Below are 50,073 nucleotides of genomic sequence, written 5' to 3' on the forward strand. Positions count from 1 at the left end.
CGAGGCCTTGCGGCCTTATCGCGGCGGTGTACTGCGCATCGACCCTGCGGTTGCCGAGTTGCGCGTCAGCGGCATGTTTCGGCTGGATAAAACCGAACAGGTGCTCGACACATTGGCGCGAACCTTGCCGATCCAGGTGCTGCGTCGCAGCGATTATTGGGTCACCGTCACCTCCGCTTAAACGCAGTTCTAAGGACATAACCAAACGATCTGCAAGTTTTCTCTGCGCCAATCCACACCTCTCCCGTAAGCGCTGCGGGGAGCAGCGCTGTTCAGAGATTTAGGGAGAGTCACCTTGAGCGCGTCCAACACCTTTTCACGTCGCCAGCTACGGGCTTTTGCCATAGGGCCTCTGGCGAGCCTGTTCCTGACCTGCGCCTATGCGGCCGAAGAAGCCCGCCAGGTCTACCACATTGCCTCCGGCCCGCTGGATGAAGTGCTGCTGAACATCAGCCGCCAGAGCGGACAAGTCATTTCGTTTACCCCGCAACTGAGCCGTTATTCGTCGGCGGCGATCAATGGTTCGTTGTCGGCGGAGCAGGCCGTTGGCGAGGCCCTGCGCGGCACCGGTTTGCAGCTGCAAGTCAGCCCGGACGGGGCGTTTATCATCAAAGAGGGCGCGGCCAGCGCTAACAAAGCCGGGACCCAGGCCCAGGACGCTGCGCCCACCACAGCCCTGGACCGGGTGGTCGCCATCGGCACTCGGCGCGCCAACGCCACGGCCTTGAGCAGCAGCGCCCCCGTGGACGTGATCAACAGCGAAGAGTTGGTGCAGACCGGCGCCGTGACCCTCAACCAGGCACTGTTCCAGTTGCTGCCCTCGTTCAACTTTCCGCAAAACCAGAGCGCAACCCGTGGCCAGGACCCTAAAGGCGCTTCTTTGCGCGGGCTGTCCCCGGACGAAACGCTGGTGTTGATCAACGGCAAGCGTCGGCATGCCTCGGCAGTGGTGAACTTGTCGGGCGGTGTGCCATTTATTGGTGCGCAGTCTGTCGACCTGGACATGATCCCGATCAGCGCCATCGACCACGTCGAGGTGCTGCGTGACGGTGCCTCTGCACAATACGGTTCGGATGCGATTGCCGGGGTGATCAACATCGTGCTCAAAGAGCGCGACAGCGGCGGGCAAATCAACACTCAATTGGGCAAGTTTTCTCAGGGTGACGGCTTCAGCAAAACCGCTGATGGCTGGTACGGCCTGGGACTGCCGGGGGACGGCTTTCTGACCGTCAGCTTTAACGCGCTGAACAATAAACCGGACGATATCGGCGACAAGTATTTCGCCGATGGTCAAGTGCAAGACCCGCGCTGGGGCGGTGCAGGGCGTGATAAATACAACCTGGCGGCGAATGCCGAAATCGGCCTCAACGATCAATGGCGCCTCTACAGCTTCGCCACGTTCGGTCAGGACAAATCGGTCAACAACACCCCCAAGCTGCTGGCCAACAACCCGAACAACGTCACTGAGATCTACCCGAACGGGACCATTCCGAAATATCGCTACCGCTATGAAGATGGTGCACTGACGGTCGGCACCCGGTATGAAGACGACACCCTGGGCCGCTTTGATTTAAGCGCCACCTATGGTCGCGACGAACATGACGAACTGGCCTACAACACCCTCAACCCCAGTTTTGGCATCGCCAGCCCGACCAAATTCCAGATTGCGACGCTGATCAACGAACAAACCAACGTCGGTCTGGACTACGTCAAAGACTTGCCCGTGAACTGGCTGACCAACCCGCTGAACATCTCGGCCGGGATCGCCTACCGCAACGAGCGCTATCGCCTGGAGTCGGGTGATTCCGACTCTTATTCGTTTGGCGGAATCGACGGCGTGCAAGTGGGTGGCGTACAGGCCTCAGGCCTGACCCCGGACGATGCCGGGACTTACTCGCGGGATGTTGCCGGGGTGTATTTCGGTCTGGAAAACCAGCTCACAGAGAAGCTGCAACTGGGCTTGGCGGCGCGGACCGAGCATTACTCGGATTTTGGTTCGGCCACCACGGGCAAATTGTCGGCGCGGTATGACTTCACGCCCAAGGTCGGGTTACGTGCCACCGTCAACAACGCTTATCGCGCACCGACACTGGGCCAGATCGGCACCTCGTGGACCACCACCACCAACGTCGATGCCAATGGCAACCCGGTGCTGACACGCATCTTGCCGTCCGATAACCCGGCTGCCCGTGCTCTCGGCGCAGAACAGCTCAAGCCTGAGAAGTCGACCAACTACTCGCTGGGGCTGGTGCTGCGTCCTGTTGACCAAGCCTCTGTGACCATCGATGCGTACCAGATCTCCATCCGTGATCGACTGTTGTTCAGCGGCGGTATTTCCGGGCCTGACGCCGAGCGCATTCTCACAGAGGCAGGCTACGGCCAGTACACCTGGGCGCAGTTCATGACCAACGCGGTCGATACCCGTACCCGCGGCGTCGACATCGTCGGCAAGTACAACTTTGATCTGCAACAGTACGGTTCGCTGGCACTGAGCGCGGGTTACACCCGTGCTAAAACCACCATTGAGAAGGTCCACGAAAACGCCAACGGCTTTGAAACCGTGACCCGTGAAAGCCGTGGTTACCTGGAGTATGGCTACCCCAAAGACAAGTTCGTGTTGGGCGCGATTCACCGCTACGGCCCGTGGACCGTGGCCTTGAACGAAACCCGTTATGGCGAATACCGCAAGTTCGCCGCACAGGCCAGCGACTCGCAATACGATCAAACCTTCGGCGCTCAATGGACCACAGACCTGGACGTCAACTACGCCTTCACCAAGCAACTGCGCGTGTCGGTTGGCGCCAACAACCTGTTCAACAGCAAACCGGATGACTTTGACAGCCACCTGCGTCAAACCCCAAGCCAGAAGTACAGCTACCTGTCACCGGCGGCACCCGAAGGCACGTTTTACTACACCCGCTTGAGCTACGAGTTCTGATACGCGGTGGCGGGGCAACCCGCCACCTTTTTAACAGTTGGTGTTTTCCTGCCATTCCTCCCTCTGCGTAACGCCCCGCTCATCGGCGGGGGTACGTGTCTGTAAATTCGAAAATAAACATATCTTTCAGATAGATAGCGATTTTTAGCGCTACGCTTCGCTGTCTTCACGATTATTTAATGGTTTTAAAATCAATTAATGCAATTGACAGTTGTATTTATTTGATCGAGCATTGCAATTAAATGATTTATAGATATCGCACAGCGATACGGAGATTAAATTGTACGATCCACTGGTCAATGCTCACCCAGGTGTCGGAGTGCCTCATTCGTCCTCTTACTGGGTAGATACGGCAGGTACAGCGCCGCCAGATGACGGCCCGCTCAAGGGAGACATTGAGGTCGACGTTGCAATTATTGGCGCCGGTTACACAGGCCTGAGTTGTGCGTTGCACCTGGCCCGCGAGCACGGCATTCGCGCCGTGGTCCTGGAAGCCAATCAGGTGGCCTGGGGGTGCAGTGGGCGTAATGGCAGCTTTGCCCGTATCTCCGGCGGGCGAGTGCCGCTGGCGCAGTTGATCAGTCGCTACGGCGAGCACACCGCGAAACAGTATTTTGCCGAGATGACTGCCGGGCTGAACACCGTGCGTGGGCTGATCCGTGAAGGCCAGATTGATTGCGACGCGCAGCCGGACGGCGTGTACAAGGTCGCCAGCAACGCCAAGCATGTTGAATCGCTCAAGCGCGAAGTGGGGCTGTATCACGATGTACTGGGTTATGGCGCGCAACTGGTCAACGGCGACCAGGTGCAAGCGGTGCATCGCGGTGCTGAGTCATTTGGCGCGCTGTACATGCCCGACGGTTTTTCCATGCACCCGTTGAAACTGGCCTGGGGCGTTCATCGCCTGGCCCGTGAGGCGGGGGCCACCGTGCACGTGGGTTCGCCGGTGGTCGACTGGACCAGCGCCAATGGCAGCCACCGACTGGTGACGCCGGGCGGCGTGGTCACGGCGCGCAAGGTGGTGGTCGCCACCAATGGCTACACCTCCACGGCGCTTAATCGTGCAACCGCGGGGCGTGTGTTACCGGTTCACTCGCAAATTATCGTGACGCGCCCCCTCAGCGCGGAAGAAAAGCGCCAGACGCTGCCCGGCAGCGAGTGCATGTTCGATACCCGCCATCTGTTGTCTTACTACCGTCGTTTGCCCGACGACCGCATTTTGTTTGGCGGGCGCAGCGCCATTACCGGGCGCGAAGCCGAAAGCCCGAAGCACCGGCAAAACCTGCAGGACGCTTTGTCCCGCAAGTTCCCGATGCTCGAAGGTATCCAGGTCGATTACAACTGGGGCGGCTGGGTCGCCGTCAGTGAAAGCTCGCTGCCATTTGTCTGCAAAGTGCCTGATTTGGACAACGTGTTCGCCGGGGGCGGCTATGCCGGCAGCGGTGTTTCATTTTCACTGCAGGTGGGCAAGCGTCTTGCACAGATGGTCACCGGCGATCCGCATCCCACCGAGGTGGACTTTCTTCATCAATGCCCCAAGCGCTTCCCGTTCCAACCGTTTTTGCGCATGGGCCAGCGTATGGCCTATGCCTGGTATCGATTCAAAGACGCTTCATAACGACCACGGTTCCAGCGAAAAAGAAGCAACCCGTGCAGGTGTGACATTGCCTGCGCTCATTATAAAAAGAGTGATTCGGGCCAACACGGCCGGCGTTTTATTCAACTGTCTAATTACAACAAACTCAGGAGTTGAAAATGCGATTAATCAACACACCCATGGCCAGTCTTGCGCTGGCCATTACCTTCGGTGCAAGCGTGCACGCACAGGCGGCCGATACCGTCACCTTTGCGGGTTGGGGAGGAGCGCTACAGGATGCCGAGCGTACGGCGTATCTGAAGCCCGCGGAAAAAGCACTGGGCATCACCATCAAAGAAGACAACATGGACGGCCTTGCGGCGGTGCGCGCCCAAGTGATGTCGGGCAAGCCCAAGTGGGATGTTGTCGAACTGGCGTCCAATGATTGCGTGCTGGCCCAAGAGCAGGGGCTGACCGAGCCACTGGACTATTCAGTGATCAGTACCGATGGCGTGGCCTCGAACTTCTACGGCAAAAACTGGATCGCGAGCAACGCCTATTCCACCGTACTGGCCTGGGCAAAAGATGCGACCGGCCCGACCCCGAAGAACTGGCAAGAGTTCTTTGACCCGTCAATCAAGGCCTCACGCTCCCTCTACCGCCAGCCTTACACCACGCTGGAACTGGCGTTGATCGCCGATGGTGTTTCACCCAAGCAACTCTACCCGCTGGATATAGACCGGGCGTTCAAAGTGCTGGAGCGCATCAAGCCACAAGTGGTCAATTGGTGGCGCAGCGGCACTGACTCTGCACAACTGTTGCGCAGCCGCGAAGTGGACGCGCTGTCCATCTGGGCGTCGCGGGTTGATGAGTTGAAAAAGTCCGGTGAGAACGTGGACTACACCTATGACCATGCCTTGCTGGATTACGACTGCGTCGTGGTGCCAAAAGGTGCACCGAACAAAGCTCTGGCGATGAAACTGATCGCCGAAATCATGAAACCCGAAAGCCAGGCAACCCTGGTGACCGTGATCCCCAACCCGCCGATCAACGTCAAGGCCTACGACACCGGCATCATTCCTGCGGACATGGCGGCCACGTTGCCGACGGCTCCGGCCAATATCGACAAGGTGGTGTTCTTCGATCCGGTCTGGTGGCAAGCCCACCAAGCTGAGGTTCAACGTCGCTACGACCTGTTCATCCAGAATTGAGAAGGCCGTGACCATGATCAGTTTCAAGAAAAGCCTGTTGTGCGGGGCCGTCATCGCTTCTTTGGGTTGGGGCGCCAGCTTTGCCGCCCTGGCTGACACCCTGACCTTTGCCGGTTGGGGCGGGGCCTTGCAGGACGCCGAGCGCAAAGCCTACCTCGAACCCGCCGCCAAGGCCCTGGGCGTGACTATCCGCGAAGACAACATGGACGGCCTCGCGGCGGTGCGTGCCCAAGTGATGTCAGGCAAGCCCAAATGGGACGTGGTGGAACTGGGCAGCACCGAGTGCGCCCAGGCGCAGTTGGAGGGGCTGGCCGAGCCGCTGGATTACAGCGTGATTGATGCCACCCATGTCGACAAATCCGTGGTCAGCAGCCACTGGATTGCCAGCCATGCCTACGCCACCGTGGTGGCCTGGGCCGAAGACACCGGCGCGCCGGTGGCGAAAAACTGGCAACAGTTCTTCGACCCGCAGTTCAAGGGGGCCCGCGCCCTGTACCGCCAGCCATGGCTGACCATGGAAGCGGCGTTGTTGGGTGATGGGGTTGCGCCGAAAGACTTGTACCCGCTGGACGTGGAACGGGCGATCAAGGTGCTCAACCGGATCAAGCCCCAGGTGGTCAACTGGTGGAGCGCGGGCGCGGATTCGGCGCAGTTGTTGCGCAGCCGTGAAGTCGATTTTCTGGCGATCTGGAATGGCCGGGTCAACGAGGTCAAGGCCAGCGGTGACAAGGTCAACTACAGCTTTGATGGCGCGCTGTTGAGCCATGACTGCCTGATCATCCCCAAAGGCGCGGCGAACAAGGCGCAGGCCATGAAACTCATCGCCCACATCATGCAGCCCGAAAGCCAGGCCACGCTGGCCACGTTGATTCCGTACTCGCCGGTCAACAGCAAGGCCTACGACTTGCCGATCATTACTGACGAACTGGCCGCGCGGTTACCGACCTCGCCTCAGAACATCGACAAAGTGGTCACGGTGTCACCCGAATGGTGGGTCAAGAATCAGGAGGCGGTTCGCCAAAGGTTCGCCCTGTTCCTTGCCAATTAAGCAGTGGGGTGGGGCGCCGCTGGCGTCCCGTCTACGAAACAAGGGCGCCTGACGTCCGTATGTGCCGAGTGTGAATATGTCCGAAGAACACAAACTTTCGATGTCGATCGATATCGAAAAGCTGACCAAGACCTATGACAGTTTTGCCGCGCTGGATGATGTTTCGCTATCGATCAAAAGCGGTGAGTTTCTGTCGTTGCTGGGCTCCTCCGGCTCTGGCAAGACCACGCTGCTGATGGCCTTGGCCGGGTTCGTTCGCCCGGATGCAGGCAGTATCCGTTTTGGCGGGCGCGAAATGATCTTCGAGCCACCGCACAAGCGTGATGTGGGCATGATGTTCCAGAGTTACGCGTTGTTCCCGCACATGAACGTGTTTCAAAACGTCGCCTACCCGCTGAAGTTGCGCGGTTACAAACGTGCCGACATCCGTCAGCGGGTCGAGCAGGCGTTGGCCACCGTCGAGCTGGATCATCTGATCGAGCGCGGGATTACCGAAATGTCGGGCGGTCAGCGCCAACGCATCGCGCTGGCCCGGGCGATTGTTTTCGAGCCAAAAATCCTGCTGATGGACGAGCCGCTGTCAGCCCTCGACAAACGCCTGCGCGAAACCATGCAACTGGAGCTTCGCCGTCTGCACGAGCGCCTGGGCATGACCGTGGTGTACGTCACCCATGACCAGCGTGAAGCGCTGACCATGTCTGACCGGATCGCGGTCATGAGCAAAGGGCGGATTCGCCAGATCGACACCCCGATCAATCTCTATGAGCGCCCGGCCAACCGCTTTATTGCGGAGTTTGTCGGGGAGTCGTCGTGTTTGCCGATTACCTTGCAGGGCGGCCAGGCACTGTTTCAGGGCCGGGCCTTGCGCGGCGCCAACGTTGCCGGCGGTTTAAAGAACCCGAGCCTGGTGGTGCGCCCGGAAAAACTGCAGTTCGTCCCGGCCGAGGCCAGCGATTACAACCTGTTGCGCGGACATGTAGCCGACGTGATTTTCCAGGGTGAAAGCCAGTTGGTGCAGATTGATCTGGGGGAGGGCATGTCGGTGGCAATTCGTCGGCCCACCAACAGTTCCGAAGGCAATCGCCTGCCTGCCCGCGGCGATGCCGTGGTGCTGGGCCTGCACGTACAGGACACGCTGCTGGTTGGAGATGATCAATGAGCAGCGACCTTCTCGATGCGCTCAACGCGCGTGATCTGCGCAAGGCGCAAAGACGTGAGCGCTGGTATTTGTTCGGCTCGGGGCTGCCGGCTTTGCTTCTGGTGCTGCTGACGTTCGTGCTGCCGATTGGCTGGCTGTTCTGGCTGTCACTGTTCAATGCCGACGGGCAATTATCCATAGAGAACTACACCCGGCTGCTGGAACCGATCTATGTGCTGACGTTTGTGCAGACCTTCAAGACCGGGATCATTGTGACCATCGCCTGCGTGCTGATCGGTTACCCCTACGCGTACTTCATGATCAAGGGGCCGCGCTGGCTGGCCAATGTGGCCATGGCGCTGTTGCTGGTGTCGCTGTGGACGTCGTTGCTGGTGCGCACTTACGCCTGGCTGATCATTTTGCAGCGGCGCGGCATCGCCAATGACTTATTGATGAGCCTGGGCATTACCGATGCGCCGCTGCCGCTGGTGTACAACCTGACCGGCACGGTGATTGGCATGGTCCACATCATGTTGCCGTTCATGATTTTGCCGCTGTATGCCGCCATGAAGAGCATCGACCCGATCTACAGCCAGGCCGCCGCCGCGTTTGGCGCGTCACCGTCGCGGGCCTTCCGTGATGTGTTTCTGCCGCTGTCGGGGCCGGGGCTGGCCGCCGGTGCCACCTTGGTGTTTGTGATCACCTTGGGGTTCTACGTCACACCGGCGTTGTTGGGCGGCGGCAAGGTGCAGATGATCTCGATGCGGATCGAAAGTGACGTCTCCATGTACGCCAATTGGGGTGCAGCGTCGTCCCTGGGTGTGGTGCTGCTGTTGGCCACATTGCTGATCTTGTTCATTGTCAAAAAGAGCGCGGGCCTCGGCCGGCGCAGCGAGTGAAATCATGGTCCGACTAAAACAAAACCTGATGGCGGCGGTGCGCGGCTCCTGGCTCTATGTACTGGTGTTGGCGACCATGATTTTCCTGGTGCTGCCCACCTTGATCGTGATCCCGATGTCGTTCTCGGATGCGCGCTACCTGAGCTTTCCGCCCAAGTCGTTCAGCATTGAGCCGTTCTTCAAGTATTTCGCTTCGCTGGAATGGCGCAGCGCAACCCAGGTCTCGCTGATCACGGCATCACTGGTGATGGTGCTGGCGACCACCTTGGGCACCGCGGCGGCGTATTCGCTGCACGTGACCCAGTCGAAAGTCTCGGGGGTGCTGCGCGGCTTGTTGATGGCGCCGATGATTGTGCCGACCATTTTCATCGCCATTGGCCTGTTCTTTGTCTACGCCCGGCTTGACTTGAACAACACCATTCCCGGCCTGGTACTGGGGCATACGCTGCTGGCACTGCCTTACGTGGTGATCAACGTCAGCGCCGGGTTGCGCAGCTATGACATGACCCAGGAGCAGGCCGCCTGCATTCTCGGCGCTACCCGGCTACGGGCGTTTTTTGACGTGACGTTGCCGCAAATCCGTTTTTCGGTGATTGCCGCCGCGATGTTTGCCTTTGCCATTTCCCTGGATGAAGCGGTGATCTCGCTGTTCATCAGTGGCGGCGACACGTCGACCCTGACCAAGCGGATGTTCAGTTCGCTGCGTTCAGAGATCGATCCCTTGATCGCGGTGGTGGCGACCTTGATGACATTCCTGTCGATCATCATGCTGTGCATCAGCATCATGGCCAAGCGCAAGGCCGGGAGGGCCGTTGAATGAGTGAGGTCAACCTGCGCCTGCGGCATGCCAGCAGCGAGTGTGTTGAATTCTTCTGGAATGGCCGTTCCCTGCAAGGGCGCAAGGGCGAGAGCCTGGCGGCTGCGCTGCTGGCCAACGGTGTTCAGACACTTGCCTGGACGCGTAAATCCCATCGGCCGCTGGGCTACTCGGGCAGCTACGTGGCCGGGGTGCTGGCCAGGGTCGACGGTGTGCCAAATGTGCGACTGGATTTGCTGGCGGTGACTGCCGGGGTGCGGGTTGAGATGCAAAATTGCTGGCCGGGCCCGGCGTTCGATGTGCTGCGCCTGTCAAGGCTGATTCCGGACCGTTGGCTGCAGGGCGGATTTGAGCACACCAATCTGGTGCCAAGCGGTTCGCCGCTGTTCCAGCGCTGGGAAGTGCTTCTGGCGTTCCTCGCCGGCGTCGCCAAACCGGCCGAGCGAACGGCTGAAGTGGCTGTGCCGCAAGGCCAGTATGTGAGCAGCGACGTCTTGGTCATTGGTGGCGGGCCTGCGGGTTGTGCCGCCGCCAATGAAGCGGCACGGGCCGGGCGCAGCGTGGTGTTGGTGACCCGTGGCCATCGACTAGGCCGTTATGCGCAAAGCGCTGGCCAGCCCAAGCCGCAGTTGGATGAGCGCGTGCAACAGGTGACCGGGGTTGAGGTGTTTGGGGCTTACCGGGAAGGGCAATTGTTACTCGGTGCGCCCCACGACCCGGCGCAAGGCGCCTTGGCCTTCGACGCTGATGATGTGGTACTGGCCACCGGGCGGCGTGCTTGCCCGCCGGTTATCCCGAATATGTGGCTGCCCGGCGTCATGGACGCGCGCACCGCGTTGATCATGGCCCACGAACAGGCAGTGGCGCCCGGTGCGCGGGTAGTGGTGGTCGGTAATGGCGATCAAACCGCCCATGCCAATCGTTTACGTGAGCTGGGGGTCAACGTGGTGGCGGTTAGAGCCGTAAGCGAATTGCGCCGTGTTCTGGGGCGCAACGCGGTGTCGGCGGCACTGTTCGATAAACCGGTCGCCTGCGACGCGCTGGTTCACGCCGGGCCGTGGCTGGTTGATGCCAGCCTGACGTTTCAGAGCCGCGCCGAAGGGTTGCTGCAATTGCGTGAGCAGCGCCAAAGCCGCCTGCGCACGGTTGGCTCGGCGGCGGAGCCTGATCAACCGCTGCCGGTGGCTGCACGTACACGCTACAAGGCGTTGCTGTGCCCGTGTTTTGATGTGTCCTGCCATGAGGTCGAGGCCTTGATTGAACAGGGCATCACCGATCTTGAAGTGATCAAACGCCTGACCTCATGCGGCATGGGCCCGTGTCAGGGCCAACCTTGCTGGGACTTGCTGCGCGCGCTGGTCAGCGCACGCAGCGGGATCCCGTTGCACACCTTGCCAAGGCCGACCCTGCGCCCGCCACGGCGGGCCCTGAGTGTCGCGCAAGCGGCCGGTCTGGCCGATGTTGTGGAGCCTCTGCAATGACCCCTACACAACCTTTGCCTGCACAGGCGTCGATCATCATCGTTGGTGCGGGGATCCAGGGCCTGTCGCTGGCTTTTAATCTGGCTGAATTGGGCGTGCGCGACATTCTCGTGTTTGACGCCGGTTATTGGCAGGGCGGCGCCTCGGGTCGCAACGGGACGTTGATTCGCGGGGCGTTCAGCTCACCGGAATGGACGCGCTTCTTCGCCCATTCGTGTCACTTGTGGCAAGGCTTGTCCAAGCGGCTGGGCGAGAACGTCATGTACTCGCGCCGCGGTTACAGCATGATCGGCGAGCGCAGCAGCACCGCAGCCATGCTTGACCGCACCCTTGAGGTGCACAAAGCCTGTGGCATCAATTCCAGCCTGTTGAACGCTGCGCAATTGCGTGAGGTGCTGCCGGCGCTGGCACACCAGCGGGTCAGCGCGGCATTGCACCTGCCCGACAGCGGGGTCGCGCCGCACCATGCCGCCATGTATGCCTATCGCCAGGCGTGCGAGGTGCGTGGGGTGAGCATTCGTTACCGCACCGAGGTCAGCGCCATCGACCGCAGCGCCGGTCGGGTGACCGGCATTCGTGTGGGTGAACAGCGGATTGCCACCGACACCTTGGTGCTGGCTGGCGGTGCCGAAAGCAACCGGTTGGCGCAATTGGCCGGCGTACCGCTGGACGGCTACCCGATGCGTCTGGAAGCCATGGCGCTGGAGCCGATGCGGCCCTTGATAGGCCCCGCCGTGGCGTTGTTGGACCGACTTTGTTACATGCACCAGACCGCACGCGGCGAAGTGGTGGGTGGCGCAGAAGTTGCCGAACGCCCGCAAAACACCTTGAATGCCGACGTGCCGGTGATGGCCGCGACTGCCAAAGCGTATCTGGAGATGTTTCCTCAACTGGGGCATGCCCGTATCTTGCGGCAATGGGCCGGGCTGGTGCATATATCCAAAGATTTTGGCCCGCTGCTGGGCGCACACAATGCCTTGCCGGGTTTGTTTATCAGCGCTGGCTGGTGCTACGGTCACGCCGGCGCACCGGCCGCCGGTGAATTTCTGGCCAAGGCCATCGTCAAGGGCGTGGTGGATGAGCGTATGCGCCCGTTTGCCGTCGACCGTTTTGAGCGTAACCAAGCCGTGGTAGAGCCCGGTATTGTATTGAGTCATTTTGAATAACCAACCGTGCTTGAGCCCCAAGCCGGCTCTCGAATTTACGCACCGTGATTGACATGCCTCGCGGCACACAAGGAAACAACCATGAGTTCTCTGGAAGACTCGCCACTCTTCATTACCGCCTTGTCCAAAGGCCTGTCTTTGCTGACGGCCTTTCGCGCCGGGCGCCCAAGCATGAGCCTGATCGAACTGGCAGAAGCGACAGGGCTGAACAAAAGCGCCGTGCAGCGTTCGGCGTTCACCCTTGAGGCGCTGGGCTACCTGTACAAGGACCCGGTCACCAAGCGCTTTCGCCTGGCCCCCAAATCCCTTGATCTGGGCACCGGTTACCTGCAAACCAGTGAGCTGATCGAACGCGCCAACCCGTACCTGCATGAGCTGAACCGGGATGTCGAAGAGAGCTGCAACCTGCTGGAACCCTGCGGCCTGGACATGCTCTACGTGGCGCGTTTTCCCAGCCATAAACAAATTGCCATTCACATCCCGCTGGGTCGCCACCTGCCCATGTACTGCACCTCGGCAGGCCGGGCTTATCTGGCGGCGCTGCCGGAGCACGAGGCTGACGCGATCCTGGTCGCCTCCGAACGCAAGGGCTACACCCCCAACACTGTCACCGACCTTGATCAACTGCGCGCCATCGTCGCCGAGGCCCGTCACGACGGCTACGCCTACGCCCTCGAAGAGTATTACGCCGGAGATATCAGCGTGGCCGCGGCGGTGGTCAATGCCGATGGTTACCCGCTGGGGGCCGTGAACATCTCGGTGCCGTTCAGCCGCTGGAACCTGGACGACGCCCGAAAACAACTGGCACCCAAAGTGATCAACACCGCCCGGTCCATCGCCAGCGCGACACGCAGTTTGCGCCCGGCGGGCTAAGCCCCAGGGCAATCCTTTTACCTGACACGCACTGCTGCGGGCTTGGCCCGCGGTATAGGTGCCGCTTTGCCCGGCTTTAGGGCCCAACTACAAGGAGACAGCGATGAGTCAAACCATGAGGGCTGCCGTACTGCACGCCGTGGGTGAACCACTGCGGATCGAACAGGTGACAATCCCGACCCCCGGGCCCGGTGAAATCCTGATTCGCATCGTTGCCTGTGGCGTCTGCCACAGCGACCTGCATGCCATGGACGGTGACTGGTCGGACTTACCCACCTTGCCGCTGATACCGGGCCATGAAATCACCGGTCATGTCGCCGCCCACGGCGCAGGCGTAACCGAGCCCGCCATCGGCACAGCAGTCGGCATGCCCTGGATGTACAGCGCCTGCGGCACCTGCGAGTTTTGCCTGGGCGGCATGGAAACCATCTGTGAGCAGCGTGAATCCACGGGCTACAGCAAGCAGGGCGGTTATGCCGAATACATGATTGCCCCGGCGGCATTCGTCGCCAGCATCCCCTCCGGTGCCGACCTGTACGCCCTGGCGCCGATTCTGTGCGCGGGTGTCACCACTTATCGCGGCCTGATGCGCTCGCGGGCCCGGCCGGGGCAATGGGTGGCCGTCATGGGCATCGGTGGTCTGGGCCACGTCGCCGTGCAGTACGCCATCGCCATGGGCTTGCGCGTCGCGGCCATTGATGTGTCGCCCGACAAGCTCGAACTGGCCCGCAGTTATGGCGCCGAGTGCCTGATCAATGCCCTCGACAACCCGGTGGCAACACTCAAGCAACAAATCCCTGGTGGCGTGCACGCGGTGTTGGTGACCGCCACGGCCAATGCCGCTTTTGAGCAGTCGATCAAGATGCTGCGCCCCGGTGGTACAGCGGTGTTTATCGGCTTGCCAGGCGGCGATGCCGACACGGTTCGCGCTTCCATTTCCAGCATCAGCGGCTGGGAACTGTCGATCACCGGCTCCAATATCGGCACCCGCCAGGACCTTAACGAGGCCGTGGCGTTTGCCGCCCGTGGCCAGGTCAAGGCACAGATCAGCCTTGAGCGCCTGGAAGACATCAACGACATCTTTGAACGCATGCGCCGGGGCCAACTGGTCGGGCGCACGGTCCTGAAAATCGCCTGACCTGAACCTTTAACCCTCAACTGGAGTTAGCACCATGACCATTACTCGCCTGCAACCCAATCCGGGCCTGCTCAGCCATGCGCTGGTACACAACGGTATTGTCTACATCACCGGTCAGGTCCCGGCCGACCGCACGCAAGACGTCGCCGGGCAGACCGCGCAGGTTCTGGCGCGGATCGACGCCTTGCTCGCCGAAGCCGGGTCGGACAAGTCACACATTCTGTTCGCACAGATCTGGCTCAAGCATGCCGTGCAGGATTTTGCCGCCATGAACGCGGTCTGGCGTGAGTGGATTCCGCAGGATGCATTGCCGGCACGCGCCACCGTCGAGGCCAATATGGCTGCCGACAACATTTTGGTTGAAATCGCCTTGCAGGCAGCCGTCAAGGCCTGAGCCATTTAATACGGCCGGGCAAGGGCTGCTTGCCCGGCATGGGAGAGTCGTAATGGGCAGTATCGTTCCTCATTTGATCAACGGTGTGCGGGTTCAGGGCACTGGCCGCACCGCCGACGTTTACAACCCGTCCACGGGCGCGGTGAGCAAGCAAGTGGCTCTGGCTGACGCAGCGACTTTGCAGCAGGCCATTGAGGCCGCCAAGGCGGCGTTTCCGGCCTGGCGCAACACGCCACCGGCCAAGCGCGCGCAGGTGATGTACCGCTTCAAACAGTTGCTTGAGGAACACGAAGCGGCGATTGCCCTGATGATCAGCGAAGAGCACGGCAAAACGCTTGAAGATGCAGCGGGTGAACTCAAACGCGGGATTGAAAACGTCGAATTCGCCTGTGGCGCGCCGCAACTGCTGAAGGGTGATTACAGCCGCAATGTTGGCCCCGGCATCGATGCCTGGAGCGACCTGCAACCGCTAGGGGTGGTGGCAGGCATTACGCCGTTCAACTTCCCGGCCATGGTGCCGTTGTGGATGTACCCGTTGGCGATCGTCTGCGGTAACTGCTTTATCCTCAAACCCTCGGAACGCGACCCGAGTTCGACCTTGTATATCGCTGAATTGCTGATTCAGGCGGGTTTGCCCAACGGCGTGCTGAGCGTGGTGCATGGCGACAAGGAAGCAGTAGATGGCCTGATTGAGTCTGTGCATGTCAAAGCCCTGAGTTTTGTCGGTTCCACGCCGATTGCGCAATACATCTACAGCGAGGGCACCCAGCGCGGCAAACGCGTACAGGCATTGGGCGGGGCAAAAAACCATTGCGTGGTGATGCCCGACGCGGATCTGGACAATACCGTCGGCGCCTTGATGGGCGCTGCCTATGGCTCTTGCGGTGAGCGCTGCATGGCCCTGTCGGTGGCGGTGTGTGTGGGCGATGCGGTTGCCGATGCCCTGGTAGCAAAACTGCTGCCGCAAATCCGTGGACTGAAAATTGGTGCGGGCACTTCCAGCGGCCTCGACATGGGGCCGTTGGTCACCGCTGCGGCGCGGGACAAGGTCAAGGGCTACATTGATGCGGGCGTTGCCCAAGGTGCTGAACTGGTGGTGGATGGCCGTGACTTGCAGGTGCAAGGGCACGAAAACGGCTTCTTTGTCGGCGGTACGCTGTTCGACCGGGTGACCGCGCAGATGAGCATCTATACCGATGAAATCTTCGGCCCGGTATTGTGTATCGTCCGCGTGGGCAGCCTCGAAGCGGCCATGCAACTGATCAATGAACACGAATACGGTAACGGCACGTGCATCTTCACCCGCGGCGGTGAAGCGGCCCGGTTGTTCTGCGATGAAATCGAAGTGGGCATGGTCGGGGTTAACGTCCCGCTGCCCGTGCCAGTGAGCTACCACAGCTTTGGCGGCTGGAAGCGCTCACTGTTTGGCGATCTGCACGCCTATGGCCCTGACGGGGTGCGTTTCTATACCCGGAAAAAAGCCATTACCCAACGTTGGCCGCGCCGTGCCAGCCACGAAGCGGCGCAGTTTGCCTTCCCCAGTAACCATTGAGCTGAGTGAACACAATGAACAATGCACTGAAGTTTTATATCGAGGGTCAATGGCTTGAGGCCGAGTCTGGAGAGACGCTTGAGGTGGTTGATCCCTCAACCGAACAGGCCTTTATCAAGATCGCCGTGGGCAATGCCGAGGATGTGAACAAAGCTGTGGCAGCGGCCCGCAGGGCTTTCCCGGCGTTTTCGCTGACCAGCGTCGGTGAGCGTCTGGCACTGCTGGAAGAGATTTTGCGGGTCTATAACCTGCGCTATGACGACCTGGTTCAGGCCGTCAGCCAGGAAATGGGCGCGCCGCTGCATTTTGCCCGCGACGCGCAGGTCTGGAGCGGTCGTGCGCACCTTGAATCGACTATCAGCGCGCTGAAGTCGTTCACGTTCAGTGAACAGCACGGCACCACCCGTGTGGTGCGTGAAGCCATCGGCGTGTGTGCACTGATCACGCCGTGGAACTGGCCGCTCAACCAAATCGTCTGCAAAGTCGCGCCGGCCATTGCCGCGGGTTGCACCGTGGTGCTCAAACCGAGTGAAATTGCACCGTTGACCGGCATCATCTTTGCCGAAATTTTGCATGAGGCGGGCGTGCCGGCCGGGGTCTTCAACCTGGTCAATGGCACCGGGCCGGACGTCGGCCAACCCATGAGCAGCCATCCGCAGGTCGACATGGTTTCGTTCACCGGCTCTACGCGTGCAGGCATCATGGTCGCCAAGTCGGCAGCCGATACGGTCAAGCGTGTGGCTCAGGAACTGGGCGGCAAGTCGGCGAATATCCTGCTGGAAGACGCTGACTTTGAGGTCGCTGTTGCCAAGGGCGTGCAGGGCTGTTTCTCCAACTCGGGGCAATCATGCGACGCGCCGACGCGCATGCTGGTCCCGGCGGCGCAGCATGCCCGGGCGTTGGAAATTGCCAAACGTACAGCGCAGCAACTGGTCACCGGCAGCCCGCGTGATGCCAACACCAACCTGGGCCCGGTGATCAGCGCGGCGCAGTTCGACAAGATTCAGGGTTTGATCCAGGCCGGGATCGAGGAGGGCGCCACTCTGGTGGCCGGTGGCCTGGGCCGCCCGGAAGGGTTGGACAAGGGCTATTACGTGCGTCCCACAATTTTCGGTAACGTACAGCCGAGCATGACCATCGCCCGCGAAGAGATATTCGGGCCGGTGCTGTCGATTCTGCCTTACGACAGCGAAGAGCAAGCCATCGAAATCGCCAACGATACCGTTTACGGCCTGGCCGCCTATGTGCAATCCACCCATCTAGAACACGCGCGCACCGTGGCCGGGCGCATGCGTGCAGGTTCTGTGTACCTGAACTACCCGGACTGGGACACTTTTGCGCCGTTTGGTGGCTACAAACAGTCGGGTAATGGCCGCGAATATGCGGGCTGGGGCATCCACGACTTCCTGGAAATCAAGGGCGTGGTGGGCTGGGGCAACTAAGCACTTGGCTTAAACCCCATGGGAGCGGGCTTGTCCGCATCGCGAGCAAGCCCGCTCCCACATCAAGGTGCCACTTGATACATGGACAGGAACTGATGCTATTCATGCCTTGATGGTTCATGGCGTGCCATTTCTTCCGTGCAGGAGGTAGCCCGGTCGCTGACTCAAACGTTCGTAATAGTCGCTGACGGCCGGGAAATCCGGGTGTGCAAGCGGCGTTTCGAACCAACGATTAACCGACAGGCCGATGGGAATGTCTGCAAGGGAAAATTCGTTGCCGGCAACGTAGGCCCCGGTTGATGCAAGCTGACGGTTGAGAATCTCCATGTGCCTGGACCAGTCATTGCACGCGGCAGCCAGCGCCTGGCTGTCCTGATGCTCTGGCGAATGCCTGACCAGCGACATAAAGGCATAACTCCACGACTTGTTGAGATCCGACGCTTGCCAATCGATCCATTGGTCCACGCGGGCTCTGGCTCTCGCTTCGTGCGGATAAAGGTTGCTGGCGTTGTAGCGGGCAGCCAGGTAGCGAATGATCGAGTTTGATTCCCACAGAATGAAATCGCCATCCTGAATGACCGGCACCATGGCATTGGGATTGAGTGCCAGAAACTCAGCGGTGTGCGTCGATTTGAAGCCAGCCCCCCAATCCTCTCGTTCAAAGGGTATTTCCATCTCGGCACAGGCCCAGAGTACCTTGCGTACATTGATCGATGATGCCCTACCCATTATGCGTATCATTCCAGGCCCTTCTCGTTGGAGGCTATTGGTGTCGACACTTCGGTATATTCCACATTGGCCCGATTGCTTCAAGCCAAATCACTGTGGTTGGTGGGATTGATACGAAACCCGGGCTCCATCTTTTCAAACATAAAATAAATGATTGATTCCTAAGGCCCTGTAGGAGCGAGCTTGCTCGCGATCTTTTGATCTTTATCTAAGAGCCCCCTCACCCTAGCCCTCTCCCGAAGGAGAGGGAACCGATTGGGGGATGCTGAAGATACTCGCTGTCCTGTTTGCTGCGCGACAGCGCGGCGTCGTAGACGGGGCGGCAACTCCTATCAAACACAAAATAAGTGATTGATTAAAAGGTCCTGTAGGAGCGAGCTTGCTCGCGATCTTTTGATCTTTGCCGCCAGGCTCTACGGCTGCTGCGCAGCCGGACGTAGCCTCGCAAGGCTCGTCAACTGCTACAAGAACCAGGCAACCCTGTGGCTGTTGATCCAAGGAACAATTCCCAGGGTATTTAGAAGCTGTACTTTGCCGTGATGCTGAAGTTACGCGGGTCGCCGTAAACGTCGTAGGGGCTCCAGGTGCTGTTGCTGGCGATACCCTGGTAATACTTTTTGTCGAACAGGTTGTTGATGTTCAAGCGGGTATCCAGGTGTTGGTTCACCTTGTAGCCCGCCATCAGCCCAACCAATGCATAGGTTCTTTGCTCGATGTGATATTGGCCGAAGGTTGAGTTGCTGCCTTTGTTGAAAATGCTGCTCTGGCTATACAGGTTGGCCCCGACGCGCCATTGGTTGAGCTCACCCGGCAGGGTGTAAACCGTATTGAGCTTGAACAGGTGGCGCGGCACGTCGGTATCGAACAGTCGGCCTTCCTTGTTGTGGTCAGCATCTTTGCGGTACTTGGCCTGGGCAAAGGTGTAGCCTGCGCCGACTTGCCAGTCAGGGGTCAAGGCGCCGATCAACTCCAGGTCAATGCCCTGGCTGCGGACTTTACCCGCGGCTTCGTAGCAATACACGCCGTCATCGCTGCGGGCGCATTGGGACTGGTTGTCGAGCAAGGCCGCCCGGTTCTCCTGATCAATCTGGAAGATGGCCGCGCTGGCGTTCAAAGCACCATTGAAGTATTCGCCCTTGATCCCGATTTCGTAGTTCTTGCCAACGATAGGCTTGATGACGGAGTTGTCATTGGCCACTTCGCTTTGCGGCATGAAGATGTCGGTGTAGCTGGCGTAGACCGAATGGTTGGCGTCCAGTTCATAGATCACCCCGGCATAGCGGGTCAGGTTGCGCGTGACCTTGTAATTGCTGTTGGTGTAGTAATCGTCGTTCAACTGATCGTAGATCGACGTGGTGTCGTACCAGTCCAGGCGAGCGCCGAGGATCACTTTTAACGGGTCGCTGATACTCCAGCGGGTGGTCACGTACAGGCCTTCCTGGTCGATGTTTTCGCTCAGGTTGTAGCTGTCAGGCACATAGGGTTTGGGCACGCTGTGGGGGTCGAAGTTGATGATGTCGGCCACCGGAATAAACATATTTCCGCCCTTGCCGGAGGTCTTCAACTGGCGCTTGCTGGCACCGACTACCAATTCGTGCTGGCGGTCAAACAGGTTGAAAGGCCCGCTGACATAGGCGTCGTAGGTGGACTGGTCGTAGTTGCGCTTCTGGTTGAAGACCCGCTGTTGGTAGGTGGCGTAATGCTCCAGCACAGCGCCGGTCAGCTTGAAGTCCGACCAGTTTTTAGAGGCCGAAACATGGCCGCGCCAGTCATTGGCGAAGCGATGGTCCAGCTCGGCAAACACGGTCTTGTTGTCGATGTCCTGATGGCTCCAGGTGTAACCGAAGGTCTTGGAGCGGGAGAAGTTGACGTGGCTGCCGTCCGGGTTGACCGGCAAGCCGCCCCAGTTGATGTTGTTGTTATCGTTTTGATCCGAGGCCCCGACGGTCAGGGTGGTGGAGTCGTTCAGGTCGAACTCGCTGATGCCGTAAAACACCCCGCGCTCACGTCCGGCATAGTCCTGGAAACCGTCCTTGTCCTGGTAGGCGCCGACAAAGCGTCCGCGCAGGCTGCCCGAGTCGTTCAACGGGCCTGAGAGGTCCAGTTCGGAACGGTAATTGTCCCAGCTCCCGGCCCCTGCGCTAATGCTGCCTTGAAAGTCATGGGTTGGGCGTTTGCGCACCATGTTGATGGCGGCAGACGGGTTGCCCGCGCCTTGCATCAAGCCGGTGGCGCCACGCACGATTTCTACGCGGTCGTACGGCGCCATGTCTGCAGCGGCTACCCAGTCGGCGTTGTAGGTAGTGGGCAAGCCATCGAACATCAGGTTGGTAATGGGAAAGCCCCGTGAAAAATATTCGCTGTTGGCGGGACGTGCAGCCGCCATGCGCAAGCCCGGAGTGGCTTGCACCACGTCATCCAGGTTGCGCATGTCTTGGTCGTCCATACGCTGGCGGGTGATGACGGTGACCGCTGCGGGGTCTCGCGCTGACTCATCGACAGTTTGGTCGCTGTCTGCATGGCACCGGTGGCGTAGGATCCGGTGTTCTCTGTGGTGCTGCCCAATGCCGAAGCGTTGATACTGGTGGCGCCAAGCTCCAGCGCACCGGCGACCTGCGGCACCAGCAAATAGGCGCCATTGGCCTGCTGCACGGCGGAGTAACCGCTGCCCGCCAGTATGTGTGCCAGCCCCTCGGCCACGCGGTATTGACCCTTAAGGCCCTGGCTGGTTTTGCCTGCGGTCAGGCTGGCATTGGTCGACAGGGCAATGGCGGCTTGCCGGCCAAATTGGCCGAGCGCTTGATCCAGGGGGCCGGGATTGACTGAAAACTGAATCTGCCGATCCGCTGCCTGCGCCTGAACCTGGGGTATCAGCAAGCCTTCGGTAACGACCAGTCCGCCGAGCAGCAGCATGCTGACGGCTGATACACAGCTGCGTTTACGTAGAGGCGGTCGAGGGATAGAGCGGTCTTTCATGGCGGGTTTCCGACGTCAGGAGAGGGGGCTGCCCGCTATCGCAATCAGCGGGATTTGCCCATAAGCCAAATGAGAATCAAAAACCTGCCGATTTTTTTGATTTATTTTGAAGACGTGCTCAGCGAGAGGTGAGGGTTGTCCAATAACGGGTCCGACGCTGCACTGTCACCGGCAAACTTTGCTCCAACATCGAGAAGATTTGTTCGGGGTCTTGCAACGGGTACGACCCTGTCAGCCGCAGGTCCGCGACAGCGGGATCGCAGCGCAACAGACCGGGCACATGGCGCGACAGTTCCTGTATGAAGTCCCCCAGGCGCATGCGCTCGGCGACAATAAAACCGTCGATCCAGGCAGTGTCGGCGAGATTAGCGGGTTGTGCAGGGTACACCTGGCTACTGCTGATCCAGGCTTGGGTGTGGGCTTGCACCACCCGTGAGTCGCCACCGTTCTTCAGGCTGGCAGCCACCATGCCGCTACTGACCGCCAGCAGGGTACCGCGCCCATCCTCCTCGCGGCGCACGCTGAAACGCGTGCCCAGCGGTTGCAAACGCGCCTCGGCGGTATAGACCAGCAGCGGTCGCCCGCCAGGGTCGGCGGCGGTAAGCACATCTATTTCGCCTTGACGCAAGGTCAGACGCCGTACCTGAGCGTCGTAGTGCACATCCAGCAGGGTGCGCGTGTTAAGCCAGATCTGCGTACCGTCGGCCAAGGTGTAGTGGCTGCGTTCGCCCGTGCCGGTGTGATAATCAGCAAGCGTGCTTTGCAGCCAGAAGCTGTCGCTGGCTTGCCAGGCAGTGCCGCCCAGAAGCCCTGCGCCGAGCAGAATCTTGAGCACTTGGCGACGATCGCGTTCCTGTGCAGGGGTGTTCTTTAAGGTCTGCCGGGCCAAGGGGTTGGCCAGTTGGCTGGAACGACGCTGCAACTGTTGGCGAATGCTGTTGAAGCGTTGCCATGCCTGCTCGTGTTGTACATGTGCGTTGCGCCATTGTTGGAGCGCCAACGCTTGCGCCGAATTCATTTCGCCCGATTGCGCCAGGGTAAACCATGCCAGGGCCTGGTCACGGATGGCTTCGGGCAGAGGCGTGGACGGGTTTTCGGGTACTGACACGCGACTCACTCGAACTGGCTGGCGTAGCACATGGCGAACGCTTTGCTCATGGATTTTTGGACTTTATCGACACTCATCCCCAGTTGGCTGCCGATCTGTTTGTAGGTCAGGCCATCCAGTTGCGAGAGCAAGAAAATTTCTCGCATGGACGGCGGCATGCCGTTGAGCAATTCATCGATCTCTACCAGGGTTTCAATCAGCAGGGATTTGTCTTCCGGGGACATTTGCAGTGCTTGTGGCTGCTCGGCCAACGCTTGCAAGTAAGCGCGCTCCACCGCTTGACGGCGCCAGCGATTGATCAGCAGGCTATTGGCAATTGTCGCCAGATAGGCCAAGGGCTGGCGCAAGTCATCGACCGGGCGCCGCGACCGCATGATGCGTACAAACGTATCCTGCGTCAGGTCATCGGCATCCGCGTTTTCCTGCAAGCGTTTACGCAACCAGTTCTTCAGCCAACCACTGTGTTGCAGGTAGAGGTGCTCGACATCCTGTTCGAAACTGCGGTGGTTGGTCATGATGATGAAAATCAGTTAGTGATTGATAAGTATTCTCAACTTTAGCGTGGCCGCTGGAGGGATGCAATCTGCCAGTATCGTGCCCAGTGTGTTCACAGGGCTGGCAGGAGAATGAATAACCCGTTGTTTAGTGCGCAGCATCCTTGGTATCGAGCAACAAATCATGGGTTGCCCGATTGAAACGCTCGATAAGGAAGTCCAGCAATACCCGCACCCGGGGGCTTCGGTAGCGGTTACTGTGTAAAACGGCATAGACACCTGCTTCGCGGATGCAAAAGTCAGGGAGCACGACTTTAAGTCGGCCTGTCCGTATATCCATGGCGGCATCCCAAATGGTTTTTCGGGCGATGCCGTGACCTGCCAATGCCCATTCCCTGGCCAGCGCACCGTCGTTGGTTTCCCAGGCTTCGCTCATGGGGACGACGTGATCCCATGGCTGCCCTTCAACCACAAAGTGGAAGGTATTCAGCGGCCCGGCCGACGTGACCAGGACGATGAACGTGTGCCTGGCGAGATCAGCAGGGGTTTCAGGCTCACCATGGCGTGCCAGGTATTCAGGTGACGCACACAGTACCCGCCAGTTGGGAGCCAATTGGCGGGCGATCAGCGAGCTGTCTTGGGGCTGGCCAAAACGGATGGCTAGGTCGAGATCGTCCTGCAGCAGATTTGACACTGAATCAGACAAGGTCAGCGCGATTTTCAATTCCGGGTGCAATGCGCTGAAGTCTTGCAGCCAGTCGTTGAACAGATTGCGGCCAAAATCGGCCGAGGCGGATATCCGCACTTTGCCACGTACTTCTTTACCGCTGGCTTGAAGACCGGCTTCGGCTTCGTCAATAGCGCGCAAGGCGACCCAGCATTTTTGTAAGTAAAAGCGGCCTTCTTCGGTCAGGCGTAACTGGCGCGTGGTGCGATCAAACAAACGGGTGCGCAGCGCCGACTCCAGTTTGATCAGTCGCGCGCTGGCCGCAGCGGGCGACAAGCCCAGTTTACGACCCGCAGCCGACAAACTGCCGAGCGCTGCCGCCTCGACAAATAAACGCATATCACCCAAGCGGTCAGTGGCCATATTCAATCTGGATTTGAAGGTTCGTCAAATGCTAGGCCAATTATCAAGGCTCTGGCAATTGCGCAGACTTTGGCCTTCTATCGCTACTGAGCACAGGCCATGACCGCTGAAACACTTTCTTCTTTATCGAGACCCCAAGAGCGCCTTCCGTTGGCGGCGCTATTGGCGCTGACCATGGCCAGCTTTATCGCCACCGCCAATGAAACCGTACCCGCCGGGCTTTTGCCGCAAATTGCCGCAACGTTTGGTGTGTCGCAAGCCTGGGCTGGCCAACTGGTGACCCTGTGCGCGCTGGGTTCAGGGCTGGCGGCTATTCCATTAACCTTGGCGCTGCAAGGTTGGCGCCGGCGCGTATTGCTGATGCTGGCGGCAGGGGTGTTTTGTGTCGGCAATGCCGTGACTGCGTTCTCGCCGTGGTTTTGCCTGACCCTGGCTGCCCGCCTTTTTGTCGGGATAGCAACCGGTCTGGCCTGGAGCCTGCTGGCAGGCTACGCCAGACGCATGGTCGCTCCTGAGCTTCAAGGCCGCGCCCTGGCGCTTGCGATGCTGGGCATACCTTTAGCGTTGGCTTTGGGCGTACCGCTTGGGGCCTGGCTGGGTGCGTTATTGGGTTGGCGCTGGGTATTTGCAGCGCTTTCAGGGCTTAGTCTGCTGGTTATGCTGTGGATCCATCAGCAAATCCCTGATTATCCCGGGTTGCGTTCCGCTGGGCGTTTGCCGTTGCGCAACGTGCTGCAAACGCCCGGTGTACGACCTGTGTTGGTAGTGGTCATGCTCTGGATTCTGGCCCATTACACGCTTTACACGTACATCGCTGCGTTTATGGCGTCTGTTGGATTGGCCGTGCAGGTCGATCGGGGCCTGCTGGCATTCGGGATCGCCGCGATGATTGGGCTGTGGGGCACCGGCGTTTTAATCGACGGCAGGCTCAAGCGTTTGATTCTGATCAACCTGACCACCTTTGCACTGATAGCGCTTGCTTTGGGCGTGGGGCGTCTTAATGGTAGTGCACTGTATTGCTGCCTTGTGCTGTGGGGGTTGAGTTTTGGCGGAGCGCCGACGTTATTGCAAACGGCCTTGGCCGAGGTGGCGGGTGAGGGCGCTGACATCGCTCAATCAATGCTGGTGACGGTCTTTAATCTGGCGTTTGCAGGCAGTGGCGTAATCGGTGCAGTTCTGCTGACAGGCTGGGGGCCGCAAGCCATACCCTGGCTGGTGCTGGGGTTGTTACTGCCGGCGCTGTTTATCCTCGGTGTGGCTGGATCTATCCGCCGCTCAAGTGAAACCTGAGTTTTTCGAGAACACTGCGCTTGCTGCAATGTGTCGTTGCGCTTAGCGTAGAACCACGCGCTAACTCCCCCAGGCTCTCCCTTCTAAATAGGACTGTTCCATGCCTCTCGTCAGAATTGATCTTTCATCAGATACCTCTGCCCAAACCGCCGCTGCCATTGGCGATGTGGTTTACCAGGCGATGGTCAACGTTGCTAACGTGCCTGAGCATGACAAGTTTCAGATCATTCACCGGCATGCCAAGGAAGAGTTGGTCTACCCGGCTGCGGGGTATCTGGGGATCAGTTACACGCCGAACATTGTGTTCATCCAGATCACCTGGAATGCCGGGCGCTCGGTTGAGGTAAAAAAGGCTTTTTACAAAGCCATTGCCGAGGGTATTCATGAGAAAACCGGGCTGAGAAAGGAAGACGTCTGGATCAATTTGATCGATGTTAAACGCGAAGACTGGTCCTTTGGTAACGGCGAGATGCAATACGCCCCGACGGAGTGATTGATTAACAATGCACACAGCGACTCAGGCGAGTCGCTGTTGCTTCACAACCTGCTTGCCCGCCAGCTTTAGGGCATGGCCGGTTTTACTACGTCCTCTTTTTGAGCGTCTTGCTCCAGCAGCACCAGTGCACCGACGATCAACGCGTGCATGCCTTGTTCAAGTTCGGCTTCCATCTCGGCTTCTTCTGCCGCGCGCTCAGCTTCCAGCACCGGTTCCCGGCCGGTCACCGAATACACCGTATCGGCCACGGCGATACCGTGAAACGCGACGGTCGCCAGCAGCCAGCGCGCGCGCTCTTTTGAAAGGCCATAGGCCTGGGCGATATGGCTCTGATGGTCGTCGATTTTGGCGAGCATCGGCTGGGTCGCCGCCAGCCTGCGGATGACGTAAGGCGTCAGCCCGGGATGCGCCTTGACGAACACCCGCACCGAGGTGGCAAACACCATCATGTAGTCCTTCAGCCCGCTGTATTGATCAGCCTCGGCCTGGGGTATCTGCCAGCGGGTGAAGATCTCTTCGGCGACCATGCTCTTCAGCGCTTCGAGATTGGCCACGTGCTTATAAAGCGCCATATGGCTGACGCCCAGTGCCGCAGCAACGCCGACAAAGGTAATGCTCGGCAAGCCCATCTTGATGCCTGCTTCGACGATGCGTTCCCGGGTGATGGTACGAGGGCGCCCTCGGGTTGCGGGCGATTGTGGCGGTGTCATAACGGATCCTTGAACGTGGGTGACAGTCTTGTAGCCGTCTTGTCAGGATTTCGCAAATTAGTTTATAGTCATGCAACTAATTAAGATTGGCGTTTACAGTGGCGTTTCAAGAGCCCTGACCACGCTTGTATCCCTGCGAAGGAAAGCGCGAGCTTTCCAGCTCTCCTGAAATTCCGGACGTTTGAATTCCATGGAAACTCCTGACCCGGCCTCGGCCAAACCAAAGGTGCGTGGCCCGATCAGCCAGCTATTGAAGCCTGTCCGTGGACGATTGATCATTGCCGCCATGCTTGCGGCTGTCGGTGCGATGTTGACGCTGGTACCGCTGGCGGTGATTGCGCACATCGCCCGGCTTGCTCTGAGCGATGCCGACATGCTGCAAACCCAGGTGTGGTGGGCCGTGACGGTCGGGCTGGCGAGCCTGTGTGCAGGTTTGTTGTTGATCGCCGCCTCTGAGCTGATTGCGCATTTGGCTGACAACCGCCTCACCCATCATTTGCGCGTGGCGATTGCGCAACGCCTGAGCCGGGTACCGTTGGGCTGGTTCACCAGCCGGGCCTCGGGTGAGGTCAAGCAGGCAATGCAGGACGACATCAATACGCTGCACAGCCTGACGGCGCATTTCTACACGACACTGGGCCGTGCAGGCGGGGCCATTCTGATCGCGCTGATCTACCTGTTTGCGCTGGATTGGCGGCTGGCAATTGTCTCGCTTCTGCCGCTTGGGGGGTTTTTCCTGTTTTTTGCCAGGGCCATGAAAGCCAGTGAAGCGAACATGCAGGCGTTCGCGGCCGGCATGGGGCGCATTGACAACGCAGTCGTGGAATTCGTCAACGGTATTGCCGTGGTCAAATCGTTTAGTGGCAGCGCCAGGGCTCCCCGCAGCTACCGCGATGCGGTTGATGCCTTCGCCAAGGCTTTTGTCGGCTTCACCCGGCCACTGGTGGCGCCGATGGCCAATGCCAATGCGCTGATTGCGCCGGTCACGGTACTGGGCATGGTGCTGGTCTTTGGCACCGTATTCGTTGGCTTGGGCTGGATGGAGCCTCTCGATGTGCTGCCGTTTGCCTTGGTAGCTCCGGGGCTTTGCGGCCCTTTGCTGCTGTTGCACTACATCACCCATGACCTGAATCACGCGACCGGCGCTGCCCGGCGTGTGCAGACCTTGCTGGATACGCCGGTGCTGGAGCAACCGAACCCAAGTGAACAGGCATCGCCCAACGGCAACGAGATCCGCTTTGAGCGTGTGGGTTACGCCTATGACGCCGCGCGCCGTGTGCTTGCAGACGTCAATTTGACGCTGAAACCGGGTACCACCACGGCCATCGTCGGTTACTCCGGTGCGGGCAAATCGACACTGGCGCGACTGCTGCTGCGCTTCTTTGACCCCACCGAGGGGCGCATCACGCTGGGCGGTGTGGACATTCGCCACATCGAGTCCTCCAGCCTGTACCGGCACATCGGTTTTGTCTTGCAGGAGGTGCGCCTGATCCACGCCAGCGTGCACGACAACATTGCCTTGGGCAGGCCGTCGGCCACCCGGCTAGAGGTGGAGGCGGCGGCACGAACCGCGAATATCCACGAGCGAATCCTCGCGTTACCTCGCGGTTATGACGCCGTGATCGGCGAAGACGCACAGCTCTCCGGCGGCGAACAGCAACGTCTGAGCATCGCCCGCGCGGTGTTGCTTGATCCGCCCGTGTTGGTACTCGACGAAGCCACGGCCGCCGCCGACGCCGAAAGCGAAGTGGCGATCCAGGAAGCCCTTTCACGCTTTGCCGAAGGCCGCACGCTGCTGGTGATCGCCCATCGGCTCGATACGGTGATGCATGCCGACCAGATCATCGTGCTCGACAACGGCACGGTGCATGAACAGGGCTCGCACCAGCAACTCCTTGCGCGCAAGGGGGTCTATGCGCGCTTGTGGGCGCAGGGTGGTTACACGGATTCAGAACAACAGGCGGTGCCGTCATGCTAAAACCCCTTGCTCAATTACTGGGCGATGACACGCCAGTCTTGCATCGCTACCTGTGGATGGCCGTAGCCTATGGCCTGCTCAGCGGGCTGGCCCTTATCACCCTGGTCCCCGTGTTACAGCATTTATTGGCCAACGATGTGCGGGGCGCCGGGTTATGGCTGGGCCTGACGCTGGCGGGCGTGGTGGTGTGTTGGGCCTGGCGACGCCAGGTAGACAAGGCCGGCGTAGCGGTGGGTGTGGCGATCTTGCAGGGCGCCCGGCAACGTATCGGTGATCATGTCGCGTGCCTGCCGCTGGGCTGGTTCACCGCGCAAAATACCAGTCGCCTCGGGCATGTGATTACCCACGGCGTGATGGCGGTTGCACAATTGCCAGCGCATGTCTTTACGCCGCTCATCACTGGCGCTGTCACGCCGCTGGTAATGGTCGCTGCGCTGTTTGCGCTGCACTGGCCGCTGGGCCTGATCGCACTGCTGGGGCTGCCGCTGCTGGTGCTCGCGCTGTGGTTAACAGGACGGCTGGGGCGACACTCCGGCCGGGCTTACCAGCAGCACTTTGCCGATGCCAGCCAGCGCATGGTTGAGTTCGCTCAGGCTCAGTCGGTGCTGCGCGCCTTTAACGGCGAAGGCGGTGGGACGCAGTTGCTGGAACACGCCATCGACCGGCAGCGCCGCTCCGGCATGCGCCTGATCTTGCAGTCCACGCTCTCGGTAGTGTTCAACGCCTGGGGGGTGCAGGCCATCTTTGCGCTATTGCTGATAGCGGCTGTGATCTGGCTCAACGCTCAACTGGGCATTGCCCAGGACACCGGTTCGGTGATTGCTGTTGTGGTCGCGCTGGTGTTGGCAAGCCGCTACATCGATCCGCTGCTCGACGTGGCCAGCTATGCCGAAACCGTGCGTGGTGCCTACGGCCAGCTTGAGCAAGTACAAAGCATTTTTACCGTTGCGCCATTGCCTGAACCCGAGCAGTCACAGACCCCGGCAGATGCTTCGATCGAGTTGCGCGGGGTCAGCATGCGTTATGCGCCCGATCAGCCGGAAGTGTTGCACGGCGTTAGCCTGCGCATTGCGCCGGGCAGCATGACGGCACTGATTGGTGCTTCCGGCTCCGGCAAGACAACGCTGGTGCGTTTGCTCGCGCGGTTCTTCGATGCCAGCCAGGGCAGCGTGCTGATTGGCGGGGTGGACGTACGTCAGATGTCCAGCGCGCAACTGGCCAGCCAGATCAGTCAGATCTTCCAGGACACTTATCTGTTTCAAGGCAGCATTGCCGATAACATTCGTATCGGCAGACCTGCCGCCAGCCTGGCCGAGATTCTCGATGCGGCGCAGCAGGCAGGGGTCAGCGAACTGATCGAACGTTTGCCTCAGGGCATCGATACGCCGGTGGGTGAGGGTGGTGCGCAATTGTCCGGCGGTGAGCGTCAACGCATCGCGATTGCCCGGGCGCTGATCAAAAACGCCCCCATTCTGCTGGTCGATGAAGCCACTGCTGCCCTGGATGCCGAGAACCAACAGGTGATCGCCCAGACACTCGCCAGGCTGCGCGATCGGCACACCCTGGTGGTGATCGCGCACCAACTGTCCACGGTGGCCATGGCGGACCAGATTCTGGTGCTCGATAAGGGCCAATTGGTTGAACAAGGTTCCCCGACAGCATTGCGCGCCAGCAACGGCCGTTATGCGCAGTTTTTGCAGCAGCGCCGGACGGCCAAGGGCTGGCGTATTGCTGTGCCCACGAACGGCGAGCAAGCCTGATGCGTGCACGATGGACTGTGCTGTTTGCCTTGCTCTGCCTGGCGTCGCTGTTGGTCGGGGCGCGGCAGTTGCAGTGGTCGCAGTTGTTTTCAGCGTCGGGCGATGCCTGGCTGACGATCACGGCCAGCCGCCTGCCGCGTCTTGCCGCGTTGGTGCTGACCGGGGTTGGCCTGGCGGTGTGCGGGGTGATTCTTCAACATATTGTGCGTAACAAATTCGTCGAGCCGGGCACCACGGGCGGGCTGGATGCGGCCAAGCTCGGCATCCTCGTGTCATTGGCGCTGGCGCCCGCTGCCGGAGCGCCTGCGCGAATGCTGTTCGCCTTGGTGTTTTGTTTCGCTGCCGGCCTGATCTTTGTCTTGCTGATCCGCCGCATCCAGTTCAAAAGCACGGTATTGGTCCCGGTTATCGGCCTGATGTATGGCGGCGTACTGAGCGCCTTTGCCGAGTTTTATGCCTATCGCAATAACATCATGCAAAGCATGCAGGGCTGGTTGCTGGGGGACTTTTCCCGGGTGGTGCAGGGCAGCTACGAAATCATCTATTTGATTCTGCCGATTGTTGTTCTGACCTACCTGTATGCCCACCGTTTCACCGTGGTGGGCATGGGCGAAGGCATGGCCACCAGCCTGGGGCTCAACTACCCGGCAACCGTGGTGCTGGGATTGCTGCTGGTGGCAGTCACGGTGTCTGCCACGGTGATTACGGTCGGCGCGATCCCCTTTGTCGGCCTGGTCATACCCAATCTGGTCGCGCTGCGTTATGGCGACAACCTGGCGCGCACGCTGCCCATCGTGGCACTGGGTGGCGCGTGCTTGCTGTTGGTTTGCGACATTCTTGGGCGCCTGATTATTTACCCGTTCGAAGTGCCCATCGGTTTGACTGCGGGCAGCGTAGGCGGGGTGTTGTTCCTCGTGCTGATCATCTGGAGGCACCGATGAGCCGTGCGCTGCCCCGATATGCCGTGTGGGGCGCGGTCGTTTTGTTGGCGCTGGTGTTTGTGTTCCTGCGCTCGGGCCTGGACGTTGACTATGTGATCCCCAAGCGGCTCGCCCGGCTCGCAGCCATGGTGATCGGCGGGGTGGCGATTGCCTGGTCGTCGATCACCTTCCAGACCCTTACCGGCAACCGCATATTGACCCCCGCAATAATGGGCTACGAGGCGGTGTATCTGCTCTTGCAGGCCTTGCTGGTGTTGTTTCTCGGCACTTACAGCGCGGTTCTGCTGGGTGTCTCCGGTAACTTTTTACTGTCCGTGCTGCTGATGCTTGCCTATTCGTGGTGCATCCATCGCGGGTTGTTCCGGGACGGCAAGAACAACGTGTATTTCCTGCTGTTGGTCGGCCTGGTACTGACCATGGTGATCAGTACCTTTACCCAGTTCGTCCAGCTCAAGGTCAGCCCCGGTGAATTCTCTGTGTTGCAGGGCTTCAGCCAGGCTTCTTTCAATCGGGCGCAGCCTGCGCAGTTACTGTTCTGCGGGGCGCTGGTCGCGGCGGTTTGCCTGGTGGGCCGGAAGACCTTACCCACCCTCGATGTACTCGCCCTTGGGCGCGATCAGGCCATTTCGCTAGGGGTTGATTACCAGCGCAACGTGCGCCTGCACCTGGGCTTGATAGCGGCGTTGGTGGCGATTTCCACCAGCTTGCTCGGGCCCACAGCCTTTATGGGCGTCTTTGTCGCAAACATCACGTATGCGCTGGCCCGCACCTTCAGGCACCGGGTCACCCTGGCGCTGGGCAGCGCGATTGCCGTCGGTATGTTTATCGCCGCCCAACTATTGGTCGAGCATGTTTTCAATTACAAGACCACCGTCGGCATCCTCGTCAATCTGGTGTGCGGCGGGTACTTCCTGGTGTTGATGGTGCGTACCCGAGGAACCCCATGATTACTGTCCATGACATCCATAAGGCCTATGGCGCCAAGACCGTACTGAACAACGTTAATGCCTGTTTCCCAAGAGGCGGGCTGACCTCGCTGATCGGCCCAAACGGCGCTGGCAAGACCACGTTGCTGATGATGATCGCGCGGCTGATGGCGCCGGGGCGTGGCGAAGTGCGCCTCGAAGGCCGCCCGGTCACGGGCTTGCCAATCAATGAGTACGCCAAGCGGGTGGCGACGTTGCGCCAGTCGCCAGACTTCAACTTGCGCTTGACGGTGGAGGAGTTGGTCGCGTTTGGGCGCTTTCCGTTCAGCCGTGGGGCGTTGACCGCCGAAGACCGGCGGCTGATCGGCGAGGCAATCGAGTTTCTGTCTCTGCAACCGCTGCGCCATGCCTATCTTGACGAGCTTAGCGGCGGGCAGCGGCAAATGGCCTTTTTGGCGATGACGATTGCTCAGCAAACCGACTACCTGTTGCTCGATGAACCGCTCAACAACCTCGATATCAAGCACGCCGTGCAGATCATGCGTGCGCTGCGCCGACTCTGCGACGGGTTCGGCCGCACGGTGATTCTGGTGGTGCATGACATCAACTTTGCCGCCAGCTATTCCGATCACATCGTGGCGATGAAGGCGGGTGCGGTGCAGTGCGCCGGGAGCGTTGAGCAGGTGATTACCGAAACCCGGCTCAGCGAGCTGTACGGTCTGGACTTCGACATCAGCCAGGGCCCGCGAGGGCTTCTGTGCAACTACTTCAACCCCTAGAGAGAACCTTGAACATGGCGCTTCACACCCAGCGTTTGTGGCCGTTGGCCCTGCTGATAGCTGCAGCTTTTGCGGTGCAGGGCTGCAACGACAAACCGGCAACACCGACCAAGGCCGGCCCTGCTGCGCAGGCGGGGCAGGGCGCTTATGCACCGGTCAGCGTGCAGCATCAATTGGGCACAACGGTGATCGAGCACGCCCCGCAACGGGTGGTCGCCCTTGACATGAACGAGGTCGATTTTCTTGACCAGCTCGGCGTGCCGGTGGTGGGAATGCCAAAGGATTTTGTCCCGCATTTTCTCGCCCGCTACAAGGATGCCGCGAGTGTCGAAGACGTCGGCGCCATTGTGCAGCCCAATCTTGAGCGCGTGTATGCGGCCAGGTCGGACCTGATCCTCATCACCTCGTTACAGGCCAATCACTATCAAGAGCTGAGCGAAATGGCCCCGACCGTCCATTTCGATGTCGACTACCGCGACAGCGAAGCGCGGCATATCGACGTCATCAAGGACCACTTGCTGACCCTGGGGCAGATTTTCGACAAGCAGGCGCTGGCCCGCCAGAAGGTTGATGAGCTGGATGCCAAAGTCGAAGAGGTCAGGCATCTCACGCAAGGAAGGCCCGAAAAAGCCCTGGTGGTGCTTCACAACAATGGCGCTTTCAGTTCATTCGGCGTGCAGTCGCGCTACGGCTTTATCTTCAATGCCCTGGGGGTGAAACCCGCTAGCGCGACAGCCGAAGCGGGCCTGCATGGTCAGCCGATTTCCAGCGAATTCATTCAGCAGGCTAACCCCGACATCATTTATGTGGTGGACCGCACGGCAGTGATGGAGCGTCGGCCGGTGATGGACGCCCAAACCATGGGCAACCCGTTGCTGCAGCAGACCAAAGCATGGAAGAACGGCAAGGTGATATTTGCCGATGCCCAGGCCTGGTACGTGACCGGCGCGAGTCCGACCTCGCTGAAATTGATGATTGAGGACGTTGAAAAAGGCTATCAGCGCTAAGCCGCGCCAGGCCTTGGCCAGTCATTTATTGGCCATCTAACGATTCTCATTAAAAACACCCTTTTTATTTAGATAAACAACAACCAGCAACTTCCCAGTTGAATGGAGCCTTAGCGTGCGTAAAAATCACTTTTCAACCCGCATTGCGCCACCTCGCGCAGACTTTGCCTTGAGCCGCACCGCCACTGCCGTACAGCGCGTGCTATTGGGCATGACCTTGGCCGTGGCCGGCTTGCCAGCCTATGCCGACACCTTGAACACCGAAGAAAAGTCCGTCTCGACACTGCCTGAGACGAGGGTTGAGGGTGAAATGGATTTACCGTCCGAATTGCCCCCCAGCTACGCGGGAGGGCAGGTTGCCTATGGCAGCCGGGTTGGCCTGCTGGGCAATAAAGATTTTATGGAAACGCCATTCAGTACCGTCAGTTACACCGAAAAATACATTGCCGACCGCCAGGCGCAAAACATCACCCAAGTGATTGCCGCCACGGACCCGGCGGTGTTCAGCAACGGGTTGACCGGCACCTTCAGCGAGAACTATTCCATTCGTGGTTTTGCCAGCAACATCAGCGACGTGACCATCGGCGGGCTGTATGGCGTGGCCCCTTACTACCGGATTTCGCCGGAAATGTACGAGCGCATCGAGGTGCTCAAAGGCCCGTCTGCGCTGCTCAACGGCATGCCGCCGGGAGGTTCGGTCGGGGGTGCCGTCAACCTGGTGCCCAAGCGTGCAGGCAACGAGCCGTTAACGCGCTTCACCGGCACTTATATGTCCGATGCGCAGTTTGGCGGTCACCTGGACGTGGGGCGGCGCTTTGGCGAAGATCAGCAGTTCGGCGTCCGCTTTAACGGGGTGTACCGGGATGGCGACGGTGCAGTGGATCATCAAAAGCTCAAAGCCGAATTGACCTCGCTCGGTCTGGACTGGCGAAGCGAGCGCGCGCGTCTGTCTGCCAACCTGTATGAGAGTGAAGACCGTGTTCGCGGGCAGAACCGCGGTATCAACCTGGCCTCCGGGGTGGCGGTGCCCAAGCCACCCAAGTCCGATACCTTGCTCAACCCTGACTGGGCCTACGTGCAGACCAAGGATCACGGCGCCATCGTGCGCGGTGAGTACGACCTGACTGACGATCTTATGGCTTATGCGGCGTTTGGCACCAGCGAAACCCGTTATGTCTACAGCGGCACCATGTTGGCCACGGTCTTTAACGAGGCAGGCGACTTCAAGACCAGCATGGGCCAACTGAAAATGGAGCTGGAGAAAACCTCAGGCGAAGCAGGCTTGAAAGGCAACTTCCAGACAGCGGCGATCAAGCATCAATGGTCGATCAACGCCACGCACTACGGCGACACCCAAAAAGACTACGGCCGCAGGCAGGTGCCCGGAGCGGACTGGATTACCAACATCTACAACCCGGTCTGGGGCCCGGCAGCGGATAAAAGCTTTCCGTACATTGCCCACAGCGAAACCCGCCTGACCAGTTACGGCGTGGCAGACACCTTATCGGTGCTTGAAGACCAGGTGCAATTGACCCTGGGGGTACGTCGTCAGCAAGTCTTGACCGACACCTTCAGCGTCAGCACCGGCGCACGAACCGGCCGCTATGACGAAGCCGCCACCACACCCGCAGCGGCATTACTGATCAAGGTCACCGACAATATCTCCGTGTATGCCAACTACATAGAAGGCCTGAGCAAAGGCGCCACTGCGCCGATGACAGCCGCGAATGCCGGGGATGTGTTCGCGCCCTACAAATCCAAGCAAAAAGAAGTCGGCCTCAAGCTGGACCTCGGCGACTTCACCCATACCCTGAGCCTCTATGAAATCAAGCGGCCCAGCAGCTATACCGACCCGGACACCAACGTTTTCTCCTTTGGCGGCGAACAACGCAATCGCGGGATTGAATGGGGCTTCTTCGGCGCGCCGCTGAACGACGTGCGGCTCATGGGCGGCGTGGCCCATGTCGACCCCAAACTCACCAAGACCGCAGGCGGCATCAACCAGGGCAAAACGGCCACCGGCTTGCCCAAATTACAAGGCAAACTGGGCGTTGAATGGGACACCCCGGTGCTCGACGGCCTGACCCTCACCGCCAACGCAACCTCAGTGTCCAAGCAATACATCAATGCTGACAACTCGCAATCGATCCCTGGCTACACCATCTTTGACGTTGGCACCCGCTACACCACCCACCTGGCCAGCCGCCCGATCACCTTGCGCGGCAGCGTGACCAACGTCGCCAACAAGGCCTATTGGGGGACGCCATTACTGTCCAGCCTGGGGCTGGGCGCGCCACGGACGGTGGAGCTTTCGGCTTCGGTGGATTTTTGAGTTAGCTTGGAAGAATGTCTGGCGGCAGGTGCCGCCAGATTTTGGTTGGGGGGAGAATCAAACGATTGCGAGGCAATCTCACTCCTGCATATTCACAGCAACTGTTGTCATTCTTTACAGACTCTCAGGATCCCCAAAAAACATCTGAATCCTCGACCGCAACCATCGTTCCCCCGGGTCGTTGTCCTGTGCCCCGCGCCAGGCCATGTGCAGTTCAAAGCTTTCGATCTCGAGCGGCGGGTCTTCGGCACGTACGCCGCCGGCGGCGGTGAGGGCTTCGGCGGTGTAGTCGGGGACCATGGCGACGATGTCGGTGCCTGCCAGCAGTGTGCTTAAACCGTTGAATTGCGGCACCGCGAGTACCACATGGCGCTTGCGTCCGGTTTTTTCCAGTTCGGTGTCGATGTAGCCGCTCAAGTCGCCGGCAAATGAAACCAGTGCGTGGGGCCGCGCGCAGAAGTCGTCCAGGCTCATGGCGCCGGGCATGGTGTCGGCTCGCAGTAGTTTGGACCGGCTGCGGCGCAAGACTTTGCGCTTGGCATTGGCGGGCAGGTCGGTGGTGTAGCTGACGCCTACCGAAATCTCTCCCGACGCCAACAGCGGTGGCATGAGGATGTAGTTGACTCGCCGCACCACGAGGACGATGCCCGGGGCTTCAGCGCGCAAGCGCTTGAGCAGCATCGGCAGCAGGGCAAATTCAACGTCATCCGACAAGCCAATACGAAACACCGAGGTGCTGGTGGCCGGGTCGAATTCTGAAGCACGGCTGACGGCGGTGGAGATGGAGTCGAGTGCCGGTGACAGCAGCGCGAAAATCTCTATCGCCCGCGCTGTGGGCTCCATGCTGCGGCCGGTGCGCACGAACAAGGGGTCGTCAAACAAATTGCGCAGGCGTGACAAGGCTGCACTGATGGCCGGTTGCCCCAGAAAAAGCTTTTCGGCGGCACGGGTCACACTGCGTTCATGCATCAGGGTTTCGAAGACGATCAGCAAGTTCAGATCGACGCGACGCAAGTCGTTACGGTTCATCTGGCGGGATTCACTGAAGGGTCAACGGAAAGTCAGGTAATGGATCTTACTGGCAAAGTTCATAAATCGTCACTCGGTAGATTGCCTTTCTTGGATTGAGGAGTCGTGTTTCAGGGCTTATAGGCGGCAATTTGAAGGTTTTTTGCGGCGCTGTTCACGGCTTTTCACGGCTAAAAAAACGCGCCGGATCAATGACAGGCATGTCGACTATTAATGCTGTCTGTTAGTCTTGCGCACAAAGCCCGGATAAAGTCCCGTGGTATTAGCGATTAATAAGGCGAGGTTTGTGATGTCGCGCACGATCCGTTTTCACAAGTTTGGGCCAGCTGAGGTGCTCAAGTGCGAAGAGCACCCTGTCGCTGTGCCTGCGCATGGCGAAGTGCAGGTGCGTGTCGAGGCGATAGGTATCAGTTGGTATGACGTGCTCTGGCGCCAGAACCTGGCGCCAAGCCCGGCGCGTTTGCCGGCGGGTATCGGCCACGAAATGGCTGGCATTGTTACCGCCGTGGGTGAGGGCGTTGATGACTTGGCGGTGGGCGATAAGGTGGCGAGCTTCCCGGCTCAAAGCGCCAATGAGTTCCCCACTTACGGTGAGCAGATCGTGATGCCGCGTTCCGCGCTCACCCGTTATCCGGATATTTTGACCCCGGTGCAGGCCAGCACCCATTACACCCCGCTGTTGATAGCCTATTTCGCTTATGTCGATCTGGCGCGTATCAAGCCGGGTCAATCGGTATTGATTACCGATGCCAGCCACTGTGCCGGTCCCTCATTTGTGCAGTTGGGCAAAGCGTTGGGAGCGAAGGTCATCGCTGCGACCAAAGAAAGTGAAGAGCGCGAATACCTGCTGGGCCTGGGTGCCGATCACGTCATCGTGACCGAGGAGCAGGACCTGCTGATGCAGGTCAACAAGATTACCGACAGCCGAGGCGTGGACGCCGTATTTGATGGCCTGGGTGGTCCGCAAATGTCAGTGCTGGGTGACGTGCTGGCACCTCGCGGCAGCCTGGTGCTCTACGGTCTGCAAGGTGGCAACCAGACGCGTCTGCCAGCCTGTGCCTGTTTTCAGAAGAATATTCAGTTTTTTGTGCATTGCATTGGTAACTTTACTGGCAAGCCGGAGTTGGGCATTGACCAGGACGTAGAGGCCATCCAGCGCGCCCTGCGTGAAATCAACCAGTTAACCGCCGACAGGGTGTTGCTACCTCTGGACGTAAAAGTGTTCCCCTTCGATAAGTTCGTTGAAGCCCATCGCTACATGGACGATTGCCCATGCCGCGGACGTGTGGCACTGGAGCTGGGGTAATTTTTAAACCCACAGACTGACTGCAGTTGCAAACAGCCTGCCCTTGAACCTTGAGTTCAAGGGCATTTTTGTTGCGCATGAATAAACATGGGCCTGCTTTTGTTTATTGAATAGTGATGCTGGCAGTTTTTAATGATCGGGGATCAATTCGTTTAGATTTTTCCAAACTGGAAAAATATTCTTTTGTGTGTGTTTTATGTGTAGGTGAATTCCTATGCATATGTGGGTCGCATCTGTTATGAGGTGAACCCATTAGGTAACGGTGTGCTTGGCGCTGAGGGCTGTCGATAATACAGCGGTCGAACTGGAGGAATAGCCCATGAGCAACTTTCATGAACAAGCCATGCATTTTGTTTATCAACAAGTTCTACACCGGCTGCTGGGGTTTTTTAGTCGTCCCGAACGCATTGCGTTGCAACTGTTGGTTCAACGCATATTAGTCGCCGCAGGAGGGCTGGAACGGATTGGAAGTTATCGGGTCATGGTGGTCCATGAAGGCGGCAAAGAATGCGCTTACACCTTGGCTTTTTTACGTGCAGCCCAACTGAGTATTGCCGGTCGTACCCCCGAAACATTTACTTTGCGTATTGCCGTATTGCGTCAGCCTCGTGTCACGACCAATGTCATGGCGCGAATACAGACACAATGCAATGAGTTGTTTGTGTATGACGATCCAACAGTGGAACTGCTGCTGGTGGATGAGACGCAAGTCAGGCGGTTGGACAAACACATACCGATAGCCTTTGAGCGCTTGGCGTCGGTCATGGATCGCACACAAATACTGATGGCCGGACATCTCTCGGAAGCTGCGCCCCGAGCGACGTTCTTTTATGCCGATCTGCTGTCACGGGCCAAGCTTTACCGGCGCGCCTGCGAATGGGGTGGGCACGTTGATGCGTTGATTGATCGCCGCCCACCTGAACACCTGGGTGAATACACTCAATGGATACGGCAAGTAGCGCTTAAACAGGGGCATGCGGCTAATGCTCTGTATGCCCAAGGCTTTGAAAGTGCAGTTAAATTATGTTCAAAGCTGGATGATGACTTTAAACACTGGTTGCGCCTTCCTGTACCGTTGAATCTGTTGGGTGCACACAGCGCAGACAGCGAAATTAATATTATCAACGTGTTTGATTGCCTCTCTTATGAAGTCGATATGTTGCATTCGCAAGTGCTGATGTTTGTAGAAGGCTCATGGAATGTAAAGGTTCTGGATATTGAAGAGCCCCAGGCTGCTGTTGTTTTATTGTCGGCGCACATACAGGGCATTCGCGGTGTCTGTCACTGCGGGGATGAGTACCATGTTGGAGTGCAAGATTTTTTGCGCAAGGCCAGCGCTGACAATCAAACTAACGAACGTTATAAAGGTCAGGTGATTAAAAAGTTGGGCGGCAGTTTTAATACGCCAAAGCGCATAGAAAGGCTGCGACAAACCATTACTCACTATCTGGCCGAACTTCATGGCATGACCGATGAACATCTGATCTGCGCTCTGTATTCACCGTTTGTGGATCAGGCAAGCGGCCTCGAAGTGTTTTTACAACAGCGTCATCCCGAAAAACTCCATGTACGCAATGACTTGCGACAGACCCTGATGGAGGAAAATGCCGCGTCTGAGGCTGATGTAAAGTGGCTTGAATCAGTCAGCGGGCTACCTGTGTCATCACTTCGTGTGCTGTTCGGTATGTCAAAAACAGACTTCTCAGCCGGTAAGTCCTTGATTGCCGCACTGTGGATGCATGACCCAGACAAGCAGCTCTGAGGTTCAACCGTAAATCTGAAGCCGCTGCCTGGTCCCGGGTCAGCGGCTACCACACGGGAACTTCCCGGCCGCTCATCCAATAGGGTTTGCCAGGCGGGTAGGCGAACTGCTATCTGTATGCATAACCAGTAACCAAAGCCAGTGGTTTGTTGTGCCTGTGATTTCTGATCCCCTACAAGACCCGTTTTACTACCTCAAAAACTTTCAGCATGTACTCGCCTGGGTTGCAGTCCGGTATGAGGATGTCCTGAGCCCTGAAGAACAGCAATTTATCGCCGGTTTTGGCCAGTTGCCAACGCCCTCACAAGCACTGTGGGTGCGTATGGTGATGCGCAAAGGCGCGCATTTTCGCGCGAGCAAGCTCAGTTATGCAGAAATCGGCGATATTCGCTCGGCTGCGCGGCCTTTGGTGGAGGGCGACTGGGTGAGGGATCAGGCGCCCTTGGTACTGACCGAGGTGTTTGAGGTGCTGACCAAGCCCGAGATCCTCGGTCGTTTCAGTGCGCATATCACTCAGCCCAAAGGTAAAAAGACCGCGTGGCTGGAGGATCTTGCTGCCGATTTTAACCATCAGCAAAGCTTTAACGAATGGCATCCTGCACTGGATGAACAGCTCTACACCCTTAATCACCGGGACTTGAGCGATCGTTTGCGGTTAATGTTCTTTGGCAACCTGAGCCAGGGCTGGCCGGACCTGGTACTGGCTGATCTGGGCCTTTTTAATTACGAAACAGTGGCGTTCAGCCCGGAATCACGTGCCTTGCGCTGCCGGGCTGATATCGACGGCTACCTGCACCTCTACGCTTGTCGTGAGGCGTTTGAAGCGGGCGGCGATGTGCAGGACATACAGGGCAGGGTGCTGGAATACCACAGTGACAACCGCTGGCTGCAACGCCGTCGAGCGCGTTTGTTGTTTCAAATCGGCCAGTTCCACGAGCGGGCAGGGGCGTTGGCCCAGGCTTTACGGGTCTACCGTGATAGCCAGCACCCTGAGGCGCGTTTGCGCATGGTTCGGGTGCTTGAGCTGCTGGGTGAGTTTGAACAGGCCATGGCGTTGACCGAGCCCAGTGCGGATGCGCCTTTTACCGACGCTGAGCAACAGCAATTGCTGCGCATGCTGCCCCGTTTGCGCCGCAAGCTAGGCCTGGCGGCGCTGGAACGACCCAAGGCGCAACCGATCGAGCGCCTGGACCTGAGCCTCGATCGTGATGAACCTCTGTCGGTTGAGTTCAAAGTGGTTAACCACCTGCAAGCGCCTGAAGCTCCGGTTTACTACGTCGAAAATACCTTGATCAACGGTCTGTTTGGCTTGCTGTGCTGGCCGGCGATTTTCGCACCGCTGCCGGGGGCGTTTTTTCATCCTTATCAAAGCGGCCCGGCCGATTTGCTCGATCAAGATTTCTTTTCCCGGCGTGCAGACTTGTTCGACGCCTGCCTGGCGCAGTTGGACAGCCTGCAATACCAACACACCATACGCGCCACCTACGCCGCCAAGTTCGGTGTGCAGTCACCTTTTGTGGCCTGGGACTATGTGAGCCAAAGCCTCTTGGACGATGCTCTGCTGTGCTTGCCGCCTGAGCATTTGAAAGTCTGGTTCAAGCGTTTGTTGCAAGACATCAAAACCAATCGTGCCGGCATGCCTGACCTGATTCAGTTCTGGCCCGCGCAAAAGACCTACCGCATGATCGAAGTTAAAGGTCCCGGTGACCGCCTGCAAGATAACCAACTGCGCTGGCTCGCGCTGTGCGAGCAACATCAGATGCCGGTCACAGTGTGTTACGTGCAATGGCTGGATCTGAGCGCTTGAGTTATCGCGTGGCAGTACGCGCCTTGTGCGAGTTCACGGCCAAGGTCGGCGACCTTGACTTGCGTTTTACCCCGTCGCCCACGGCTCAGCAGGGCATTGCCGGGCATCGCACGGTGGCCTCTCGGCGCAGTGCCGGGTATCAAACCGAAGTGAGCCTTGAAGGCCAGTACCAGAGCTTGACCGTGCGCGGCCGTGCCGACGGTTATGACCCGCTGGGTAATGTACTAGAAGAGGTGAAAACCTTTCGCGGCGACTTTGCTTCGATCCCTGCCAACCATCGGCAACTGCACTGGGCTCAGGCCCGGGTGTATGGCTGGCTGCTGTGTCAAAGCCTGCAACTACCCCAGGTGAATTTGGCGCTGGTGTACTTCGATATCGTTAGCGAAAAAGAAACACGCGTCGAAGAAACCTGGAAGGCTGCCGACCTCGAACAGTTCTTTAATCAGCAATGCTCGCTGTTCCTGAACTGGGCCGAACAAGAAATGCGCCATCGTCAGACACGTGATGAGGCGGCGCAACAGTTGGTCTTCCCCCATGCGCAGTTTCGTACCGGGCAACGCAGCCTGGCCGAGGCCGTGTACAAAACTGCCAGCGGCGGCCGCTGCCTGATGGCCCAGGCCCCCACTGGCATCGGCAAAACCATAGGTACCTTGTTCCCTTTGATCAAGGCCATGCCCAAGCAACAACTCGACACGCTGATGTTCCTGACCGCCAAGACGCCCGGCCGCAAATTGGCGCTGGATGCCGCACAAGTGCTGTACCCGGCAGGCTCGCAGAGCCCGTTTCGCGTGCTGGAACTGGTGGCGCGGGACAAGGCCTGTGAATACCCCGAAAACGCCTGCAATGGTGATGCCTGCCCGTTGGCCAAGGGCTTTTATGATCGCCTGCCCGCTGCGCGTCAGGCGGCTGTTGGCCAGTCACCGCTGGACCAGCAGACACTGCGCAGCGTCGCCTTGGACCATCAGGTGTGTCCGTACTACCTGAGCCAGGAAATGGCCCGCTGGGCTGATCTGGTAATTGCCGATTACAACTACTATTTCGACTTTACGGCCTTGCTATACGGCCTGGCCCAAGCCAATCAATGGCGGGTCGCGACGCTGGTCGACGAAGCCCATAACCTGGTGGAGCGGGCGCGGCAGATGTACAGCGCCAGCCTCGATCAACAGACCCTCAACAGCGTTCGGCAAAACGCCCCGGCGCCGCTGGACAAGCCGTTCAAGCGCCTCAATCGCGAATGGAATGCGCTGCACAAGGAGCAAACCGGGCCTTATCAGGTGCATCCGCAACTGCCGGCTAAATGGCTCAGCGCCTTGTCGGGCTGCATAACGGCAATCGGTGACTACCTCAACGATCACCCGCAAGGGCTGACCGGCAACCTGCAAGCCTTCTATTTCGAAGCCTTGCAGTTCAATCGGGTCGCAGAGCTGTTTGACCAGCACTTTTTGTTCGACGTCAGCGTGCGCGATGTTGGCCGGCGGCGGGTGTCACAGCTCAACCTGCGCAACATTGTCCCGGCGGGATTCATCGGCCCACGGCTGGCCAGCGCGCAAAGTAACGTTTTGTTTTCTGCCACCCTGAGCCCGCGCCCTTACTACGCCAACCTGCTGGGGTTGCCTGCCGATACGGTCTGGATCGACGTCGAATCGCCGTTCAGTGCTCAACAATTGAAGGTGCAGGTGGTCAGCCAGATCTCGACCCGCTATGTGCACCGCGAAGCGTCCTTGGCGCCCATCGTCGAATTGATCGCGGCTCAGTTCGCTCAGCGCCCCGGCAACTATCTGGCGTTTTTCAGCAGTTTTGACTACCTGCAACAGGTTGCAGAGTTGCTCGCCGAACGCCATCCACAGGTGCCGCAGTGGTCGCAATCACGACGCATGGACGAAGCCGCGCGCCAAGGCTTTCTGGATCAGTTCACCCTGGCCAGCCAAGGTGTTGGCTTCGCCGTGCTGGGCGGTGCGTTTGGCGAGGGCATCGACTTGCCTGGGGCGCGGCTGATCGGTGCATTTGTCGCCACCCTTGGGCTGGCGCAATTGAACCCGGTCAATGAGCAAATCAAGCAGCGCATGGCCGGGCTGTTTGGCGCGGGGTATGACTACACATACCTCTATCCAGGCCTGCAAAAAGTCGTCCAGGCCGCCGGGCGCGTGATCCGCACCCAAAGCGACCAAGGCACGCTGTTCTTGATCGATGACCGCTTTGCCGAGCCCAAGGTGCAGCAACTGCTGCCCGGTTGGTGGCAATTGGGCTGATGGCGTGGCGTGTGCCACACTGCCAGCCTGTTCACTAACCGAGCCTGCTTATATGAGCATCAAACGTTACGGTACTGGCGCTGTGGGCGCCGGTGGTCAACCCTTGCCATTCGCCCGCGCCGTCGAGGCCGATGGCTGGCTGCACGTGTCGGGTCAGGTGGCTATGGAAAACGGTGAAATCATCAATGGCGGGATTGTTGAGCAAACCCACAAGACCATGCAAAACCTCATTGCGATTCTCGAAGAAGCCGGTTACGGCCTGGAAGATGTGGTGCGTGCCGGCGTCTGGTTGCAAGATCCGCGTGACTTCTGGAGTTTTAACAAGGTGTTTGCGTCGTACTTCAAAAGCGAACATGCCCCGGCCCGCGCCTGCGTTCAGGCCATGATGATGGTCGATTGCAAGGTCGAGATCGACTGCATCGCCTACAAAGCCAAGGTCTGACACACGAGGTATACCGATGCCACTCAATACTGCGCTGGTGCCCAAGGGCGCCGGCAAACGTGCCGACAATCTGCTGCGTGACGTCAGCTTGCCTGCGCTGGTGATCCACCGTGCGGCGCTGGAACACAACATTCGCTGGATGCAGGACTTCGTAACCCGCAGCGGCGCAGTGCTGGCCCCGCACGGCAAAACCAGCATGGCCCCGGCCTTGTTTCGCCGCCAGCTGGAGCAGGGCGCCTGGGGCATGACCTTGGGCACTGCGGTGCAAACCCGTGCCGCCTATGCCGCCGGCGTGCGCCGCGTGCTGATGGCCAACCAGTTGGTGGGTCAGCCGAACATGGCACTGATAGCCGAGCTGCAAACGGACCCGGCGTTCGAGTTCTACTGCATGGTGGATCACCCGGACAACGTCGCAGCATTGGGCGCGTTCTTTACCGGGCGCGGTCAGCGTCTCAACGTGATGATCGAGTACGGCGTGGTCGGCGGGCGTTGCGGCTGTCGCACAGAGGAGCAAGTGCTGGCTCTGGCGGCGGCGATCAACGCCCAGCCAGCCCTTGCGTTGACGGGCATTGAAGGCTACGAAGGGGTGATTCGTGGTGACACAGCGATCAGCGAGATTCGTGCTTTCGCAGCGTCGCTGGTGCGTTTGGCCCTGCATCTGCAAAAAGACGGCGCCTTTGCCCTCGATAAACCGATCATCACGGCGTCGGGGTCTGCCTGGTATGACTTGATTGCCGAAGCCTTCGCCGCCGAGTCGGCCAGCGGGCGATTCCTCAGCGTGCTGCGCCCCGGCAGCTACGTGGTTCACGATCACGGCATTTACAAAGAGGCGCAATTCTGTGTGCTGGACAGGCGCAGCGACCTGCACGAGGGGCTGCGTCCGGCCCTGGAAGTCTGGGCCCACGTGCAATCGCTGCCCGAGCCGGGCTTTGCCGTTGTTGCCTTGGGCAAACGTGATGTGGCCTACGATGCGGGCTTGCCGATGCCGCTAAAACGTTACCGCGAAGGCGTAGTGCCTGCGTTGGGCGATGACGTCCGCGAATGCCGGGTCACTGCCGTGATGGACCAGCATGCCTTTATGACTGTTGCCCCTGGCATTGAGTTGACCATCGGCGACATCATCAGCTTTGGTACCTCACATCCGTGTCTGACCTTCGACAAATGGCGCGTCGGTTGCCTGGTAGACGAGCAGTTCAACGTGGTTGAACAGCTGGATATCGAGTTCTAACCCGTAGGAGCGAGCTTGCCTCGCGATCTTTTGATCTTAAAAATCCAAAAGATCGCGAAGCAAAAGCGTGAACCATCAGGCGTTGGTCATGCCCCGGGTCATGCGCAAGGCCAGCAGGCTGCCACCGACAATCACGGCAGCCAGCATGTACAAGGCCACGTCCGTAGAGCCGGTCGCATCTTTGACAAACCCGACCAGGTAAGGGCTCAGGAAGCCCGCCATCTGCCCCATCGAGTTAATCAAGGCCAGGCCACCCGCTGCCGCACCCGCGCTGAGCAGGGCGGTCGGCACCGGCCAGAACATCGGCAGGCCGGTCAGGGCGCCCATGGTTGCGATGGTCAGGCCCAAAATCGCAATGGCCGGCTGGGTCGCGAAGTTGACCGCAATGATCAATCCGATTGCGCCCATCAGCATCGGCACCACCAAGTGCCAGCGCCGCTCTTTGCGCAGGTCGGCAGAACGCCCCACCAACAGCATGAACACTGCCGCCAGCAAGTACGGGATCGCGCTGATCCAGCCAATCACCAGAGCGTCATTGAAGCCCAGATTTTTGATGATCGACGGCAGCCAGAAGTTGATCGCGTACACGCCACTCTGAATGCAGAAGTAGATCAAGCCAAATGCCCAGATGGCCGGGTTCTTGAACACCGCCAGGAGCGAATCCGTCGCTGTGGAGGGACGATTGGCGGCGTCCAGCTGATGGTCGGCTTCCAGTACCGCGCGCTCGTGGGCGCTCAGCCATTTGGCATTGGCGAAGCTGTCGCTTAGCAGGAAAATCGCCAGGCCGCCCAGCAGCACGGTCGGAATCCCTTGCAACAGGAACATCCACTGCCAGCCTGCCAGGCCGCCTTGGCCTGCCGCGAAATGGCTAAGAATCCACCCGGAGAAAGGCCCGCCGAGCAAACCTGACACCGGAATGGCCGACATGAACAACGCCATGATGCGGCCACGGCGGAAGGTCGGGAACCACTGCGAGAGGTACAGCACTACGCCGGGGAAGAAGCCCGCTTCGGCGGCGCCGGTGAGCAGGCGCAGGCCGTAGAACTGGGTCGGTGTGGTGACGAACATCAGGCAGGTCGAAAGCACGCCCCAGGTGATCATCATCACCGCAATCCAGCGCCGTGGGCCGAAGCGGGTCAGGGCCAGGTTGCTCGGCACGCCGCACAGCACATAGCCGATAAAGAAAATACCGGCGCCCAGGCCGTATACGGTTTCGCTGAACTTGAGTGCGTCGAGCATCTGCAGCTTGGCAAATCCAACGTTGACCCGGTCGAGGTAGTTGAACAGGTAGCAGATGAAGATAAAGGGGATCAAGCGCAGGGTGATGCGCTTGTAGATGGCGTTTTTGTCGTCATCGCTGATCAGCGTCGTGTTGGCGCTCTGTGACATCTTTTGTCTCTCTTTATTATGTTTTTTCACGATCCGAGGTTAACGTTGATCGCTGCATGAGTCTCGGTCACCTCGGCGTTGCTGTCTTTGTGCCAATGCACAGCCTTTTGGCCAGCCGCCTGTGCCCATGAACAAATGTTTCCAAGGATTGTCACCCCATGTTTGAACTGGATCATGATCTGGCGCAGGACATCGTTGATCGAGCGATGGCCATTTTGCCGTACAACGTAAACGTGATGGACAGCCAGGGCCTGATTCTAGGCAGCGGTGAGCCAGAGCGCATTAATACTCGGCACGAAGGTGCACAACTGGTCCTGGCCAACGGACGGGTGGTCGAGATTGACACGCAAACGGCCAAGCACCTCAAGGGCGTGCAGCCGGGTATCAACCTGCCTTTATTGCTCGACCAGCGCCTGATTGGCGTGCTCGGGCTGACCGGCGAGCCCGAGTTGCTGCGCACTTATGCCGCGCTGGTGCGCATGACCGCTGAAATGCTGGTGGGCCAGCGTCACCAGCAGGCCGAACAACAATGGCGGCGGCAGCGTTGCGATGACCTGGTGGCTTTATTGCTCAGTGATGCAGGCGACTCGCCCCGGCTGATTGATGAAGCCCAACAGCTGGGGCTTAAGCCGCAGTTATCACGCATTCCATTTTTGTTTGAGTTGGGCGCGGGGCAAAGCGCCGAAGCCTTGAGTGCCTGGTTGCAGGCTCGCTATCCGGACAGCTGGTGCGTGACCCCGGCTCCCGGTTCGTTGTTGTGGTGTCGGCCGTCGACCACCGTACTGGATGACCTGCGTTTGCTTGAACGCCTTGATGGTCTGGGCTGGAACGTCTTGCGCGTTGCTGCAGGTGGTCAGGCCGACGGCTTGAAGGGCTTACGTCGCTGCTATCGACGGGTCGGTGACTTGCTGGCTTATGGGCGGGATGTGTTGCCGCAGACGCGTGTCTTGACGCTCAATCGTTATCGCTTGCCAGTGATGTTGTGGCGCCATCGCAACGACGATGCCCTCGAAGAGCTGTTAGGGCCGCTGCACAAAGTGGTGGCCAAAGACAGTAACGGCCAACTGATCTCAACCCTGCGCAGTTGGTGCGAACACGACGGCCAGAGCCAGCCATGTGCCGATGCGCTAGGCATTCACCGCAACAGCCTGCGCTACCGCATGGAGCGTATTGCCGAGTTGAGCGGGGTTGATCCGTTAAGCCTCAACGGCATGCTGGCGCTGTACCTGGGGGTGCAATTGCTGCCACACAGCTAGCCTGCACGGCTGCGGTTGTAAAAATGAACAACAAACCCTGTGATTGCTTGTGCACCAGACCGGCGTGTTTGCAGCTGATTACTGGCAGCATGGAAGGCATAAGAACTGGAGATTCGCCCCATGAAAATCGTGATTGCCCCCGACTCGTTCAAAGACAGCCTGAGCGCTGAAAAAGTCGCCGATGCCATTGCTGCCGGATTCAGCGATGTGCTGCCGGATGCGCAGTTGATCACGTGCCCCATGGCCGATGGTGGCGAAGGGACGGTGGATGCGATTGTCGCCGCCGGTAACGGGCAACTGCGCCGTAATCGCGTGCAAGGGCCTTTGGGTACTGCGGTCGAGGCCAACTGGGGCTGGCTGCCGGACAGCCGCACCGCAATCATTGAAATGGCCGAGGCCAGCGGCTTGCAGTTGGTCGCTCGCAATGAGCGCGACGCCTGCATCAGCAGCACATTCGGCACCGGTGAGTTGATCAAGGCCGCGCTGGATGCCGGGGCTCGGCGCATCATCCTGGCCATCGGCGGCAGCGCCACCAACGACGCCGGTGCCGGTGCCCTGCAAGCGTTGGGTCTGGGTTTGTTCGATGCCCAGGACCAACCTCTGGCCCATGGCGGCCTGGCCTTGGCCAACGTGACGCGCATTGACCTGACCGGTCTGGACCCACGTTTGAATGACGTGCGTTTTGAAATCGCGGCTGACGTCAATAATCCGCTGTGCGGCGAGCATGGCGCGTCCGCCATTTTTGGCCCGCAAAAAGGTGCCTCGCCTGAGCAAGTGCGCCTGCTGGATCAAGCCCTCGGGCACTTTGCCGATCATTGCGCCAAGGTCTTGCCTAAGGATGTACGTGATGAGCCGGGTTCGGGTGCAGCGGGCGGGCTTGGTTTTGCCGCCAAAGCGTTCTTTGGCGCGCAATTTCGTGCCGGGGTCGAGGTGGTTGCTGAGTTGGTTGGTTTGTCCGAAGCGGTCAAGGGCGCAGACCTGGTGATCACCGGGGAGGGGCGTTTTGATGCGCAGACCCTGCGTGGCAAAACCCCGTTTGGTGTTGCCCGTATCGCCCAGGCCCACGGCGTGCCGGTGGTGGTTTTGGCCGGGACATTGGGCGAGGGCTATCAGGCCTTGTACGCCCATGGCATACACGCCGCCTTCGCCTTGACCAGCGGCCCGATGAGCCTCGAAGACGCCTGCGCCCAGGCAGCACAATTGCTCACCGACCGCGCCCGCGACATCGCCCGTTTGTTGACTTTGCGCTCCCTGTAACCGCTACCGGCCCCTCTGTAGGAGCGAGCTTGCCTCGCGATCTTTTTAAAGATCAAAAG

The 50,073-nt window shown here is 59.3% G+C and carries 41 protein-coding genes (1 of these 41 cut by a window edge); 32 read left to right on the forward strand and 9 right to left on the reverse strand.

All coding sequences use genetic code 11. The features are described from left to right. The 15 genes from QMX84_RS03480 to QMX84_RS03550 form a co-directional block, all read left to right on the forward strand. A protein-coding gene (locus QMX84_RS03480; RefSeq protein WP_282363159.1) for a FecR domain-containing protein crosses the window boundary here: on the forward strand, nucleotides 1–181 show its end. It extends 779 nt beyond the left edge of the window; the window shows 181 of its 960 coding nt (coding positions 780–960); its start codon lies beyond the left edge, outside the window; it ends in the stop codon at nucleotides 179–181. 114 nt (nucleotides 182–295) lie between these two features. Next, complete coding sequence (locus tag QMX84_RS03485) at nucleotides 296–2,938, forward strand: TonB-dependent receptor (RefSeq protein WP_153373137.1); 2,643 nt, start codon at nucleotides 296–298, stop codon at nucleotides 2,936–2,938. A 280-nt stretch (nucleotides 2,939–3,218) separates the two neighbouring features. Continuing rightward, entirely contained in the window at nucleotides 3,219–4,556 is a 1,338-nt protein-coding gene (locus QMX84_RS03490; protein WP_282363160.1) for an FAD-binding oxidoreductase, read from the forward strand. A gap of 137 nt (nucleotides 4,557–4,693) precedes the next feature. Further along, complete coding sequence (locus QMX84_RS03495; protein WP_123749281.1) at nucleotides 4,694–5,725, forward strand: ABC transporter substrate-binding protein; 1,032 nt, start codon at nucleotides 4,694–4,696, stop codon at nucleotides 5,723–5,725. Nucleotides 5,726–5,738: 13 nt separating this feature from the next. Beyond that, complete coding sequence (locus QMX84_RS03500) at nucleotides 5,739–6,773, forward strand: ABC transporter substrate-binding protein (protein ID WP_153332735.1); 1,035 nt, start codon at nucleotides 5,739–5,741, stop codon at nucleotides 6,771–6,773. Between the two features lie 100 nt (nucleotides 6,774–6,873). Continuing rightward, on the forward strand, nucleotides 6,874–7,932 hold the full coding sequence (locus QMX84_RS03505) for an ABC transporter ATP-binding protein (RefSeq protein ID WP_153332848.1): 1,059 nt from the start codon (nucleotides 6,874–6,876) through the stop codon (nucleotides 7,930–7,932). Then, the gene (locus QMX84_RS03510; protein ID WP_153332733.1) at nucleotides 7,929–8,810 is read left to right on the forward strand and encodes an ABC transporter permease; all 882 of its coding nucleotides are present in this window, start codon (nucleotides 7,929–7,931) and stop codon (nucleotides 8,808–8,810) included. The genes QMX84_RS03505 and QMX84_RS03510 overlap by 4 nt, the downstream gene beginning before the upstream one ends. Nucleotides 8,811–8,814: 4 nt before the next feature. Continuing rightward, entirely contained in the window at nucleotides 8,815–9,630 is an 816-nt protein-coding gene (locus tag QMX84_RS03515) for an ABC transporter permease (RefSeq protein ID WP_282363161.1), read from the forward strand. Next, complete coding sequence (locus QMX84_RS03520) at nucleotides 9,627–11,108, forward strand: FAD-dependent oxidoreductase (protein WP_282363162.1); 1,482 nt, start codon at nucleotides 9,627–9,629, stop codon at nucleotides 11,106–11,108. The genes QMX84_RS03515 and QMX84_RS03520 overlap by 4 nt, the downstream gene beginning before the upstream one ends. Then, on the forward strand, nucleotides 11,105–12,274 hold the full coding sequence (locus tag QMX84_RS03525) for an FAD-dependent oxidoreductase (RefSeq protein ID WP_282363163.1): 1,170 nt from the start codon (nucleotides 11,105–11,107) through the stop codon (nucleotides 12,272–12,274). Before QMX84_RS03520 ends, QMX84_RS03525 begins: the two co-directional genes overlap by 4 nt. Nucleotides 12,275–12,355: 81 nt before the next feature. Further along, nucleotides 12,356–13,147: an IclR family transcriptional regulator gene (locus QMX84_RS03530; protein WP_048371989.1), complete on the forward strand. Its 792-nt coding sequence runs from the start codon at nucleotides 12,356–12,358 to the stop codon at nucleotides 13,145–13,147. Between the two features lie 103 nt (nucleotides 13,148–13,250). Further along, the gene (locus tag QMX84_RS03535) at nucleotides 13,251–14,285 is read left to right on the forward strand and encodes a zinc-dependent alcohol dehydrogenase (RefSeq protein WP_262124713.1); all 1,035 of its coding nucleotides are present in this window, start codon (nucleotides 13,251–13,253) and stop codon (nucleotides 14,283–14,285) included. A 34-nt stretch (nucleotides 14,286–14,319) separates the two neighbouring features. Continuing rightward, nucleotides 14,320–14,679, forward strand: coding sequence for a RidA family protein (locus QMX84_RS03540; protein ID WP_048371995.1), 360 nt, complete (start codon nucleotides 14,320–14,322; stop codon nucleotides 14,677–14,679). 52 nt (nucleotides 14,680–14,731) lie between these two features. Continuing rightward, on the forward strand, nucleotides 14,732–16,231 hold the full coding sequence (locus QMX84_RS03545) for a CoA-acylating methylmalonate-semialdehyde dehydrogenase (protein WP_282363164.1): 1,500 nt from the start codon (nucleotides 14,732–14,734) through the stop codon (nucleotides 16,229–16,231). A gap of 14 nt (nucleotides 16,232–16,245) precedes the next feature. Further along, on the forward strand, nucleotides 16,246–17,673 hold the full coding sequence (locus QMX84_RS03550) for an aldehyde dehydrogenase family protein (protein ID WP_282363165.1): 1,428 nt from the start codon (nucleotides 16,246–16,248) through the stop codon (nucleotides 17,671–17,673). 117 nt (nucleotides 17,674–17,790) lie between these two features. Here the strand turns inward: QMX84_RS03550 and QMX84_RS03555 are convergent, their stop codons facing one another. The 6 genes from QMX84_RS03555 to QMX84_RS03580 all read right to left on the reverse strand — a co-directional run bounded on the left by QMX84_RS03555 (nucleotide 17,791) and on the right by QMX84_RS03580 (nucleotide 24,070). Then, nucleotides 17,791–18,414, reverse strand: coding sequence for a glutathione S-transferase (locus QMX84_RS03555; protein ID WP_282363166.1), 624 nt, complete (start codon nucleotides 18,412–18,414; stop codon nucleotides 17,791–17,793). Nucleotides 18,415–18,919: 505 nt separating this feature from the next. Further along, entirely contained in the window at nucleotides 18,920–20,833 is a 1,914-nt protein-coding gene (locus tag QMX84_RS03560; RefSeq protein WP_282363167.1) for a TonB-dependent siderophore receptor, read from the reverse strand. Next, the gene (locus QMX84_RS03565) at nucleotides 20,725–21,378 is read right to left on the reverse strand and encodes a secretin and TonB N-terminal domain-containing protein (protein ID WP_282363168.1); all 654 of its coding nucleotides are present in this window, start codon (nucleotides 21,376–21,378) and stop codon (nucleotides 20,725–20,727) included. Before QMX84_RS03565 ends, QMX84_RS03560 begins: the two co-directional genes overlap by 109 nt. 118 nt (nucleotides 21,379–21,496) lie before the next feature. Further along, complete coding sequence (locus QMX84_RS03570; protein WP_282363169.1) at nucleotides 21,497–22,486, reverse strand: FecR domain-containing protein; 990 nt, start codon at nucleotides 22,484–22,486, stop codon at nucleotides 21,497–21,499. Nucleotides 22,487–22,491: 5 nt separating this feature from the next. Next, a complete protein-coding gene (locus tag QMX84_RS03575; protein WP_153389672.1) occupies nucleotides 22,492–23,001 on the reverse strand; it encodes a sigma-70 family RNA polymerase sigma factor in 510 nt (169 codons plus the stop codon). Between the two features lie 127 nt (nucleotides 23,002–23,128). Next, the gene (locus tag QMX84_RS03580; protein WP_282363170.1) at nucleotides 23,129–24,070 is read right to left on the reverse strand and encodes a LysR family transcriptional regulator; all 942 of its coding nucleotides are present in this window, start codon (nucleotides 24,068–24,070) and stop codon (nucleotides 23,129–23,131) included. A gap of 99 nt (nucleotides 24,071–24,169) precedes the next feature. Between QMX84_RS03580 and QMX84_RS03585 the strand changes: the two genes are divergently transcribed. Together QMX84_RS03585 and QMX84_RS03590 are read left to right on the forward strand one after the other, a co-directional pair. Continuing rightward, nucleotides 24,170–25,360, forward strand: coding sequence for an MFS transporter (locus QMX84_RS03585; RefSeq protein ID WP_153332702.1), 1,191 nt, complete (start codon nucleotides 24,170–24,172; stop codon nucleotides 25,358–25,360). A gap of 100 nt (nucleotides 25,361–25,460) precedes the next feature. After that, on the forward strand, nucleotides 25,461–25,853 hold the full coding sequence (locus QMX84_RS03590) for a tautomerase family protein (protein ID WP_123749269.1): 393 nt from the start codon (nucleotides 25,461–25,463) through the stop codon (nucleotides 25,851–25,853). A 68-nt stretch (nucleotides 25,854–25,921) separates the two neighbouring features. Here QMX84_RS03590 and QMX84_RS03595 read toward each other — a convergent pair whose 3' ends face one another. After that, on the reverse strand, nucleotides 25,922–26,566 hold the full coding sequence (locus QMX84_RS03595) for a TetR/AcrR family transcriptional regulator (protein ID WP_282363171.1): 645 nt from the start codon (nucleotides 26,564–26,566) through the stop codon (nucleotides 25,922–25,924). Between the two features lie 190 nt (nucleotides 26,567–26,756). Here QMX84_RS03595 and QMX84_RS03600 point away from each other — a divergent pair, with 190 nt between their 5' ends. The 7 genes from QMX84_RS03600 to QMX84_RS03630 all read left to right on the forward strand — a co-directional run bounded on the left by QMX84_RS03600 (nucleotide 26,757) and on the right by QMX84_RS03630 (nucleotide 36,289). Continuing rightward, the gene (locus tag QMX84_RS03600; protein ID WP_282363172.1) at nucleotides 26,757–28,544 is read left to right on the forward strand and encodes an ABC transporter ATP-binding protein; all 1,788 of its coding nucleotides are present in this window, start codon (nucleotides 26,757–26,759) and stop codon (nucleotides 28,542–28,544) included. Continuing rightward, complete coding sequence (locus tag QMX84_RS03605; protein ID WP_282363173.1) at nucleotides 28,538–30,304, forward strand: ABC transporter ATP-binding protein; 1,767 nt, start codon at nucleotides 28,538–28,540, stop codon at nucleotides 30,302–30,304. Before QMX84_RS03600 ends, QMX84_RS03605 begins: the two co-directional genes overlap by 7 nt. Continuing rightward, nucleotides 30,304–31,245, forward strand: a complete 942-nt coding sequence (locus tag QMX84_RS03610; RefSeq protein ID WP_282363174.1) for an iron chelate uptake ABC transporter family permease subunit — start codon at nucleotides 30,304–30,306, stop codon at nucleotides 31,243–31,245. Before QMX84_RS03605 ends, QMX84_RS03610 begins: the two co-directional genes overlap by 1 nt. Next, a complete protein-coding gene (locus QMX84_RS03615) occupies nucleotides 31,242–32,192 on the forward strand; it encodes an iron chelate uptake ABC transporter family permease subunit (RefSeq protein WP_282363175.1) in 951 nt (316 codons plus the stop codon). Before QMX84_RS03610 ends, QMX84_RS03615 begins: the two co-directional genes overlap by 4 nt. Then, nucleotides 32,189–32,950, forward strand: coding sequence for an ATP-binding cassette domain-containing protein (locus QMX84_RS03620; protein WP_282363176.1), 762 nt, complete (start codon nucleotides 32,189–32,191; stop codon nucleotides 32,948–32,950). The genes QMX84_RS03615 and QMX84_RS03620 overlap by 4 nt, the downstream gene beginning before the upstream one ends. Before the next feature lie 14 nt (nucleotides 32,951–32,964). Beyond that, on the forward strand, nucleotides 32,965–33,957 hold the full coding sequence (locus QMX84_RS03625) for a siderophore ABC transporter substrate-binding protein (protein WP_282363177.1): 993 nt from the start codon (nucleotides 32,965–32,967) through the stop codon (nucleotides 33,955–33,957). Between the two features lie 115 nt (nucleotides 33,958–34,072). Then, complete coding sequence (locus QMX84_RS03630) at nucleotides 34,073–36,289, forward strand: TonB-dependent siderophore receptor (protein WP_282363178.1); 2,217 nt, start codon at nucleotides 34,073–34,075, stop codon at nucleotides 36,287–36,289. A gap of 114 nt (nucleotides 36,290–36,403) precedes the next feature. Here the strand turns inward: QMX84_RS03630 and QMX84_RS03635 are convergent, their stop codons facing one another. Next, a complete protein-coding gene (locus tag QMX84_RS03635; protein WP_048372035.1) occupies nucleotides 36,404–37,318 on the reverse strand; it encodes a LysR family transcriptional regulator in 915 nt (304 codons plus the stop codon). 289 nt (nucleotides 37,319–37,607) lie between these two features. Here QMX84_RS03635 and QMX84_RS03640 point away from each other — a divergent pair, with 289 nt between their 5' ends. The 6 genes from QMX84_RS03640 to QMX84_RS03665 all read left to right on the forward strand — a co-directional run bounded on the left by QMX84_RS03640 (nucleotide 37,608) and on the right by QMX84_RS03665 (nucleotide 46,112). After that, nucleotides 37,608–38,624 (forward strand): zinc-dependent alcohol dehydrogenase family protein, encoded by a 1,017-nt coding sequence (locus tag QMX84_RS03640; protein ID WP_048372037.1) that lies wholly within the window; start codon nucleotides 37,608–37,610, stop codon nucleotides 38,622–38,624. A 319-nt stretch (nucleotides 38,625–38,943) separates the two neighbouring features. Further along, nucleotides 38,944–40,386, forward strand: coding sequence for a hypothetical protein (locus QMX84_RS03645; RefSeq protein WP_282363179.1), 1,443 nt, complete (start codon nucleotides 38,944–38,946; stop codon nucleotides 40,384–40,386). A gap of 157 nt (nucleotides 40,387–40,543) precedes the next feature. Continuing rightward, entirely contained in the window at nucleotides 40,544–42,193 is a 1,650-nt protein-coding gene (locus QMX84_RS03650; protein WP_282363184.1) for a VRR-NUC domain-containing protein, read from the forward strand. Then, nucleotides 42,190–44,442 (forward strand): ATP-dependent DNA helicase, encoded by a 2,253-nt coding sequence (locus QMX84_RS03655; RefSeq protein ID WP_282363180.1) that lies wholly within the window; start codon nucleotides 42,190–42,192, stop codon nucleotides 44,440–44,442. Before QMX84_RS03650 ends, QMX84_RS03655 begins: the two co-directional genes overlap by 4 nt. 52 nt (nucleotides 44,443–44,494) lie before the next feature. Beyond that, entirely contained in the window at nucleotides 44,495–44,884 is a 390-nt protein-coding gene (locus tag QMX84_RS03660; RefSeq protein WP_048372043.1) for a RidA family protein, read from the forward strand. A 16-nt stretch (nucleotides 44,885–44,900) separates the two neighbouring features. Then, nucleotides 44,901–46,112: an amino acid deaminase gene (locus tag QMX84_RS03665; protein ID WP_282363181.1), complete on the forward strand. Its 1,212-nt coding sequence runs from the start codon at nucleotides 44,901–44,903 to the stop codon at nucleotides 46,110–46,112. 75 nt (nucleotides 46,113–46,187) lie between these two features. On the opposite strand, the gene QMX84_RS03670 is transcribed toward QMX84_RS03665, so the two are convergent. Beyond that, a complete protein-coding gene (locus tag QMX84_RS03670; RefSeq protein WP_123749253.1) occupies nucleotides 46,188–47,501 on the reverse strand; it encodes an MFS transporter in 1,314 nt (437 codons plus the stop codon). 158 nt (nucleotides 47,502–47,659) lie between these two features. Here QMX84_RS03670 and QMX84_RS03675 point away from each other — a divergent pair, with 158 nt between their 5' ends. Both QMX84_RS03675 and QMX84_RS03680 read left to right on the forward strand, forming a co-directional pair. Then, nucleotides 47,660–48,757, forward strand: coding sequence for a sugar diacid recognition domain-containing protein (locus tag QMX84_RS03675; RefSeq protein ID WP_282363182.1), 1,098 nt, complete (start codon nucleotides 47,660–47,662; stop codon nucleotides 48,755–48,757). A gap of 120 nt (nucleotides 48,758–48,877) precedes the next feature. Next, on the forward strand, nucleotides 48,878–50,014 hold the full coding sequence (locus QMX84_RS03680; RefSeq protein ID WP_282363183.1) for a glycerate kinase: 1,137 nt from the start codon (nucleotides 48,878–48,880) through the stop codon (nucleotides 50,012–50,014). The last annotated feature ends 59 nt before the right edge of the window (nucleotides 50,015–50,073 follow it).

Origin of the sequence: Pseudomonas sp. PS01297 (assembly GCF_029959305.1) — a bacterium.
GTDB lineage: Bacteria > Pseudomonadota > Gammaproteobacteria > Pseudomonadales > Pseudomonadaceae > Aquipseudomonas > Aquipseudomonas helleri.

Coding starts and splice junctions, on each gene's coding strand:
- QMX84_RS03495 (WP_123749281.1), top strand. CDS start 4,694: ATGCGATTAATCAACACACCCATGGCCAGTCTTGCGCTGGCCATTACC.
- QMX84_RS03500 (WP_153332735.1), top strand. CDS start 5,739: ATGATCAGTTTCAAGAAAAGCCTGTTGTGCGGGGCCGTCATCGCTTCT.
- QMX84_RS03505 (WP_153332848.1), top strand. CDS start 6,874: ATGTCGATCGATATCGAAAAGCTGACCAAGACCTATGACAGTTTTGCC.
- QMX84_RS03510 (WP_153332733.1), top strand. CDS start 7,929: ATGAGCAGCGACCTTCTCGATGCGCTCAACGCGCGTGATCTGCGCAAG.
- QMX84_RS03515 (WP_282363161.1), top strand. CDS start 8,815: ATGGTCCGACTAAAACAAAACCTGATGGCGGCGGTGCGCGGCTCCTGG.
- QMX84_RS03520 (WP_282363162.1), top strand. CDS start 9,627: ATGAGTGAGGTCAACCTGCGCCTGCGGCATGCCAGCAGCGAGTGTGTT.
- QMX84_RS03525 (WP_282363163.1), top strand. CDS start 11,105: ATGACCCCTACACAACCTTTGCCTGCACAGGCGTCGATCATCATCGTT.
- QMX84_RS03530 (WP_048371989.1), top strand. CDS start 12,356: ATGAGTTCTCTGGAAGACTCGCCACTCTTCATTACCGCCTTGTCCAAA.
- QMX84_RS03535 (WP_262124713.1), top strand. CDS start 13,251: ATGAGTCAAACCATGAGGGCTGCCGTACTGCACGCCGTGGGTGAACCA.
- QMX84_RS03540 (WP_048371995.1), top strand. CDS start 14,320: ATGACCATTACTCGCCTGCAACCCAATCCGGGCCTGCTCAGCCATGCG.
- QMX84_RS03545 (WP_282363164.1), top strand. CDS start 14,732: ATGGGCAGTATCGTTCCTCATTTGATCAACGGTGTGCGGGTTCAGGGC.
- QMX84_RS03550 (WP_282363165.1), top strand. CDS start 16,246: ATGAACAATGCACTGAAGTTTTATATCGAGGGTCAATGGCTTGAGGCC.
- QMX84_RS03555 (WP_282363166.1), bottom strand. CDS start 18,414: ATGATACGCATAATGGGTAGGGCATCATCGATCAATGTACGCAAGGTA.
- QMX84_RS03560 (WP_282363167.1), bottom strand. CDS start 20,833: ATGCGCAACCTGGATGACGTGGTGCAAGCCACTCCGGGCTTGCGCATG.
- QMX84_RS03565 (WP_282363168.1), bottom strand. CDS start 21,378: ATGAAAGACCGCTCTATCCCTCGACCGCCTCTACGTAAACGCAGCTGT.
- QMX84_RS03575 (WP_153389672.1), bottom strand. CDS start 23,001: ATGACCAACCACCGCAGTTTCGAACAGGATGTCGAGCACCTCTACCTG.
- QMX84_RS03580 (WP_282363170.1), bottom strand. CDS start 24,070: ATGGCCACTGACCGCTTGGGTGATATGCGTTTATTTGTCGAGGCGGCA.
- QMX84_RS03585 (WP_153332702.1), top strand. CDS start 24,170: ATGACCGCTGAAACACTTTCTTCTTTATCGAGACCCCAAGAGCGCCTT.
- QMX84_RS03590 (WP_123749269.1), top strand. CDS start 25,461: ATGCCTCTCGTCAGAATTGATCTTTCATCAGATACCTCTGCCCAAACC.
- QMX84_RS03595 (WP_282363171.1), bottom strand. CDS start 26,566: ATGACACCGCCACAATCGCCCGCAACCCGAGGGCGCCCTCGTACCATC.
- QMX84_RS03600 (WP_282363172.1), top strand. CDS start 26,757: ATGGAAACTCCTGACCCGGCCTCGGCCAAACCAAAGGTGCGTGGCCCG.
- QMX84_RS03605 (WP_282363173.1), top strand. CDS start 28,538: ATGCTAAAACCCCTTGCTCAATTACTGGGCGATGACACGCCAGTCTTG.
- QMX84_RS03610 (WP_282363174.1), top strand. CDS start 30,304: ATGCGTGCACGATGGACTGTGCTGTTTGCCTTGCTCTGCCTGGCGTCG.
- QMX84_RS03615 (WP_282363175.1), top strand. CDS start 31,242: ATGAGCCGTGCGCTGCCCCGATATGCCGTGTGGGGCGCGGTCGTTTTG.
- QMX84_RS03620 (WP_282363176.1), top strand. CDS start 32,189: ATGATTACTGTCCATGACATCCATAAGGCCTATGGCGCCAAGACCGTA.
- QMX84_RS03625 (WP_282363177.1), top strand. CDS start 32,965: ATGGCGCTTCACACCCAGCGTTTGTGGCCGTTGGCCCTGCTGATAGCT.
- QMX84_RS03635 (WP_048372035.1), bottom strand. CDS start 37,318: ATGAACCGTAACGACTTGCGTCGCGTCGATCTGAACTTGCTGATCGTC.
- QMX84_RS03640 (WP_048372037.1), top strand. CDS start 37,608: ATGTCGCGCACGATCCGTTTTCACAAGTTTGGGCCAGCTGAGGTGCTC.
- QMX84_RS03645 (WP_282363179.1), top strand. CDS start 38,944: ATGAGCAACTTTCATGAACAAGCCATGCATTTTGTTTATCAACAAGTT.
- QMX84_RS03660 (WP_048372043.1), top strand. CDS start 44,495: ATGAGCATCAAACGTTACGGTACTGGCGCTGTGGGCGCCGGTGGTCAA.
- QMX84_RS03665 (WP_282363181.1), top strand. CDS start 44,901: ATGCCACTCAATACTGCGCTGGTGCCCAAGGGCGCCGGCAAACGTGCC.
- QMX84_RS03670 (WP_123749253.1), bottom strand. CDS start 47,501: ATGTCACAGAGCGCCAACACGACGCTGATCAGCGATGACGACAAAAAC.
- QMX84_RS03675 (WP_282363182.1), top strand. CDS start 47,660: ATGTTTGAACTGGATCATGATCTGGCGCAGGACATCGTTGATCGAGCG.
- QMX84_RS03680 (WP_282363183.1), top strand. CDS start 48,878: ATGAAAATCGTGATTGCCCCCGACTCGTTCAAAGACAGCCTGAGCGCT.